The sequence below is a fragment of the Amycolatopsis australiensis genome (assembly GCF_900119165.1).
In the GTDB taxonomy this organism is placed as follows: Bacteria; Actinomycetota; Actinomycetes; order Mycobacteriales; family Pseudonocardiaceae; genus Amycolatopsis; species Amycolatopsis australiensis.
Map to the genome: position 1 here is coordinate 1351337 of NZ_FPJG01000006.1, position 56340 is coordinate 1407676.

Annotated in this window: 56 protein-coding genes and 1 pseudogene (2 of these 57 only partly in view); 21 read left to right on the top strand and 36 right to left on the bottom strand. The window is 71.2% G+C overall.

The window, feature by feature from the left end; genetic code table 11:
* The 3 genes from BT341_RS07680 to BT341_RS07690 all read left to right on the top strand — a co-directional run.
* Positions 1–883 carry the 3' portion of a CbiQ family ECF transporter T component gene (locus BT341_RS07680; protein ID WP_072475615.1) on the top strand. Its footprint begins 179 nt before the window's first position, so the window shows 883 of its 1062 coding nt (coding positions 180–1062); the start codon falls outside the window, past its left edge; its stop codon occupies positions 881–883.
* Positions 880–2478 (top strand): ABC transporter ATP-binding protein, encoded by a 1599-nt coding sequence (locus BT341_RS07685; protein ID WP_072475616.1) that lies wholly within the window; start codon positions 880–882, stop codon positions 2476–2478. Before BT341_RS07680 ends, BT341_RS07685 begins: the two co-directional genes overlap by 4 nt.
* A 73-nt stretch (positions 2479–2551) precedes the next feature.
* Positions 2552–3373, top strand: coding sequence for an ECF transporter S component family protein (locus tag BT341_RS07690; RefSeq protein ID WP_072475617.1), 822 nt, complete (start codon positions 2552–2554; stop codon positions 3371–3373).
* Here the strand turns inward: BT341_RS07690 and BT341_RS07695 are convergent.
* Both BT341_RS07695 and BT341_RS07700 read right to left on the bottom strand, forming a co-directional pair.
* Positions 3364–4218, bottom strand: coding sequence for a 3-hydroxybutyryl-CoA dehydrogenase (locus BT341_RS07695; protein ID WP_281255973.1), 855 nt, complete (start codon positions 4216–4218; stop codon positions 3364–3366). The genes BT341_RS07690 and BT341_RS07695 overlap by 10 nt on opposite strands.
* A 123-nt stretch (positions 4219–4341) precedes the next feature.
* Positions 4342–4533 carry a DUF3073 domain-containing protein gene (locus tag BT341_RS07700; RefSeq protein ID WP_072475619.1) on the bottom strand — a complete coding sequence of 64 codons (192 nt, stop codon included), beginning with the start codon at positions 4531–4533 and terminating at the stop codon, positions 4342–4344.
* A gap of 207 nt (positions 4534–4740) precedes the next feature.
* Here BT341_RS07700 and BT341_RS07705 point away from each other — a divergent pair, with 207 nt between their 5' ends.
* Positions 4741–5637 (top strand): DUF8083 family protein, encoded by an 897-nt coding sequence (locus BT341_RS07705; protein ID WP_072475620.1) that lies wholly within the window; start codon positions 4741–4743, stop codon positions 5635–5637.
* Between the two features lie 15 nt (positions 5638–5652).
* Here BT341_RS07705 and BT341_RS07710 read toward each other — a convergent pair whose 3' ends face one another.
* Genes BT341_RS07710 through ygfZ form a run of 3 tightly spaced genes read right to left on the bottom strand, consistent with a single transcriptional unit; the run spans position 5653 to position 8331 of the window.
* Complete coding sequence (locus BT341_RS07710; RefSeq protein WP_072475621.1) at positions 5653–6588, bottom strand: asparaginase; 936 nt, start codon at positions 6586–6588, stop codon at positions 5653–5655.
* A complete protein-coding gene (locus tag BT341_RS07715; RefSeq protein WP_072475622.1) occupies positions 6585–7151 on the bottom strand; it encodes an RsiG family protein in 567 nt (188 codons plus the stop codon). The genes BT341_RS07710 and BT341_RS07715 overlap by 4 nt, the downstream gene beginning before the upstream one ends.
* A gap of 49 nt (positions 7152–7200) precedes the next feature.
* The gene (ygfZ, locus tag BT341_RS07720; protein ID WP_072475623.1) at positions 7201–8331 is read right to left on the bottom strand and encodes a CAF17-like 4Fe-4S cluster assembly/insertion protein YgfZ; all 1131 of its coding nucleotides are present in this window, start codon (positions 8329–8331) and stop codon (positions 7201–7203) included.
* Between the two features lie 31 nt (positions 8332–8362).
* Between ygfZ and BT341_RS07725 the strand changes: the two are divergent.
* Positions 8363–9210: pseudogene (locus BT341_RS07725) on the top strand (aminodeoxychorismate lyase).
* On the opposite strand, the gene BT341_RS07730 reads toward BT341_RS07725, so the two are convergent.
* The 9 genes from BT341_RS07730 to BT341_RS07770 all read right to left on the bottom strand — a co-directional run bounded on the left by BT341_RS07730 (position 9189) and on the right by BT341_RS07770 (position 15242).
* On the bottom strand, positions 9189–9614 hold the full coding sequence (locus tag BT341_RS07730; protein ID WP_177328762.1) for a hypothetical protein: 426 nt from the start codon (positions 9612–9614) through the stop codon (positions 9189–9191). The pseudogene BT341_RS07725 and the gene BT341_RS07730 overlap by 22 nt on opposite strands.
* A 98-nt stretch (positions 9615–9712) precedes the next feature.
* Positions 9713–10561 (bottom strand): 5-oxoprolinase subunit C family protein, encoded by an 849-nt coding sequence (locus BT341_RS07735; RefSeq protein ID WP_072475624.1) that lies wholly within the window; start codon positions 10559–10561, stop codon positions 9713–9715.
* Positions 10558–11154: a 5-oxoprolinase subunit B family protein gene (locus tag BT341_RS07740; RefSeq protein ID WP_072475625.1), complete on the bottom strand. Its 597-nt coding sequence runs from the start codon at positions 11152–11154 to the stop codon at positions 10558–10560. Before BT341_RS07740 ends, BT341_RS07735 begins: the two co-directional genes overlap by 4 nt.
* A 5-nt stretch (positions 11155–11159) precedes the next feature.
* On the bottom strand, positions 11160–11774 hold the full coding sequence (locus tag BT341_RS07745) for a heme-binding beta-barrel domain-containing protein (RefSeq protein WP_072475626.1): 615 nt from the start codon (positions 11772–11774) through the stop codon (positions 11160–11162).
* 265 nt (positions 11775–12039) lie between these two features.
* A complete protein-coding gene (locus tag BT341_RS07750) occupies positions 12040–12351 on the bottom strand; it encodes a DUF1416 domain-containing protein (RefSeq protein WP_072475627.1) in 312 nt (103 codons plus the stop codon).
* A complete protein-coding gene (locus BT341_RS07755) occupies positions 12351–13187 on the bottom strand; it encodes a sulfurtransferase (RefSeq protein WP_072475628.1) in 837 nt (278 codons plus the stop codon). The genes BT341_RS07750 and BT341_RS07755 overlap by 1 nt, the downstream gene beginning before the upstream one ends.
* Before the next feature lie 30 nt (positions 13188–13217).
* Entirely contained in the window at positions 13218–13649 is a 432-nt protein-coding gene (locus BT341_RS07760) for a DUF4395 domain-containing protein (RefSeq protein ID WP_072475629.1), read from the bottom strand.
* 260 nt (positions 13650–13909) lie between these two features.
* A complete protein-coding gene (locus BT341_RS07765) occupies positions 13910–14335 on the bottom strand; it encodes a TlpA family protein disulfide reductase (RefSeq protein WP_072475630.1) in 426 nt (141 codons plus the stop codon).
* A 10-nt stretch (positions 14336–14345) separates the two neighbouring features.
* Complete coding sequence (locus tag BT341_RS07770) at positions 14346–15242, bottom strand: LmeA family phospholipid-binding protein (protein WP_143168502.1); 897 nt, start codon at positions 15240–15242, stop codon at positions 14346–14348.
* 154 nt (positions 15243–15396) lie between these two features.
* On the opposite strand from BT341_RS07770, the gene BT341_RS07775 reads away from it, so the two are divergent.
* From BT341_RS07775 to pstB, 6 genes are all read left to right on the top strand, one after another.
* A complete protein-coding gene (locus tag BT341_RS07775) occupies positions 15397–16137 on the top strand; it encodes a response regulator transcription factor (protein WP_072481837.1) in 741 nt (246 codons plus the stop codon).
* A gap of 67 nt (positions 16138–16204) precedes the next feature.
* The gene (gene mshD, locus BT341_RS07780) at positions 16205–17110 is read left to right on the top strand and encodes a mycothiol synthase (protein ID WP_072475631.1); all 906 of its coding nucleotides are present in this window, start codon (positions 16205–16207) and stop codon (positions 17108–17110) included.
* A 225-nt stretch (positions 17111–17335) separates the two neighbouring features.
* Positions 17336–18466: a phosphate ABC transporter substrate-binding protein PstS gene (pstS, locus tag BT341_RS07785; protein WP_072475632.1), complete on the top strand. Its 1131-nt coding sequence runs from the start codon at positions 17336–17338 to the stop codon at positions 18464–18466.
* A gap of 198 nt (positions 18467–18664) precedes the next feature.
* Positions 18665–19585, top strand: a complete 921-nt coding sequence (gene pstC / locus BT341_RS07790) for a phosphate ABC transporter permease subunit PstC (RefSeq protein WP_072475633.1) — start codon at positions 18665–18667, stop codon at positions 19583–19585.
* A gap of 2 nt (positions 19586–19587) precedes the next feature.
* Positions 19588–20508: a phosphate ABC transporter permease PstA gene (pstA, locus tag BT341_RS07795; RefSeq protein ID WP_072475634.1), complete on the top strand. Its 921-nt coding sequence runs from the start codon at positions 19588–19590 to the stop codon at positions 20506–20508.
* 10 nt (positions 20509–20518) lie between these two features.
* Complete coding sequence (gene pstB / locus BT341_RS07800; RefSeq protein WP_072475635.1) at positions 20519–21295, top strand: phosphate ABC transporter ATP-binding protein PstB; 777 nt, start codon at positions 20519–20521, stop codon at positions 21293–21295.
* Positions 21296–21367: 72 nt separating this feature from the next.
* On the opposite strand, the gene BT341_RS07805 is transcribed toward pstB, so the two are convergent.
* From BT341_RS07805 to dusB, 14 genes are all read right to left on the bottom strand, one after another.
* Entirely contained in the window at positions 21368–21931 is a 564-nt protein-coding gene (locus tag BT341_RS07805; protein WP_072475636.1) for a dihydrofolate reductase family protein, read from the bottom strand.
* 116 nt (positions 21932–22047) lie between these two features.
* A complete protein-coding gene (phoU, locus tag BT341_RS07810; protein WP_072475637.1) occupies positions 22048–22713 on the bottom strand; it encodes a phosphate signaling complex protein PhoU in 666 nt (221 codons plus the stop codon).
* An 83-nt stretch (positions 22714–22796) separates the two neighbouring features.
* Positions 22797–24191, bottom strand: coding sequence for an LCP family protein (locus tag BT341_RS07815; protein ID WP_072475638.1), 1395 nt, complete (start codon positions 24189–24191; stop codon positions 22797–22799).
* 1310 nt (positions 24192–25501) lie between these two features.
* Positions 25502–26182 carry a GGDEF domain-containing protein gene (locus tag BT341_RS07825; RefSeq protein WP_072475639.1) on the bottom strand — a complete coding sequence of 227 codons (681 nt, stop codon included), beginning with the start codon at positions 26180–26182 and terminating at the stop codon, positions 25502–25504.
* A gap of 120 nt (positions 26183–26302) precedes the next feature.
* Positions 26303–26866 (bottom strand): isopentenyl-diphosphate Delta-isomerase, encoded by a 564-nt coding sequence (gene idi, locus BT341_RS07830; RefSeq protein ID WP_072475640.1) that lies wholly within the window; start codon positions 26864–26866, stop codon positions 26303–26305.
* An 86-nt stretch (positions 26867–26952) separates the two neighbouring features.
* The gene (locus tag BT341_RS07835; protein ID WP_072475641.1) at positions 26953–27786 is read right to left on the bottom strand and encodes an alpha/beta fold hydrolase; all 834 of its coding nucleotides are present in this window, start codon (positions 27784–27786) and stop codon (positions 26953–26955) included.
* Positions 27787–27828: 42 nt separating this feature from the next.
* Positions 27829–30888 (bottom strand): NACHT domain-containing protein, encoded by a 3060-nt coding sequence (locus tag BT341_RS07840; protein ID WP_072475642.1) that lies wholly within the window; start codon positions 30886–30888, stop codon positions 27829–27831.
* Positions 30889–30898: 10 nt separating this feature from the next.
* Complete coding sequence (locus tag BT341_RS07845) at positions 30899–31426, bottom strand: cysteine hydrolase family protein (RefSeq protein ID WP_072475643.1); 528 nt, start codon at positions 31424–31426, stop codon at positions 30899–30901.
* Positions 31423–32859: a purine-cytosine permease family protein gene (locus BT341_RS07850; RefSeq protein ID WP_072475644.1), complete on the bottom strand. Its 1437-nt coding sequence runs from the start codon at positions 32857–32859 to the stop codon at positions 31423–31425. The genes BT341_RS07845 and BT341_RS07850 overlap by 4 nt, the downstream gene beginning before the upstream one ends.
* Complete coding sequence (locus BT341_RS07855) at positions 32856–33734, bottom strand: PfkB family carbohydrate kinase (protein ID WP_072475645.1); 879 nt, start codon at positions 33732–33734, stop codon at positions 32856–32858. The genes BT341_RS07850 and BT341_RS07855 overlap by 4 nt, the downstream gene beginning before the upstream one ends.
* Positions 33731–34726 carry an ADP-ribosylglycohydrolase family protein gene (locus BT341_RS07860; protein WP_072475646.1) on the bottom strand — a complete coding sequence of 332 codons (996 nt, stop codon included), beginning with the start codon at positions 34724–34726 and terminating at the stop codon, positions 33731–33733. Before BT341_RS07860 ends, BT341_RS07855 begins: the two co-directional genes overlap by 4 nt.
* Positions 34723–35415 (bottom strand): GntR family transcriptional regulator, encoded by a 693-nt coding sequence (locus tag BT341_RS07865; RefSeq protein WP_072475647.1) that lies wholly within the window; start codon positions 35413–35415, stop codon positions 34723–34725. The genes BT341_RS07860 and BT341_RS07865 overlap by 4 nt, the downstream gene beginning before the upstream one ends.
* A 32-nt stretch (positions 35416–35447) precedes the next feature.
* Entirely contained in the window at positions 35448–36089 is a 642-nt protein-coding gene (locus BT341_RS07870; RefSeq protein ID WP_072475648.1) for a VC0807 family protein, read from the bottom strand.
* 85 nt (positions 36090–36174) lie between these two features.
* Positions 36175–37314, bottom strand: a complete 1140-nt coding sequence (dusB, locus tag BT341_RS07875) for a tRNA dihydrouridine synthase DusB (protein WP_072475649.1) — start codon at positions 37312–37314, stop codon at positions 36175–36177.
* Between the two features lie 109 nt (positions 37315–37423).
* On the opposite strand from dusB, the gene BT341_RS07880 reads away from it, so the two are divergent.
* Positions 37424–39412 (top strand): DUF2339 domain-containing protein, encoded by a 1989-nt coding sequence (locus BT341_RS07880; protein WP_245804907.1) that lies wholly within the window; start codon positions 37424–37426, stop codon positions 39410–39412.
* Positions 39413–39484: 72 nt separating this feature from the next.
* Positions 39485–39877, top strand: coding sequence for a TIGR03667 family PPOX class F420-dependent oxidoreductase (locus BT341_RS07885; protein WP_072475651.1), 393 nt, complete (start codon positions 39485–39487; stop codon positions 39875–39877).
* 2 nt (positions 39878–39879) lie between these two features.
* Here the strand turns inward: BT341_RS07885 and BT341_RS07890 are convergent, their stop codons facing one another.
* Positions 39880–40494, bottom strand: coding sequence for a GNAT family N-acetyltransferase (locus tag BT341_RS07890; protein ID WP_072475652.1), 615 nt, complete (start codon positions 40492–40494; stop codon positions 39880–39882).
* A gap of 83 nt (positions 40495–40577) precedes the next feature.
* Here BT341_RS07890 and BT341_RS07895 point away from each other — a divergent pair, with 83 nt between their 5' ends.
* A complete protein-coding gene (locus tag BT341_RS07895; protein ID WP_072475653.1) occupies positions 40578–41066 on the top strand; it encodes a DUF6328 family protein in 489 nt (162 codons plus the stop codon).
* Here the strand turns inward: BT341_RS07895 and BT341_RS07900 are convergent.
* Positions 41042–41428, bottom strand: a complete 387-nt coding sequence (locus tag BT341_RS07900) for a VOC family protein (RefSeq protein ID WP_072475654.1) — start codon at positions 41426–41428, stop codon at positions 41042–41044. The genes BT341_RS07895 and BT341_RS07900 overlap by 25 nt on opposite strands.
* 79 nt (positions 41429–41507) lie before the next feature.
* Here BT341_RS07900 and BT341_RS07905 point away from each other — a divergent pair, with 79 nt between their 5' ends.
* Together BT341_RS07905 and helR are read left to right on the top strand one after the other, a co-directional pair.
* Complete coding sequence (locus BT341_RS07905; RefSeq protein ID WP_072475655.1) at positions 41508–43325, top strand: LamG-like jellyroll fold domain-containing protein; 1818 nt, start codon at positions 41508–41510, stop codon at positions 43323–43325.
* A 100-nt stretch (positions 43326–43425) separates the two neighbouring features.
* Positions 43426–45630 carry an RNA polymerase recycling motor ATPase HelR gene (gene helR / locus BT341_RS07910; protein WP_143168503.1) on the top strand — a complete coding sequence of 735 codons (2205 nt, stop codon included), beginning with the start codon at positions 43426–43428 and terminating at the stop codon, positions 45628–45630.
* Positions 45631–45681: 51 nt separating this feature from the next.
* Here the strand turns inward: helR and BT341_RS07915 are convergent, their stop codons facing one another.
* Positions 45682–46158 carry an Lrp/AsnC family transcriptional regulator gene (locus BT341_RS07915; protein ID WP_072475657.1) on the bottom strand — a complete coding sequence of 159 codons (477 nt, stop codon included), beginning with the start codon at positions 46156–46158 and terminating at the stop codon, positions 45682–45684.
* 169 nt (positions 46159–46327) lie between these two features.
* A complete protein-coding gene (gene lysA, locus BT341_RS07920) occupies positions 46328–47671 on the bottom strand; it encodes a diaminopimelate decarboxylase (RefSeq protein ID WP_072475658.1) in 1344 nt (447 codons plus the stop codon).
* Between the two features lie 196 nt (positions 47672–47867).
* Here lysA and BT341_RS07925 point away from each other — a divergent pair, with 196 nt between their 5' ends.
* Positions 47868–48845, top strand: coding sequence for an RNA polymerase subunit sigma-70 (locus BT341_RS07925; RefSeq protein ID WP_281255974.1), 978 nt, complete (start codon positions 47868–47870; stop codon positions 48843–48845).
* A 260-nt stretch (positions 48846–49105) separates the two neighbouring features.
* On the opposite strand, the gene BT341_RS07930 is transcribed toward BT341_RS07925, so the two are convergent.
* The 4 genes from BT341_RS07930 to BT341_RS07945 all read right to left on the bottom strand — a co-directional run bounded on the left by BT341_RS07930 (position 49106) and on the right by BT341_RS07945 (position 52376).
* Positions 49106–49288 carry an RGCVC family protein gene (locus BT341_RS07930; RefSeq protein WP_072475659.1) on the bottom strand — a complete coding sequence of 61 codons (183 nt, stop codon included), beginning with the start codon at positions 49286–49288 and terminating at the stop codon, positions 49106–49108.
* Entirely contained in the window at positions 49285–50316 is a 1032-nt protein-coding gene (locus BT341_RS07935) for a fatty acid desaturase family protein (protein WP_072475660.1), read from the bottom strand. The genes BT341_RS07930 and BT341_RS07935 overlap by 4 nt, the downstream gene beginning before the upstream one ends.
* 462 nt (positions 50317–50778) lie before the next feature.
* The gene (locus BT341_RS07940) at positions 50779–51684 is read right to left on the bottom strand and encodes a dihydrodipicolinate synthase family protein (protein ID WP_072475661.1); all 906 of its coding nucleotides are present in this window, start codon (positions 51682–51684) and stop codon (positions 50779–50781) included.
* On the bottom strand, positions 51681–52376 hold the full coding sequence (locus tag BT341_RS07945) for a GntR family transcriptional regulator (protein ID WP_084742793.1): 696 nt from the start codon (positions 52374–52376) through the stop codon (positions 51681–51683). The genes BT341_RS07940 and BT341_RS07945 overlap by 4 nt, the downstream gene beginning before the upstream one ends.
* A gap of 62 nt (positions 52377–52438) precedes the next feature.
* Between BT341_RS07945 and BT341_RS07950 the strand changes: the two genes are divergently transcribed.
* The 4 genes from BT341_RS07950 to BT341_RS07965 all read left to right on the top strand — a co-directional run.
* Complete coding sequence (locus BT341_RS07950) at positions 52439–53665, top strand: extracellular solute-binding protein (RefSeq protein ID WP_218177721.1); 1227 nt, start codon at positions 52439–52441, stop codon at positions 53663–53665.
* Positions 53662–54711 carry an ABC transporter ATP-binding protein gene (locus tag BT341_RS07955; protein ID WP_072475664.1) on the top strand — a complete coding sequence of 350 codons (1050 nt, stop codon included), beginning with the start codon at positions 53662–53664 and terminating at the stop codon, positions 54709–54711. The genes BT341_RS07950 and BT341_RS07955 overlap by 4 nt, the downstream gene beginning before the upstream one ends.
* 76 nt (positions 54712–54787) lie before the next feature.
* On the top strand, positions 54788–55681 hold the full coding sequence (locus tag BT341_RS07960) for an ABC transporter permease (RefSeq protein ID WP_072475665.1): 894 nt from the start codon (positions 54788–54790) through the stop codon (positions 55679–55681).
* On the top strand, positions 55678–56340 hold the 5' portion of the coding sequence (locus tag BT341_RS07965) for an ABC transporter permease (RefSeq protein WP_072475666.1). It continues 165 nt past the right edge of the window; the window shows 663 of its 828 coding nt (coding positions 1–663); it begins with the start codon at positions 55678–55680; its stop codon lies off the right edge, out of view. The genes BT341_RS07960 and BT341_RS07965 overlap by 4 nt, the downstream gene beginning before the upstream one ends.

A 56340-nucleotide genomic window follows, 5' to 3' on the forward strand; every position in this document is an offset into this window, starting at 1 on the left:
CGTCGGCGCGTTGATCGTCGCGTCGCGCGTGCTGTTCCGGATCCTGGTCGGCGGCGAGGACGGCGGGCACGTGCTGTTCACGCTGCCGCGGATTCCGGTGCTCGCGGGATTGTCCCTGCTCGGGCCGACGTCGGCGGAAGAGCTGCTCGGCGGGTTCTACGACGGCTTGCGGCTGGCGGCGATGGTCGTCTGCGTCGGCGCGGCCAACGCCCTGGCCAACCCGAAACGCCTGCTCAAGGCCGTTCCGGGAGCGTTGTCGGAGGTGAGCACGGCGGTCACGGTGGCGCTGACGGTGGCGCCGCAGCTCGTCGAGAGCGTCCAGCGCGTACGACGCGCCCGGCGGCTGCGGGCTGGGCGGGCTCGCGGGCCGCGGGCGGTCAAGGGCATCGTGGTGCCGGTGCTGGCGGACGCGATGGACCGGTCGCTGCGGCTGGCGGCCGCGATGGACTCCCGGGGCTACGGCCGCCGGGCGTACCTGAGTCCCCGGGTGCGGCTGCTGATCGGCGGCTGTGTCCTCGCCGGGCTGGCCGGCGTGTGCGTCGGCGTGTACGGCGTGCTCGACGGGACGTCGTCGTGGCTCGGCGTGCCGCTGCTGGCGGCCGGGCTCGCGGTGGCCGTGGTGGGGTTCGTCGTGGGCGGACGGCGCGTCCGGCGGACGGCGTACCGGCCGGACCCGTGGCGGTGGCCGGAAACGCTGGTGGTCCTGGCCGGGGCCGGGGCGTGCGGCCTGCTGTTCTTTTCGGCCCGGGTCGACCCGGGGAACCTGTATCCGTCGTTGAGTCCGTTGCGCTGGCCGGAGGTTTCGCCGGTCCACGTGCTGTCCCTGCTCGTCGCGGTGCTGCCGGCCTGGCTGGCGCCGCCGCCCACGGAGGTCGTCCGGTGATCGAGTTCTCGCGGGTCACGGTGACCTACCCGGATGCCTCGCGACCGGTGCTCTCGGACGTCTCGCTGCGGGTCGAAGAAGGCGAGTTGTGCCTGGTCGCTGGCCCGACCGGGGCCGGGAAGTCGACGTTGCTCGGCGCGATCAACGGGCTCGTCCCGCACTTCACCGGCGGGCGGCTGGCCGGGCGCGTGCTGGTGGCCGGGCTGGACACGGCCGCGCACCCGCCGCGGGAGCTGGCTTCGGTCGTCGGCGTCGTGGGGCAGGATCCGCTGGCCGGGTTCGTGACGGACACCGTCGAGGAAGAGCTGGCGTACGCGATGGAGCAGCTCGCGGTGCCGCCGGAGGTGATGCGCAAGCGGATCGAGGAAACGCTCGATCTGCTGGGGATCGCCGAGCTGCGGAACCGTCCACTTCGGACTTTGTCGGGCGGGCAGCAGCAGCGCGTCGCGATCGGCTCGGTGCTGACGGTGCACCCGTCGGTGGTGGTGCTCGACGAGCCGACGTCGGCGCTGGACCCGACGGCGGCGGAGGACGTGCTCGCGGCGATCACGCGGCTGGTGCACGACCTCGGGACGACGGTGGTCGTCGCGGAGCACCGGATGGAGCGGGTGGCGCAGTACGCGGACCGGCTGCTGTACCTGCCGGGCGACGGTTCGGTGCGGTCGGGGCCGCCCGCGGAGATCCTGGCGACGTCGTCGATCGCCCCGCCGATCGCCGAGCTGGGACGGCTGGCGGGGTGGTCGCCGCTGCCGTTGTCGGTCCGGGACGCCCGGCGGGTGGCGGGGCCGTTGCGGTCGCGGCTCTCGGAATTGTCGGTGGTGGGTTCTAGTCTCTCGGTGACCGGTCGAGCACTGGACGTGAGAGGGGTGGTGGTGAGCTACGGCGATGTCCGGGCGGTGCGCGGGGTCGACCTGCGGGTCGGGCCGGGGGAAGTGGTCGCGCTGATGGGACGCAACGGCTCCGGCAAGTCGTCGCTTCTCTGGGCGGTGCAGGGCAGCGGACCGAGGTCGGCGGGGAAGGTCGACGTCGGCGGAGCGGACCCGGCGACGCTCAAGCCACGAGCGGCCCGCCGGCGCGTGGGACTGGTCCCGCAGACCCCGGCCGACCTGCTGTACCTCGATTCGGTGGACGCCGAGTGCGCACAGGCCGACGCCGAATCGGAGGTCCCACCGGGAACGGCACGGGCGTTGCTGGACCGGCTGGCCCCGGGGCTGGCCGGCGAAGCGCACCCAGGCGACCTGTCGGAGGGGCAGCGGCTGGGGCTGGTGCTGGCGGTCCAGCTGGCGGCGGCCCCACCGGTGGTCCTGCTGGACGAGCCGACGCGCGGTCTGGACTACCACGCGAAACGGCGTTTCGCGGCGATCCTGCGCGAGCTGGCCGCACAGGGCCACGCGATAGTGCTGGCGACCCACGACGTCGAGTTCGTGGCGACGGTGGCTGACCGAGTGGTGGTGATGGCGGAGGGAGAGGTGGTAGCGGACGGCCCGACGAAGGAGGTGATCGTCGCCTCGCCGGCGTTCGCCCCGCAGGTGGCGAAGATCCTGGCGCCGCAGCAGTGGCTGACGGTGGACGAGGTCGCGGAAGCCCTGGCATGAGGAGGCTGGAAGCAGCGCGGCCAAGGCCGGTCGGCAGCTCGGTCGGCGAGGGCGAAGCTCTGGAGACGGCAGCATGAGCGACTTCCTCCACCCCGCGCCCCGCGCGGTTCGCCTGACCCTCCGGTCCGGGCTCGTCCTCGCCGCCGCCGGCCTGCTCGGCCTCGCCATGTTCTGCTGGCCGCTCTTCGCTCACCCGCGGCCCGGGGAAACCGCGCACACCGCGGATGCCCCGTTCGTCTTCATGGCGACCTTGCCGGTCCTGATCCTCGTCGTGCTCGCCGAGCTTTCCCGGGGCGGTATCGATGCCAAAGCGCTCGCCCTGCTCGGAGTGCTCTCCGCGGTCAACGCCGGCCTGCGGCCGCTCGGGGCCGGGACCGGGGGGATCGAGCTCGTCTTCTTCCTGCTCGTCCTCGCCGGGCGGGTGTTCGGGCCCGGCTTCGGGTTCGTGCTCGGCTCGACGTCGCTGTTCACTTCCGCGTTGCTCACCGCCGGTGTCGGGCCGTGGCTGCCGTTCCAGATGCTTGCCTCTTCGCTCATCGGGCTCGGTGCCGGGCTGCTACCCCGCCGGCCGCGCGGCAAGGCCGAGATCGCCATGCTCGTCGCGTACGGCGTCTTCGCCGCCTACTTCTTCGGGCTCCTCATGAGCCTGTGGTCGTGGCCGTTCCTCGCCGGTGACTCCACCCAGCTCGGCTTCGTGCCCGGCGCGCCGCTGCTCGACAACCTGCACCGGTTCGCCGTTTACACCGTTCTGACGTCGACCCTCGGCTGGGACACCGGGCGCGCCGTCACCAACGCCGTCGCGATCGTCCTCGTCGGACCCGCCGTGCTGACCGTTCTGCGCCGGGCCGCGCGGCGGGCGGCCTTCGACGCGCCCGTGACCTTCGGTCAGCTGTAGGAGTAGAAGCCGCGGCCGGTCTTCTTGCCCAGCAGGCCCGCGTCCACCATGCGCAGCAGCAGCGGCGGCGACGAGTACAGCGGCTCCTTGAACTCCGCGTACATCGAGTCCGCGATGGCCTTGATGGTGTCCAGCCCGATCAGGTCGGACAGGCGCAGCGGACCCATCGGGTGCGCCGTGCCCAGCTCCATGCCGCGGTCGATGTCCTCGGCCGAGGCGAAGCCCGACTCGATCATCCGGATCGCCGAGAGCAGGTACGGCACCAGCAGCGAGTTCACGATGAACCCGGCGCGGTCCTGCGAGCGGATCACGGTCTTGCCCAGCGCCGTCGTCGCGTGCTCCTCCGCGCGGCGGGCCGTCTCCTCGCTGGTCAGCAGCGACGGGACCAGCTCCACCAGCGGCAGCACCGGCACGGGGTTGAAGAAGTGGATGCCGACCACCTGCTGCGGACGGCTCGTCGCCATGCCCAGCTTCATGATCGGGATCGACGACGTGTTGGACGCGAACAGCGCGTCCTCCGCCTCGACGATCTTGTCCAGCTGGCGGAAGACGTCGACCTTCGCCTGCTCCTGCTCGAGGATCGCCTCGATGACCAGTTCGCGGTCGGCGAACTCGGCGATGTCGGTGGTGAACCGGAGCCTGCCGAGCGCCGCGTCGGCGTCTTCGGTGGACAGCTTGCCGTTCTTGACGCCGCGTTGCAGCGACTTCTCGATGCGGGCCTTGCCCGCGTCGAGCGCCGGCTGGTTCACCTCGGTGACCACGACGTCCAGACCCGCACGCGCGTGCACCTCGGCGATACCGGACCCCATCAGGCCCGCTCCGACGACACCAACCCGACTTACCACCGGCTCACTCCTTCATCGCTTCGCAGCCCAGCGTGCCTTGTGGACAAGACTCTGGGCAGCACGCGACGCGCGAGGGCGGTTGCCAGGTGGTGCCCGGCTTCGCCCTCGCGCGTTTACGCGTGCTCAACGACGGTACTCGTCGTACCCGTCGTCGTACGGGTCTTCATACCGGCTGTCGGAGTCCTCGTGGTGGTTGTCACTGGAGGAGTTACTCGACAGCTCGCGCTGCAAAGCATCGAAGTCGGTCTCGTGCGAGCTGTACTTGAGCTCACGCGCCACCTTCGTCTGCTTGGCCTTAGCCCGGCCGCGCCCCATGGCTCGACCCCCTCGCACAGGGGCGGGGCGGCCGGGGGAATCGGCGGCCCCGCATCGTCTCGACAATTCTTTCCTGCTCACACCGTACCGTGTCCGGGGGGTTGGATGCGACGTGGCACGGTGTGCTGGTGGTGACAGTGTCCGCCGGACACCGGTTACCGGCCGGTCGGTGACGATCGGCGCAGGTGAGCGTGCCACGATCTACTCGTGCTCCGTCCCTTCGTGGCCTACCTGCGGGTGTACGAACCCCTGCTCGCCCTGGGCGACCCGCCGGACGAGCGGCTGCGCGCGGCCGTCGCGGCCGCCAAGCTCCGGCGGACGGACGCGGGCGTGCGGGAGCAGTCCATGTGGCTCAAGTCACAGGTCGCCGCCCCGCGGCGGCTGCTGCCCGCCGAGCTCGCCGACGGCCGTCCCGCGCCGAGCGTCCTGACCGACGTCCTGGTGCTCGACCCGGCGGAGGTGCCGGGCGGCAAGGCCGAGCACGGCCCGCTGGTCTGCCCGCTGGAACTGCGCGCCCGGTCGGCGGCCGCGCTGGTGACGTTCCTCGGCGACGCGCACCCCGCACTGAAGAACGTGGTCCTCGACGAGGGTGGCTTCACCCAGGAGACGATCCGTGGCCGGACGAAGGCCGCCATGGCGGACCTCAGCACGTCGGCGGCGCACACGCTGTCGACCACCTGGACGGTGCCGCTGCCGTGGTTCGTGCTGATCGACCCGGACGAGCGGAAGCTGGTGCTGGGAACCGGCCGCGACGACCCGAAGCGCGAGCTGTCCTGGCGCACGACACTGGCCGACGCACAGCACCGGGCACGCGAGGCGGGCGAGCTGCTGGAGCAGACGTTCGGCGATTCCGGGCCGGGCCGGGTGCTGTTCGAGACGCGGCGCTGGCTGGACAACTTCCACGCGGACTCGGTGGTCGAGCTGGACTACGGCGGGCTGGTGCAGCTGTTCGCCGACCCCGTCCTGGAGTCCGACAACACGGCCGACGAGGTGCACGACATCCTGGACGCGCTGCGCTCCGGCAACGTCGAGGAGCTGGCGGAGCTGTTCTCGGACCTCCGCGAGTTCTGGGGCGACCTGGCGGCCCGCGAACGCTCGAACTGACCCGGCGGCAGCCGGTCAGCCGCGCAGTTCCGGTACCCGGACCTCGCCCACCGGACGGCCGCCGCCCAGCACCGCCGGGTGCGCCGGCTCCGCGAGCCCCGACACGTCCACCCCGAGATACCGCAGCGCCTCGACCGCCAGCGGCGCGCAGGCCCGCTTGTTGCCGTCGTCGATCTTCATCGCCACCGCGAACCCGTCCGGCAAGGCGAACGCCTGGACCCCTTCCGCGCCGCCCTTGGCGATCAGGCCGGTCACGGCCGACATCAGCTCCGTGTCTTCGCGGCCGGTTCCGGCCACCAGCCACGGGTGCGCCCGCATGGCCGCCGCCACCGAAGACGACGGCCCGGACGACGCCGTGGCCAGCCGGCCGAACGCGCGAGCCAAGCCGGTCAGCGAGAACGCGAACAGCGGCGCCCCGCAGCCGTCGACGCCCGTGTGGGTGATCGGCTCGCCCGTCAGGTCCGCCACCGCCGACGCCAGTGCCTGCTGCAGCGGATGGTCCGGCTCCTCGTAGCCCGCCGTCGGCCAGCCCGCGCGCAGGCACGTCGTCAGCATGGCCGTGTGCTTGCCCGAGCAGTTCATCATCACCCGCCGCGGCTCGGCGGCGTCGCGCATGCTCGGCACGTGCAGCGGGAAGTCCGGCGGGCACGCCAGGTCGTCTTCGCGCAGGCCGGCCGCGTCGAGCAGCTCCAGTACCCGCTTGACGTGCCCCGGCTCGCCGGAGTGCGACGCGCACGCCAGCGCCAGGTCCTCGCCCGTGAAGTCCAGGCCGGACCGCAGCATCCCGACGGCCTGCAGCGGCTTGTTCGACGAACGCGGGAAGACCGGCGAAGTCACGTCGCCGAGGGCCAGCCGGGCGTCGCCTTCCGGGCCGGTCACCACCAGCGCGCCGCGGTGGACGCTTTCGACGAAACCCGAACGGACGACCTCGGCGAGAACGGGGTTGGTCACTGCTCGCCGGTCCCGCCTTCGTTCTCCAGCAGCTCGTCCACAGTGGCCGATCCCTGCTGGTAGCGCTTCGCGATCTCCGCGTTCAGCGCGTCCATGACGCCTTGGACCTCGCGCCGGAAGGACGACACCGACAGCTCTTCGCTCGCGTACGTGTCCAAAGCGGCCGCGAGCTTCTCGTCCGAAAGCGACCCGACGTCGGTCAGGTCGGTGTCGCCGATCAGGGCTTCGGCGTGCCGCCGGTGCTCGCCGGCGCGTGACGGCTCGAGCTGCTGGTGCCGTCCCGAGCCCGCGGCCGGGCCGAGCGCGTTGTCCGCGAGGATGGTGGCCAGCTGGTCGACGATGCTCGACTCGCCGCCGGAGCTGCGCCGCGCCTGCTCGGCGCGCACGATGTCGATCCGGGCGTGCAGGAGCCGGCGCAGGTAGGACAGGTCCGTCTCCTCCTGCGCGGCTTCGTCACGCCGCTCGCGCAGCACCTTCAGCGGCAGTTCACCCAGGCCGCTGAGGTACCCCGGGCCGAGCACGCGGTCGATCCGCCGCCTGCCACCGGGCCGCACTTCGATCACAGCGCAGTTTATCCCGGTTGAGCGTGATCTCGCCGTCAGGGCCCGGGCTTCAGCCACGAAGTTGCGCCGCCGCCGCCCGGCCCGGCGCGGGCTGCTCCGACGGCACCGAATCGGGGTCGATCGCCGCCTGGACGAGGTTGTCCTCCGAGCCGGTCAGCAGCTCCGCGCCCACCGGCGTCGAACGCTTGACCAGCGCCAGCGCGATCGGGCCCAGCTCGTGGTGCTGGATCACCGTGCCGACCCGGCCGACCGCCCGGCCGTCCAGCAGCACCGGGTCGCCGGTCTCCGGCGTCACCTCCGGCGAGCCGTCGAGGTGCAGCAGGAGCAGGTTCCGCGGCGGACGGCCGACGTTGTGCACCTTCGACACCGTCTCCTGGCCGCGGTAGCAGCCCTTGGCGACGTGCGCCGCCGAGCCGACCCAGCCGACCTCGTGCGGGATCGTGCGCTCGTCGGTGTCGACCCCCAGCCGCGGCCGCAGCGACTCGACGCGCAGGGCGTCGAACGTCCAGCTGCCCGCCGCGCGGGCGCCGGCGTCGGTGAGCCGCTTCCACCAGCCGGCCAGCGCGTCGCGGGGCACCGCCAGGTCGACGCTGGACCGGCCCGGCCACGGCATCCGCCGCGCGAACCCGCCACCGGGCAGCGCCGCGACCGCGTACGGCTCCGGGCCGACCTCGGCGCCGGCCGCGCTCAGCACGCGCTCGGCGTCCGGGCCGAGCACGGTCAGCAGCGCCAGCTCGCCGGTCGCGTCGCGGATGTCCACCTTGGACCAGAACTTCATCGCCTCGAGGTACTCGCGCAGCGTCTGCGGACCGCCCTTGGGCAGCGCGCTGGTGACGCTCGTGCCGGGGTCGGTGTCGAGGTAGACCGTGCCGTCGAGGTGGGCCAGCACCATGTGCGTCTCGACGCGGCCCTGGCTGTCCAGCACCAGCGCCTCGGTGCCGGAACCCTCGGCCAGCCCGGTCACGTGCTGCGAGATCACCAGGTGCAGCCACGAAAGCCGCTCTTCGCCCGTGACGGCGAGGAACTCGCGGTGCGACCGGTCGATCACGACCACGCCGCGCGAGGCCGTCCGCTGCTCCGCGAACGGGTCTCCCCAGTGCCAGGGGACGCCGGCTTCGGGGTGGTTGTCGGGCGGGGCGATGGATCCGGGCACGTCCAGCAGCGGCGAGCGGTACGGCATGCCTCCCAGCCTAGGTGAGTACCGTGTCGGCATGCGCGTGCTCGTCTTCCTCGACGGAACCCCGGCCGACCCCGACACCCCCAGATCAAGGTCGACGACCTCGGGCTGCAGCGGGGCGACGGCGTCTTCGAGACCATCCTGGTCGTCGACGGAAAGCCCCGTGAGCTGCGTCCGCACCTGGAGCGGCTGGCCCGCTCGGCGGCCATGCTGGACCTGCCGGAGCCCGACCTCACCGCGTGGGAACGCGTCGTCACGCTGGTGCTGCGGCAGTGGTCCGGCGGGCCCGAAATGGTGCTGAAACTCGTGTACACCAGGGGTTCCGACGGCGACCCCGGCGCCGTGCCGACGGGGTTCGCGCTCGGTTCGGAGTTGCCCGCGTCGATCCTCAAGGCACGCGCGGAGGGCGTCGCCGCGATCACCCTCGACCGCGGCTTCCCGCCGGACATCGCGCACCGCGCGCCGTGGCTGCTGCTCGGCGCGAAACCGCTGTCCTACGCCGTCAACATGGCCGCCCTGCGGGAAGCCGGGCGCCGCGGCGCCGAAGATGTGATTTTCACCGCTGCCGACGGTTCGATCTTCGAAGGGCCGACGTCGACGGTCGTGCTCGCGAAGGGGCGGACGCTCTACACGCCACCGCCGAGCATCGGCATCCTGCCGGGCACGACCCAGGCGGCGCTGTTCCGCGGTGCCGAGAAGGCGGGCTGGGCGGTCAAGGTGGAGCCACTGACCGTGCGCGACCTGGTCGAAGGGGACGGCGTGTTCATGGCCTCGAGCGTGCGCAAGCTGACCCGGGTGCACACGCTGGACGGCGAGCGGCTGCCCGGCTCGTCGGCGGTCCACGCCGAGCTCGTCGCGGCCTACGAGGCCGAATACGCCTGAGCCAGGCTGATCCGGACGACCGCGGGCGCCACATCTTCGGCGCGGTAGGCGGCGATCTTGTGGTGGCCGTCGATGATCAGCTCGCGGTCGCCGTCGGCCAGCACCACCGCGACCGGGCGGTGCCCGGTGCGGATCGCGGTCCGGTAGTAGCCGACGCGGGCTTCGTCGGACGGCGGCCAGGCGTCGGTCGGCGTGAGCAGCCGGTCGTCGGGCAGCCGTTCCGGGCCGCTGACGTGGTAGTCGCCGTCGACGAGCAGGTCGAGGACCGGGCCGAGCGTGGTGGCCAGCGGGCGGCGCAGCTGGCCGGTGGCCAGCGCGATCCGCAGCGACTGGGGCAGCTCCGCCCGCACCCGCGTGTTCACGTCGAGGAAACCCGTGCCACCGCTGATCGTCACCTGTTCCACGACTATCAGGACGGGCGGCGGCGCGACATGGTTCCGGCTCCTACCCGGACGGGCGCACGGCGTGACCCGGGTCTCACCCGCGTGGCGGTACCGGACTTTCAGGACACCCGGAAGCGCACCCGGGTGCCCGGACGCGCCTGGGCGAGCGCGCCGAGCGCGGCGCCGCGCACGACGGCCGCCACGGGGTAGCCGCCGGTCGTCGGGTGATCGGCGAGGAAGACCACCGGCAGGCCGCTCGGCGGCACCTGGATCGCGCCGGTGACGACGCCCTCGCTCGGCAGCTCGGCGTCGACGGCCCGGCGCAGCGGCGTCCCGTCCAGGCGCAGGCCGACGCGGTTCGACTCGGCCGTGACCGTCCACCACGCCGAGAGGCCGCGGGCGGGGTCGTCGAGCCAGTCGTCGCGCGGGCCGAGCGTCACCGGCACGACCAGGGCGTCCGGCGCCTGCCAGGGCACGACGACGTCCGCGCCCGCCGGGATCCCGGCCGGCGAGCCGAGCGGGAGCACGTCTCCCGCGGCCAGCGGCGCCGGGCCGATGCCGGACAGGACGTCCCGCGAACGGCTGCCCAGCACCTCCTCGACGGCGATGCCGCCGGACACCGCCAGGTAGCAGCGCAGGCCTGTCGGCGGAGTGCCGATCGACAGCGTCTGCCCGGCCCGCACGGCGATCGGCACGTGCGAGCCGGCGGAACGGCCGTCGACGGTGACCGGGACCGCGGGGCCGGTCACCGCGACCGTCGCCGACGCCGTGAGCCGCACCGACAGGCCGCCGAGCAGCGTCTCGATGCCCGCGGCGGCCTCGTCGTTGCCGGCCAGGCGGTTCGCGAGCCGCAGCGAAGAGACGTCCAGCGCACCCGACGGCGCGACGCCGAGGTGCGCGTAGCCGGGCCGGCCCAGGTCCTCGACCAGTGCGTACCGCCCGGCGTCGAGGACCTCCAGCGTCCTCATCGGACGCTCCGGAAGCGGACGCGGTCACCCGGCGCGAACAACGCGGGCGGGTCGGCGTGCGGGTCGAACAACGTCGCCGACGTGTGGCCCAAGAGCCGCCAGCCGCCGGGCGACTCGCGCGGGTAGACGCCGGTGAACTCGCCCGCCAGGCCGACCGACCCGGCCGGGACGCGGGTGCGTGGCGACTCCAGGCGCGGCTGCCGAAGCGGCTCCGGAAGCCCGGTCAGGTAGCCGAAGCCGGGCGCGAACCCGGTGAAGGCGACCGTGTAGACCGCGCCGGTGTGCAGTTCGACGACGGCGTCCGTGGACAGCCCGGCGTCTTCGGCGACGCGGCCGAGGTCTTCACCGTCGTAGCGGACGTCGAGCGTGACTTCGCGGGGCTCGCCGGCGGGCGGGTGCGCCGGATCGGCGTCGGCCAGCAGGGCCTGCACGGCCGCGACACCACCGACGACCAGCAGGCTGCGCGCCCCGGGCACGAGGTCGACGACCCCGTCCGGGCGGGCGGCCAGCACCGTGGCGTGAGCGGCCCGCATCTCGTCGAGGGAGCCGCAGTCGAGCAGGGCGGCGTCCTCGCCACAGGGCCGCCAGCGCACGGCCGTCAGCCGGCGACGCGGCGCAGCAGGGCCGAAGTGTGCGGCTGCATCTCCTGGCCCGCCATCGCGCGCTCCTCGACGTAGCCGAGGGAGCCTTCGATCAGGCCGTACAGCCGCTGGGCCGCGGTGACGTCCTTGGCCGTGGCCGTGCGGATCACCGCGTCGGTGCCCAGCTCCCAGGACGTCTGGTTGCGCGGCTTGCCGTAGTACAGCTCGACGATGCCGGTGTTGTGGGTGAGCAGCAGCTCGATCGTGTCGTCCTCCTGCGGCCGCCAGAACCCGGACTCGCGGGCGGCGGGGCGGATGACGTTGCCGTCTTCGTCCAGCAGCCACGAGCGGGACTCGTGGATGAGGAACGGGCGGCCGTCGTGGGAGATCGTCAGCTGCTGCGCGAACTTGTACGGGCCCTCGATGGTCGGGTAGTCGACCTCGCCCTCACCGCGCCACACGCCGACGAGCGGCAGCAACGCGAGACACGCGTCGTTGAGGTTCGGCCCCTCGCGCAGGTTCGCGGTGTCGTTGGGGATGGGCAGGTCGTCCCACAGCGGGAGGTTGCGCCCGCGGGTGCTTTCCGCGCGCTTTTCCGCTGCCGCGATGGCTTCGTCGCCGCTGGCGGTCATGGCTCAGCGCTGGTCCGCGTACAGCCGGTAGACGACGTACACGGCGAACCAGACGACGGCGATGCCCGCGAGCACCAGCAAGGTCGTAAAGAGAGCTTCCACGGCTGGCAGCTTAGTCCGCCCGGCCGCGTCCGGCCCGGCCCAGGGTCGCCGCGGTGAGCACGGTCACCGCCGGCAGGACGACGCCGGGCTCGCTCGCCGCGTCAGGTCCAGCGCACGGCGAAGGCCTCCCCACCGGAGTGAGGAGGCCTTCGCGGAAGGAACGTCAGGCGACCGAGATGGCCAGCTGGTGCAGGCCCGGGCCCTCGGCGGTCACGGACGCCTCGCCGTTGCCGGTGCGGTGCAGCGCGCGGACCGTCCAGTCGCCCGGGGCCGCGTAGAAGCGGAAGTCGCCCTCGGGTGAGGAGACCACCTCGCCGGTGAAGTCGCCGCCGCCGTCCAGCAGGCGGACGAACGCGCCGGCGACCGGGCCGTTCGCGCCCGTCACCTTGCCGGCCAGCACGACCTGGCCCTTCGTGTCGAAGTCCGCCGGCGTGGCCTCCTGGACCGGTGCGCCGCAGCTGTCGTCTACCGCCATCACTTGGCTCCCAACTCGACCGGCACGCCGACCAGCGAGCCGTATTCCGTCCACGAACCGTCGTAGTTCTTCACGTCCTGGTAGCCCAGCAGCTCGTGCAGCGCGAACCAGGCGATGGACGACCGCTCACCGATGCGGCAGTAGGCGATGGTGCCCTTGCTTTCGTCGATGCCCTCGTCCTTGTAGAGCTCCCGGATCTCGTCCTCGGTCTTGAAGGTGCCGTCCTCGTTGGCGACCTTCGCCCACGGCACGTTCAGGGCGCCCGGGATGTGGCCGGGGACCTGGGACTGCTCCTGCGGCAGGTGCGCCGGGGCGAGCAGCTTGCCGGAGAACTCGTCGGGCGAGCGCACGTCGACGAAGTTCTTCGACCCGATCGACTGGACGACCTCGTCGCGGAACGCGCGCAGCGACAGGTCCTGGTCCTTGGCCTGGTAGTTCGTCGGCTCGCGCTTGACCTCGTCGGAGTTCAGCTCGCGGCCGTCGAGCTCCCACTTCTTGCGGCCGCCGTCGAGCAGCTTGACCTTCTCGTGGCCGTACAGCTTGAAGTACCAGTACGCGTACGCGGCGAACCAGTTGTTGTTGCCGCCGTAGAGGATCACGAGGTCGTCGTTGGAGATGCCCTTCTCCGAGAGGAGCTTCTCGAAGCCCTCCTTGGAGACGAAGTCGCGGCGCACCCCGTCCTGCAGGTCCTTCCGCCAGTCGAACTTCACCGCGCCCCGGATGTGGCCGGCGTCGTAGGCGGTGGTGTCCTCGTCGACCTCGGCGAACACGACGCCGGGGGTGTCCAGGTTCTCCTCGGCCCACTGGGTGGTGACCAGGACGTCTTCACGGCTCATGAACAGAACTCTCTTTCTGGGGTTGACTCTCTAGGACGCGCGGGCGGGGCTGAAGCGCTTGATCAGCAAGTACATTTCGCAGCCGAGGCAGAAGTTGAAGGCCGCGTTGAGGAAGGCCGCGAACAGCGCGAACGCCGTCGCGACGATGCCGAGCGGGGTGATCCCCGCGGCGAACCCGATCGTGCCGGCCAGTGCGAACACGAACCCGACGGCCTGGGCGAACCGCAGCGGTGCCGCGTCCTCCCGCTCTTCGGTCGGGCCGAGGCGCGGCGCCACGAGCGTGCGGTACACGATCGAGTAAGGCGCCGGCTTCAACCCGATGAACGCGCCGATGGCGAACACGACGGTCTGGATCGCCAGCAACGGCCACCACTGGGTGACCAGGACGACCGCGAGGACGATCGTGGTCAGGATGGCGGCGAACCGCGGGCCTCGCGGGTCGACGGCCGGTCCGGCGGACATGGTTCCTCCAGCTGGAGTTCCAGGGGGTGCGTGCGAACGGCACGCGTCAGCGGCTTGGTGAGGCTGCCCGGGACCGGATCAGCGCCGGTCGGAGCGGGCGCGACACAGGCTGCTGCGGACGCGGCAGAGGTCGACTGCGCGTCGCTGCGTCAGGAAGGTGGTCAGCCCGGTCACGGGTGCGAGGGTACCCAGTGCTCCCTCAGAGTGGGAACCACGTTCATACCTTGGGACGATTCCCGATTCTTGGGACGATCCCCTGGTCAAGACGTCCGAGTCGTGAGATGGGGCCGCAGCGCGTCCAGCAATTCCGGGCCCTTCGGGACGCCGCCGACGCGCAGCAGCTCCCGGCCGTCCGGGGTCAGCGCGATCGTGGTCGGCGTCCGCAGCACCGCCAGCGACTGCGCGACCTCCGGCTGGTTCGTCACGTCCAGCTCGACGTGGTGCAGGCCGTCGGTCCGCTCGGCGAGCGGCGCGAGGACGGCCTTCGCGTGCCGGCACGGCGCGCAGAAGGTGGTGGAGATCTGGACCAGCGTCACCGCGGCCGCCGGGTCGAGCACGTCGGCGACGGGGCCGGGCAGCTCACGCGCGGGCTTCGCGGCCCGCACCCGGCCGTTGCGGGCCTTGAGCAGCGCGCCGACGGCTACGGCGGCCACCAGCGTCGCCACGAGCACCCACAGCCCCGTCACCGGCCGCTCCTTACCTGCTCAGGTCCGCGAAGGACACGTTCGCCGCCTCGCCCTTGATCGTCACCGATCCGCTCTGCACCCGCACGCCGGTCGGGGTGACCGACAGCGGCAGGTCCTTCGTGCTGATCGACGCCTTGAAGTTCGGCATCAGCGCCTTCTGCACCGCTTGGGGAACGACGGTGGTCTCCTGGTCATTCCCGAACTGCAGCCGCTTGGGGACGAAGTCGATCGTCCCGCCCTTGGCGTCGGCCTCGATCATCGCGAAACAGAAGATTTCCAGATCCTTGCCGGCGAACTGAAGGTGTCCCGAAATGCGGACACCGGTGCTCGACTCGTCCTGGGGTGCCTGGCCCTCGGTGGTCGTCGTGGTCGGCGTCGGCTCGCTCTGTCCGCTGTCGCCGTTCTGGACGTACTCGGTGGTCGACGGCTCGATCCGCAGGTCCTTGATCTTGTCCAGCGGCGAGAGGCGGGCGAGGTCGGCGGCCTTGATGGTGACCGAGCCGGTCAGCTTGCCGATCGTGATCGCCTTCGTGTTGCCGTTCGTGAGGTCCGACAGCGGCGCCGTGACGTCCTCCAGCTCCGCGTTCACCGCGACGTCCTGGAGCTTGCCGGCGACCGGCACGCCGGCGGCCGACACGCTGATGTGACGGTAGTCACCGCCGAGGGCCTGGGTGAGGAACGGGAAGCCGTGGATCGTCACCGACGGGTCGTCGCTCAGCTCCAGCTGCGTACGGGCCTTCTGCGAAATCATGTGCTCGGCGAACGCGGCCGCCCCGAAATCCGCGCCGACCAGCAGCAGTACCAGCACGACCAGGGCGATCACCCAGCGGCGGGCCCGGCGGCCGCGGCGCCGCGCGTCCGGCCTCGGTGCGGGTCGGTCGTCCCGGGTCACGGGCCTGCTCACCATCGCGTCCGTACTCCTGTTCGTCGGGGACACCGGGGGTTTCTCCAGGTGTGATCGATCCAGCAAGGGTTAGGTGCCCGGCCGTTCAGCCGCTATTCTCACTTAGCACCGGCAGACGCCACCCGTGAGGCGACGACTTGTGAAGGCGGTGCGGCTGATGAGCCTGGACCTTCTGGTACTGACTGCGGAAGCCGACGCCACTTCGGTGCTCCCCGCGCTGGACCTGCTGCCGCACACCGTACGCGTCCGCGCTCCCGAAGTGACGGCCCTGCTGGACGCGGGCCACCGTGACGTGATCCTCCTGGACGCCCGCAGCGACCTGGCCTCGGCGAAGAGCCTCTGCCGGCTGCTCAAGGGCACCGGCGAGGAGGAGGCCGCGACACCGATCATCGCCGTCGTCGGCGAAGGCGGGCTGGTCGCGGTCAGCGCCGAGTGGCGCACCGACGACATCCTGCTGCCCACCGCCGGGCCTGCCGAGGTGGACGCCCGGCTGCGGCTGGTCACCACCCGCGACGGCGGCTCCGCGCAGGTCGACGCCGAGCTGCGGGTCGGCGAGCTGGTCATCGACGAGGCGACCTACACCGCGCGGCTGCGCAAGCGCACCCTGGAGCTCACCTACAAGGAGTTCGAGCTGCTCAAGTACCTCGCGCAGCACGCCGGCCGGGTGTTCACCCGCGCCCAGCTGCTGCAGGAGGTGTGGGGTTACGACTTCTTCGGCGGCACCCGCACGGTCGACGTGCACGTCCGGCGGCTGCGCGCCAAGCTCGGCCCCGAGCACGAGCAGATGATCGGCACCGTGCGCAACGTCGGCTACAAGTTCGAACGGCCGGCCAAGGTCGGCGTCCCCCGCCAGGCCCCGGCCGAGGCGCCGGCGGAAACCCCCGAACTCACGCACTGAGGTCCCCACCTTCACCAGGACGCGTCTCCGGTCTTCGCGTTGCTTCTCGCGCGGGTACGGTCGCAGGGTGAGCGGAGACGGCGAGTGGCGGCAGGAACTGGACGAGCGGCAGCTCGACGACGTGCGCGGGCTGCTGCTGGCCGTGCGTGACGCCGACGGGCGGCCCGAGGTCGAGCCCGAAGGCGCGTTGCCCGGTGAGTTCGACGGCGGTGAGCACCTCGTCGCGTGCATCGACGGCGACGTGGTCGGCTACGCGCACCTGGACACCACGGGCGACTCCTTCGGCCACCAGGTCGTCGAGCTGTTCGTGCACCCCGCCCACCGCAACCGCGGCTACGGCGCGAAGCTGCTCCAGGCGGTCGACGAGCGTGCCGCGGTCGGTTTCCGCGTCTGGGCGCACGGCGACCACCCCGCGGCGCGGCGGCTGGCGCAGAAGGCGGGCCTGGAACGCAAGCGCGAGCTGCTGATCCTGCACGTCGACGTCGAAGGCGCGGACTGGCCGGAGCCGGTCCTGCGCGACGGCGTCTCGTTGCGGACGTTCGTGCCGGGCCAGGACGAGGACGCCGTCGCGCGGGTCAACGCGCGGGCCTTCGACTGGCACCCCGAGCAGGGCGCGCTGACCGCCGACGACGTCCGCGCCGACGAGCGCCGGCCGTGGTTCGACGCCGACGGGTTCTTCCTCGCCGAACAGAAGGGCGAGGTCGTCGGCTTCCACTGGACGAAGGTGCACGAGCCGGTGCCCGGCCGGTTCGGTGGCGAGCGCGTCGGCGAGGTGTACGTCGTCGGCGTCGACCCGGCCGCGCAGGGCGGCGGGCTCGGCCGGGCGCTGACCCTGGCCGGGCTGCGGTACCTCGCGAGCCGGGGGCTGCGCCAGATCATCTTGTACGTCGAAGGCGACAACGCACCGGCGCTCGCGGTCTACACCAAGCTCGGGTTCAGGCGTCACGAAACCGACGTTCAGTACGGTCGGTGAACACGATGGACACCGCGCGAACAGTCCGTCACGGTGTGCGAACGCGCAGGTCACAGGCGGGACACGGCACCCTTCCGGAGTAGTAGCACTGCTCACATCCGGCGCCTTGTTCACTTTGCGTTCATCTGGAGAGGGCCACCCGTCCACCGTGGCTGCCTAATGTCCGGATCCGGCGCGGCAGCATGCCGCGGCGACCCGGTCAAGCTCCTGATGGAGGAAACAGCAGTGAAGATCATGCGGCCCCTGAGCGCGGTGGGCATCGTCGCGAGCGCCGCCCTCGTGCTCGCCGCCTGTGGTTCCGACCCCGCGGCGACCAACAGCAGCAGCTCGAACTCGGCTTCGGCGCCCGCTGCCACCGGCACCGCCGACGTGGAGTGCGGTGGCAAGACCCCGCTGTCCGCGGAAGGTTCGTCGGCCCAGAAGAGCGCCATCGAAATCTTCACGCAGCAGTACACCAAGAAGTGCGCCGGCCAGCAGGTCAACTACAACCCGAGCGGCTCCGGCGCGGGCGTCAAGCAGTTCAACGCCAACCAGATCGACTTCGGCGGCTCGGACTCGCCGATCAAGGACGCCGACCTCGAGGCGGCCAACAAGCGCTGCGCGAGCGACGCGTGGAACATCCCGCTGGTCGTCGGCCCGATCGCGGTCGCCTACAAGCTGTCCGGCGTGGACAAGCTGGTGCTGACCCCGTCGGTGACCGCCAAGATCTTCAGCGGCGCCATCACCAAGTGGAACGACCCGGCCATCAAGGCGGTCAAGGGCAACGAGAGCCTGAACCTGCCGGACAAGCCGATCCAGGTCATCTCCCGCTCCGACGAGTCGGGCACCACCGACAACTTCCAGAAGTACCTGGGCGCGGCGGCGAAGGCCGACTGGACCAAGGGCGCGGGCAAGAAGTTCAACGGCGGCGTCGGCAACGGTGCGCAGGGCTCCAACGGTGTCGCGACCGCGGTGAAGGCCTCCGACGGCGGCATCACCTACGTCGAGGGCGCCTTCGCCAAGGACGGCCTGACCCCGGCGCTGATCGACAGCGGCTCCGGCGGCGTCGAGCTGAACGCGGCGAACGTGGCGAAGTCCCTCGACGCGGCGAAGTTCCTCAAGGAAGGCTCGAACGACCTCGCGCTCGACCTCAACGGCATCTACGCCAGCAACACCCCGGGCGCCTACCCGCTGCTGCTGACGACCTACGAGATCGTCTGCTCGAAGTACGCGGACCCGAACGTCGCGAAGGCCGTGAAGGCGTTCCTGACGGTCGCGGCGACCGACGGCCAGCAGCCGCTGTCCTCCAAGGGTTACGTCCCGATCCCGCAGTCGCTGCAGAGCAAGGTGCTGACCGCCGTCAAGGCGATCTCCTGAACCGGCGTTGCGACTGAATACCGAGTGATAGAGGCTGGTCAGAAGTAGCTGATGAGCGAGTCATCCTCGACGCGAACGCCCACCGGCGACCCCGGTGGGCGTTCGTCGTCCGCCACGAAGCCCCCGGAGGTCCCGATTTCGGAGCAACCAGCCCCGCCGGCGGCGAGCGAGCCGCCCGCGAGCGACAAACCGAAGAAGGTGCGGCCCGGTGACCGCATCTTCCAGAACCTGACCACCGGGGCCGGGATCTTCGTCGTCGCCCTGATCGGCCTGATCGGGCTCTTCCTGCTCATCCAGGCCATCCCGGCGCTGAAAGCCGACAAGGTCAACTTCCTGACCAACCACGGCTGGTCGACCAGCGACCCGGCGAACATGTCGTTCGGCATCCTCGACCTGCTCGAGGTGACCGTGGCGACGTCGCTCGTCGCGCTGGTCATCGCGATGCCGGTCTCGCTGGGCATCGCGCTGTTCCTGACCCAGTACGCGCCGCCGCGGCTGGCGCGGCCGTTCGCCTACATCATCGACCTGCTCGCCGCGGTGCCGTCGATCATCTTCGGCCTCTGGGGCATCCTCGTGTTCGCCCCGGCGATCGAGCCGTTCGCGAAGTGGATCAACGACACGTTCTCGTGGTTCCCGATCCTCGCGCCCGGCAACGTCGCGCCCAGCGTGCGCGGCACCATCTTCACCGCGGGCATCGTGCTGGCGGTGATGATCCTGCCGATCATCACCTCGCTGTCCCGCGAAGTGTTCGAGCGGACGCCGACCCCGCACATCGAAGGCGCGCTGGCGCTCGGCGCCACGCGCTGGGAAGTCATCCGCACCACGGTCCTGCCGTTCGGCAAGGCCGGTTACGTCGGCGCGTCCATGCTCGGCCTCGGCCGCGCGCTGGGCGAGACGATCGCGCTGGCCGTCATCCTGCTCATCCCGCAGGGCAAGAACTTCGACTGGAGCCTCTTCGACGGTGGTGCCACGTTCGCCTCGAAGATCGCCGCGAACTACAGCGAGTTCAACAACGAGGTCTCGGCCGGCGCGTACATCGCGGCCGGCCTCGTGCTGTTCGTGCTGACCTTCGTCGTGAACTTCTTCGCCCGCTCCATCATCGGCAAGAAGGGGGACTGAGCATGTCCACCACCACGCTCGAAGCCCCCGCCGCGACCCCGGCCTTCCAGCAGGTCAGCCTGGCCCGCAAGGTCAAGAACGGGATCGCGACCACGCTGGTCTGGTTGTCGTTCCTGGTCGCCGTCGTCCCGCTGGTGTGGGTGCTCTACACGGTGATCGCCTACGGCATCAAGCGCATCCCGTACAGCAACTGGTGGAGCCAGGACTTCGGCTCGGTGCTGTCCGACGAGGTCGGCGGCGGCGTGCTGCACGCCATCGTCGGCACCCTGCTGCAGGGCCTGGTCTGCGCGATCATCGCGGTGCCGATCGGCATGCTCGTCGCGATCTACCTCGTCGAGTACGGCCGCAACGGCAAGCTCGCCAAGGCCACCACGTTCATGGTGGACATCCTTTCGGGTGTTCCGTCGATCGTGGCGGCGCTGTTCATCTACGCGCTGTGGATCACCACGCTCGGCCTGCCGCGCAGCGGTTTCGCCGTGTCGCTGGCCCTGGTGCTCCTGATGATCCCGGTGGTCGTCCGGTCGTCGGAGGAGATGCTGCGGATCGTCCCGGACGACCTGCGCGAGGCGTCGTACGCGCTGGGCGTGCCGAAGTGGAAGACGATCATGAAGATCGTGCTCCCGACGGCGCTGTCCGGCATCGTCGGCGGCATCATGATGGCACTGGCCCGCGTCATGGGCGAGACGGCGCCGCTGCTGGTGCTGGTCGGCTACTCGGCCTACACGAACTGGGACATCTTCCACGGCGAGCAGGCGGCCCTGCCGCTGCTGATGAACAACGAGCGCGTCAGCAACCCGATGGACCCGGGCTCGGTCGGCTTCGACCGGATCTGGGGCGCGGCGCTGACCCTGGTGCTCATCATCGCCCTGATCAACCTCCTCGCCACCGTGTTCGCGCGCCTTGTCGCCCCGAAGAAGAAGTGAGCTGTAAGTCATGGCCAAGCGAATCGACGTCAAGGACGTGGACATCTACTACGGCAAGTTCCACGCCGTGGACGGTGTCACCCTCTCGGTGCCGCCGCGCAACGTCACCGCGTTCATCGGCCCGTCGGGGTGCGGCAAGTCGACGGTGCTGCGGACGCTGAACCGCATGCACGAGGTCATCCCCGGTGCCCGCGTGGACGGCCAGGTGCTGCTCGACGGCGAGGACATCTACGCCTCGGCGGTCGACCCGGTCCAGGTGCGCCGCACGATCGGCATGGTGTTCCAGCGTCCCAACCCGTTCCCGACGATGTCCATCCGCGACAACGTCGTGGCCGGGCTGAAGCTGGGCGGGACGAAGAACCGCAAGACGCTCGACGAGATCGCCGAGCGCGCCCTGCGCGGCGCGAACCTGTGGAACGAGGTCAAGGACCGCCTCAACAAGCCCGGTGGCGGCCTGTCGGGCGGTCAGCAGCAGCGGCTGTGCATCGCCCGCGCGATCGCGGTCCAGCCGGACGTGCTGCTGATGGACGAGCCGTGCTCGGCGCTGGACCCGATCTCGACGCTGGCGATCGAGGACCTGATCGGCGAGCTGAAGAAGGACTACACGATCGTCATCGTCACGCACAACATGCAGCAGGCGGCGCGGGTGTCCGACCAGACGGCGTTCTTCAACCTCGCCGGGGTCGGCCAGCCGGGGCGGCTGGTGGAGCTCAACGACACGGAGAAGATCTTCTCCAACCCGGACGAGAAGGCCACCGAGGACTACATTTCCGGCCGCTTCGGCTGAGCAGCCGTGGCCCGGAGGGCCTTTCCCGCCGACGCTCGGGGCCGGCGGGGAAGGCCCTTCGTCCATTGTGGATCACCGTGCGGGCCGGTAGCGCAGCGTCAGGATTCCCGACGCCCACGCCTTGCTGTCCACCAGCTCCAGCCGCGTGCGCTGCTCGGTGAACAGCGGCTGCCCCGCCCCGATCGCCGTCGGGTAGAGCTTGATCCAGTACTCGTCCACCAGTCCGGCCCGGACGAACTGCTGCACGATCGACACCCCGCCGAAGAGCACCATGTCCTTGCCCGGCAACGCCTTCAGCGCCGCGACCTCCGCTGCGAGGTCCTCGCCGGCCAGCCGGTGCGGCGCGGCCACCTCCGCGAGTGACCGCGAGAACACCACCTGCGGCGTCGAGATCATCCACGTCGCGAAGTCGACCAGCTCCGCCGGGCTCGCCGGGTCGCTCGCCTGGGCGCGGAAGTTCTCCTCGATGCCGTGGTGGAAGGCCCGGCCGGTGAGGATCGTGTCGACCCGCGAGCGCATCTCGCCGGACAACGCGATGTTCATCTCGGGGTCGAACAGCATCCAGTCCAGCTCGCCCGCCGGGCCGGCCAGGTGGCCGTCGAGGGTCAGGTTGACGTAGAGGATGACGTTGCGCATGTCCGGCTCCTTCGTGAGTGTGCTGTCACCCGTTGAGAGACACCGGCGCCGCGAAACTCATCGGTGCGCGCAAAAAAAGCCCCTGACCAGGGAGGTCAGGGGCCTTTCCGGCCGGCTCAGATGTCTTCGCCGGAACCGTAGCCCGGCATCTTGCCGGTCACGACGAAGATCATCCGCTTCGCCACGGACACCGCGTGGTCGGCGTAGCGCTCGTAGAAGCGGCCGAGCAGGGTGACGTCGACCGCCGCGGCCACGCCGTGCGGCCACTCGCGGTCCATGATGACCGTGAAGAGGTGGCGGTGGATGTCGTCCACCTGGTCGTCGTCGGACTCCAGCGTCTTCGCCGCCTGGATGTCCTTCGACTTGATGACCTGCTCGGTCTGGCGGGCCAGCTTGACCGCGACCTCGCCCATCTCGGCGAAGTACGGCCGCACGGCCTCCGGCAGCACCGGCTCGGGGTGACGGCGTCGCGCGGCCTTGGCCACGTGCAGGGCCAGGTCGCCCATCCGCTCCAGGCTCTCCGCGGCGTGGATCGCCGCCAGCACGGTACGCAGATCGGTCGCCACGGGCGCCTGCAGGGCCAGCAGGGCGTACGCCTGCTCCTCGCACTGGGCGCGGGCGTCGTCGACCTTGGCGTCGTCGCTGATCACCTGTTCGGCGAGACTGAGGTCGACCTCCAGCAGTGCCCGCGTGGCGCGCTCCATGGCGTCGGCGACCTGGACCGACATCGCGGCCAGGTGGTCGGCGAGCTGTTCGAGTTCGACATGGTAAGCCTCACGCATGGCCCAACCCTACGGCCAACCGTGACCAAACACCGCATCGCCGGGTGAACCGCACGTGAACCCGGACTAACGATCCTCGCGGATCAGCCCGTGGTGCCGCTCTTCTTGCTCGTCGTGGACTTGGACGTGCTGGTCTTCGGCTTCGACGTGCTCGTCGGCGGGGCCTGCTCGCTCGCCGGGACGGGCGCGTTCGGGTCGGGCAGCGGGGTGTTGTTGCGCAGCGCGTCGAAGAGGGCCTTCGTCTTGCTTCGGACCAGCACCTCGTTGCCGCGGCTGTTGGCCATGCCCGTCGTCGGCACGGTCAGGAATGCGATCTTCGACGGGTCCAGGCCCTTCATCGACTGCGCCAGCGTCATCATCTGCTTGACGCCGAGGTTGTCGCCGAAAGTGGCCTTCGCGAAGGCCGTGATGAAGTCGCTGAGCTTGCCGGGATCGAGCACGACGTCCGACGACATGACCTTCTTGAGCAGCGCGCCGATGAACTCCTGCTGCCGCTTGATCCGGCCGTAGTCCGACGTCGGGTCGTTCTTGACGTGCCGGGCGCGGACGAAGTTCAGTGCCTGGTCACCGGAGATGGTGACGTCGCCGGTCTGCAGCAGCACCTTGCCGAGGACGCTGTCGTCGATCGGGATCTCGTTGTGGATGGTGACGCCGTGCACCGCGTCCACCATCTCCTTGAAGCCGTTGAAGTCGATGCCGACGAAGTGGTTGATCCGCAGGCCGGTGAGCTGCTGGATCACCTTGGTGACGCACGCCGGGCCGCCGACCGCGTACGCGGTGTTGAGCTTGGCGATCTTCTGCTCGGGGACCTTCTCGTCGGTCGTCTTGTTCTGCGCGGGGTCCCAGCGCTGGCACTCGGGACGGTCGATCTCGAGGTCGCGCGGGAACGAGGTCACGACGACCCGCTTCCGGTCGGCCGGGATGTGCGCCACCATCACGGTGTCGCTGCGGGCGCCGGGAGTGCTGTCGGCGGTGCCGACGCCCTCCTCGGCGGACGCGCCGTCCCGCGTGTCGGAGCCGACCATGAGGAAGTTCTCGTCGTTGGCCTGCGCGTCGGCGTCCTGGATGTCGGCGGAGTTCTCGTCGAGCGCGGAGACCTGGGTGAACTTGGCGTCGAAGTAGGTCTGCGCGCCCCAGGCGCCCCCGATACCGAGGAAGACGAGGCCGGCGACGACGGCCGCGGCGATCCGGCCGAACCGGGCCGAGCGTTCGACCTTCCGGGCTTTCTTCTCCTGGAGCCGGGTCTGCGCGGCCGATTCGGCCTCTTCCTCGGCCGAGGGGGTCGGAGCGACGACGCGCTGAAGGGCGGTCCGCGTGCTCTCGATCAGCGACGCCGGGGAGAGCCGCTCACGGCGTTCGCGCCGCTTCGCCTCCTCGGCCGCCATCTCGTCGTGCGCGGCGGAGAACCGGGCGAGGGTGTGGTCGATCTTGCGCCGGTACTGCGTGGCCTCGTCGATCGCTTCCATCTCGTCGGTCATGGTGAGCGGATCGAGAGCGGCCCGCGGCGGAACGCCACCGACGGGCGGACGCTTCTGCGTGGGCGCATCCGGGCTGACCCGGTTCTGGGCTGCGGCGTCAGCCGCGGGCCGGTTCGGCGAGTCGGCTGCTGCTCGGTTGGCGGTCGCGGTTTCGAGCGCTTCGGGTGCGGGGCGCCTGGCTGCGGTGGTGGCGGCTGAGGGCCGCTTCGCGGCCTGGGCGTCGGGCGCGGGTCGCGTCGGGGTCGGCGCGTCGGGGCCGGGCCGGTTGGTGGCCGGGGCGTCGAGCGCCGTCCGAGGGGTGTCAGGCGCGAGCCGTTTTGGCCCTGTCGCGTCGGGTGCAGGCCGGTTGGTGGCCGGGGCTTCGGGTGCAGGCCGCCTACCTGCGGCAGTGGCGGGTGTGGGCCGCTTGGCCGCTGCGGTGTCGGGCGCGGGTCGCTTCGGGGCCGGCGCGTCGGGGCCGGGCCGTTTGGTGGCTGGGGCGTCGGGTGCGGGGCGCCTGGTCGCCTGGGTCTCCGGCGCCTGCCGTGTCGTGAGCGCGGGGCGGCCGGGGGCCGGAGCGTCCGGTGCGGGCCGCGCGATGCTCGTCGGGCGCTTTGGCGTCGGCGAGTCCGGCGCCGGCCGCTTGCGGGCCGGGGGCTCCGGGGTCGCCGCGTCGGGGGACGCCAGTGGGCGGCGGGGGCGGCGGGGCGGGGGCGGTGCCGCCGAGGTTTGCTGCGGGCCCGGGTTGGCCGCCGGGGGGCGGCGCTGGAGCGGGGCCTCCGGCAGCGGGGCCGCCGCCGTCGTGCGGCGCCCTTGGCGGGGCCGGGGTGGGCGCGGTTGACGTGTGCCGTCCGTGGGTACTTGGTTCTCTGCGCGAGGCTGCGAACGCCCCGGTGCCTGCGCGGCGGGAGGCTCGGCGGCCCGGTGTCCCGGCTGGTCGGCACGGCCCTGCGGCTCGCGCGACGGGAGCGGGCGGACGCCGGTGGACTTGGCGACGACGTCCGAGACGCTGATCCCGCCCTGGTCCTCCATCGACCGGCGCCTGCCGGTGCGGGGCCGCGCGGGACCGTCCGAACGGCGACCGGTTCCCGGGCTGTCGTGCTCGTCCGGCACTCGGTCTCCTTTCGCGCGATCGAAGGCGGGGCTGACTTGGCCGTCTTCCCCCGCGAGAGGTGATCGTTCCCCCGGAGGTTTTCGTTATCGTACGGATACCCCCCGTTCGTGACGACACCCTCCCGGAATTTCTTCACCTTGAGTCGACGAACGGCCGCTCGCGGTCGACAAACGGGTGAAGCATGCCCGCGGCATTCCGGAGTAATGCGCCGTTTACGTTACTCAGAGTGGGTTATTAACCGGGTGCTTTGCGCGTCGTGATAGGCGACTTTGTTCCGTCCCGCCCGTTTCGCCGCGTACAGCAGGTGGTCCGCGTTGCGCAGCTGGTTCTCGGGCAGCGTCGGCGCGTCCGGCCCCTCATGGGCCACGCCGGCGCTGATGGTCACGCGCAACCCGGGTTGCAGCTCTGACCAGGGATGACGGGCGACGCGCAGCCGCGCGGCCTCCACGATGCGGAGCGCGTGCCCGGCGTCGACCCCCGGCAGCCACAGCACGAACTCCTCGCCGCCGTAGCGGGCGCAGAAGCCGTCCGGCGGCAGCTCTTCCTGGAGGAGGTCGGCCACCCGGCGGAGGACGCGGTCGCCGACGAGGTGACCGTACGTGTCGTTCACGTGCTTGAAGCGGTCGAGATCGACGAGCGCGATGCCCAGCGCCGGCCGCGGCTGCCGATCGGTGAACGGTCCGTACAGGCGTTCGTCCAGGTAGCGGCGGTTGTAGCTGGACGTCAGCGCGTCGCGCAGGCTGCCGTCGCGGGCGATGTCCAGCGCCGAGCGGAGGTGCTGGTAGGCGCGACGCCAGTCGCCCTGGGTCGCGAACAGGCGGGCGATGGCCTCGTGGATGCGGAGCAGGTCGGGCTGCTGCGGGCTCGGGCGCAGCACGCCTTCGTCCTCGGCGACCATGCCCACCTCCACCACGCATTGGTTGTCGTCGTAGAGGAGGCCGTGCTTGAGGCACGGGTACGGACGAAGGTGAATTTCGCTCAAACGAGAGTCGAGCAGTGACTCTCCGGAGTTGACTGGTCAGAGTCCAGAGAATGGCTCAATGCTCTTGAGCTGGGAAAACTGGTCTTTGGCCCAGTAACTCACATTAGCCGTCTCATCGTTCAGTAGCTCTTGGTAATCGGCCCACGGGACCCAGCGCCAGTCGCCGACCTCGGCCGGGTTGGGGTCCGGCTCGACGTCGGTCCGCGCGGCGAAGACCGGGCAGAACTCGTTCTCGACGATCCCGTGGAACGGCGGCGTCCGGTAGCGGTACTTCGGCAGCACGCACCGCAGGTCCGTCAGCGACGGCAGGCCGAGCTCGTAGGCCGCCCGCCGGTGGACAGCGTCCTCGAGGGATTCACCCGGCGCCGGGTGACCGCAGACGCTGTTGGTCCAGACCCCTGGCCAGACCTTCTTGTGCAGGGCGCGCTGCGTGATCAGCAGCGCGTTGTCCGCGCGGCGCAGGACGTAGCACGAGAAGGCCAGGTGCAACCGGGTGTGCTCGTGGTGGCTGGCCAGCTTCGGGCCGGTTTCGCCGGTGGGCACGCCGTCCTCGGTGACGAAGACGATCTGCTCGGTCTCGGTTTCGGTCGCGATGTCCACGAGTCCAGTGAACACGACCGGCCGTGGTGGGCCGTACCGCGAGGCGGGTGGGTTACCGGCGCTCCGCCCGGCCGGGTGACGGCCCGCTACCGCGCGTCGAGGTGCTCGACGATGAGCGACGTGACGGCCTCCGGGGTCTCTTCCGGCGCCCAGTGCGTGACGTCTTCGAGCATTTCGAAGCGATACGGGCCGGTGACCCAGTTCGCGGTGTCGAGCGCGGCGGTCGAGCCGAACGAAACGTCCTCGGTGCTCCAGATGTACAACGTCGGCACCGGGATCTTGCCGATCTTCCCGCCCGGCCGGCCCGCGCGGTACCAGTTGAGCGCGGCGGTGAGCGCGCCCGGCTCGGACAGCCGCCGGACGTAGTCGTCGACCTTGGACGGCGGCACGCGCCGCTCGAACATGTCCCGCAGCGCCCGGGCGTCGTTCTCCAGCATCCGGCGCTCGGTGACGCGGGTCTGCCGCCACTCCGTCATGTAGCGGGTGCGCAGGTGCTGGTCTTCGTCGTTCTTCATGGCGTCGGCGAGCGCGGCCGGGTGCGGGGTGGAGACGACGGTGAGGCTGCGCAGCCGGTCCGGGTGCGCGTCGGCGGTCCACCACGCGACGGCGCCACCCCAGTCGTGCCCGACGAGGTCGAACTTCGGCCAGCCCAGCCGTTCGGTGATCGCGACGACGTCGCCGACGAGGTGATCGATCGAGTAGTCGCCGGCCTGCTCGGGCCGCACGCCGGGCGAGTAGCCGCGCTGGTCCGGCGCGACGGCCCGGTAGCCGAGCACGCCGAGGGTGGCGACCTGGTGGTCCCACTCGACGGCGGCCTCGGGGAAGCCGTGCAGCAGCAGCACGGGCGGCCCGTCCTCGGGCCCGGCGGCGATGGCGTCGAAGGAACCGGCCTCGGTGGCGATGCTGATGTGGTCGATCACGCGCCCGAATCTACTTCGCCCGGCTGAACGCCCGATGTCCGGTCAAAGGCGCTTGACGACGCAACCCGGTCCGAGCAGGTCCGCGCCCGGCACCGTCGTGTCCAGTCCGACGTAGACGGTGAGGTCCGACCGGCCGGCGAGCGGAGTCAGATCGGCCCAATCCGGGTTGCCGAGCGAGAGGAGCCGCAACTCGGTGAGGCCGGACAGCAGGCCGAGGTCGAGTGGCGCGGTGCCGGAGAGCCGGAGCGTCTCCAGGCGCGTCAGGTCCGCGATCGGCGCGAGGTCCGCGCCAAGGCAGCCGTGCAGCTGCAGTTTCGTCAGCGTGCCCGACCACCGGGTGAGGTGGGAAATGTCGCGAAGCGCCGACCACCCCTCGAAGTGCAGTTCCTCCGGCGAGTCCAAAAAGGACAAGGCGGAAAGGTCCGGCAGGTGGAAGACGTGGTTCAGTTCGAGGGACCGCAGGCGCCGCAACGGGGCCAGCTCCGCCAGCCGGTCCGGCTGGTTGACCCAGCTCAGCTGCAGCCGCCGGAGGCCGGGCAGATCGGCCAGCCGAGCCCAGCCGTGCGTCTCGACTTCGGCGGTCAGGCGGGTCAGGCCGGGGACCTCGGCGAGCGGGGCCACGTCGACCGACTGGGGCAGCGGGTCACCGAGCAGCGCGACGTGCGTCAGCGGGGTGCCGGCCAGCGACGGCAGGTCGAACCCGGCGAGGTCCTGTACCCGCAGCTCACGCAGGCGAGGCAGGCGACGGACGAAGTCGAGCCGTCCGTAGCCGTCGTCGAACAGGCAGAGCAGCACTTCGAGGTGACGCAGGTGTTCCAGGCCCGCCAGCATCGCGGGGTCGTACACGCTCAGGCAGCCGGACGGGAGCGGCGTGTCGGCGAGCACGTGCTCGGCGAACTCGGCCGGGTCGAACCGCGGGTACGCGGCGATCAGTTCGTCGACCACGGCCGGATCCTGCGCGCCGCCGTAGCCGGCCAGCAGCTCCAGCGCGGCGGGTCCGCCGATCAGGGCGGCGGCGCGCACGGTCGCCGCGGCGGCCGCGGGGTCCGCGGGCACCGGCCCGGCCAGCAGGTCCAGCACGAACTCGCCCGCGGCGGCCAGGGATTCGGCGGTGGCGAACGTCTTCGGCGGGATCAGCGCCGACGTGCGCGCCTCGATCTTCGCGCGCAGCCCGGCCGGCAGCTCCGGTGACGTCTCCAGGCAGGCGAGGGCGACCAGGGCGTGCGTGAGCTTCTCCGGTCCGGGAGCCAGGAGTCCCTCCAGCAGCTTGACCCGCTGCGCGGGATGGGCGTGCCCGGCGGCCAGCACGACGACTTCGCGCCACTCGTCGCGGTGCGCGTTCGCCACCAGCACGCCGATGTCGTCTTCCTCGACCGCGGCCTTCGCCGCGAGGTACTCGCCGAACGTCCGGTGCACGAAGTCGATCCGGCCCGGAACCGGTTCACGCAGCACGCCGCCGCGATCGAGGACGTGCCGGAAGACCTGCTGCGGACTCGCTGTCACTTGGCCCATCGCCGCCAGCTTCGCCGCGAACCGCGCTTCGGCGTCTTCGGCCGCGACGTCCGTGTGGCCGTTGCGGACCAGCCAGTACGCGAGGTGACGCAGCAGCACCAGCTTCTCGGTCAGCGACAGCCGGACCTCGGGCTCGATCCGCCGTTCGACGTCGCGGCTGTCCAGCAGCATGCGCAACGCGACTTCGTACAGCTCCATGCGGTTGTCCGGCAGGTGGCCGTTGCCCTCGTGGTGCAGTGCGCAGAGCAGCGCGCACAGCAACGGGTTCTCGGCCAGCCGCCGCACCGCGCTGCGCGTGGCGATGGCGGCGATCAGGGCATCACGCCGCTCGTCGAGCGCCTCGCCGGGCATCGCCGCGTGCCAGCGGGTGACGAACGTCCGGACGTCCCGCTGGGTCATCGGCTGCAGCCGGACCTCCGTGAAGCCCTCGGCGGCCAGCCAGCCGGGCTCGACCGCCGCCGGGCGGGTGGTGACGACGAACCGGGCCCGCGGAAACGCGTCGATCAGCTCGCCCAGCCAATCACGGACCTCCGGGCGGCGTTCCGCCGGCAGCTCGTCGATCCCGTCGACGAGCACGACGGCCCGGCCCTGCCGCAGCCGGTCGTGCACCCAGCCGTTCGGCATCTCGTCGGCGATGTGCCTGCCGACCTCGTCGAGGAACCGCTCGGGCGCCGGCAGCCGCGACCGGCTGAACCGGCGCAACCGCACCAGGAACGGCTCGAGACGGGACCAACCGTCGACCGCCTCGAGCTGCCGGCTCGCGCATTGCACGGCCAGCCATTGCAGCATCGTCGTCTTGCCGGAGCCCGCTTCGCCGCGCAGGAGGATTCGCCGGGTACCGGGCAGCACGTGCTCGATCCGTTCGGCGGGCGGCCCGTCGTGGTCGGCGCTGACGCTCAGGCTCAGGTACGCCACCGATAGTGGGTACAGCCGGGTCGCGTCGGTCAGGCCCGCGCCGAACAGCGCCATCCGATCCAACGCCGTCACGACCTGACGCCGGAAATCCGCGGCGAAGTCGTCGGGGTGACGGCGTTCCGGCAGCGCCGCCAGCACGTTCCGGACGGTTTCGAGGATCTCCGTCTCGCGGCGGAGGATCTCGACGAGCGCGCCGGGCTGGAACCGCGGCAGCGTGCTCGTCACCTGCACCACGTACGCGCAACACTCACGAAGCACGCGGCGGTACAACTCGGTCGCGTCCGCCGAGAGGAGTGCATCGGCGGGAGCCGTTTGACGCAGGTATCGGTACAGGTACGCCGCGTCGAGGTCGGTCGCGAAGAGGTCGTCGTCCGTCAGCGCCGCACGCTCGAACGTCTCGTGTACCGCTTCCACCGCGGCGACCCGTTCGTTCTCCGGCAGCCCGCGGAACTCGGCGTCGAGGAACGGAAGCAGCCGGTCGGCCACCCGCGACTCGAGGTTGGTGAACAGCAGCCGCAGCTTGCGGCGGTCGTTGAGCCCGGTGACCTGCTTCTCCAGCAGGTCGAGCGCCTTGGCCGAAGCGTCGGCGGCGATCGGGCGGTCACCGAGCCAGATCTTCGCGGCGGCCTTCACCACCGCAGTCGTCAACGCGATCGCCGAGGCTTCGAGGCTCACCGAACCGAGCTTATCCGAGCACCTCCTCGGTCGTGGCTAGCTGCACCAGTGGGCCGTACAGCCGCATGACGTCCAGCGCCTTCGCGTGACTTTCGTCGTCGGAGCCCGCGCACGCGTCGGACACCACCGTCACGGCGACACCCGCGTCGGCGGCGGCCAGCGCCGTCGACAGGACGCAGCAGTCCGTCGACACGCCCGCCAGTACGAGGCCGGCGCCGCCGACCCGGGTGGCCATCCGGGGCGTCCACTTGCCGAACGTCGTGGCGTCCACCGTGGACGTCGGTTGGAACGCGCCGACCACCTGATACAGCGGTGCATCCGGCGGCTGCAACGCGAAGGGCCACCGCTCGTAGTACTGCTTCCACGCCCCTTCGGGACGCGCGGGGGCGACGAACCGGGTGAACACGACGTCGTCGCCGAACGCCGTCACCAGGCGGCGGATCGGCGCCACCACCTCGGCGAAGCGCGGCGTGAACCACTCGCTCACCGGATCGGCGAACACGTTCTGCAGGTCGATGACCGCCAGGACCGGCTTCACGCCGCCTCCTGCGCCCGCACGCGCTGCCGCGTGAGCAGGGTGGCGAGAAAGCCCAGCGCCAGGGCCACCAGGACGCCGAGGTTCGCGAACGCCCACGAGCCGTCCCGGCCGCCGAGCCCGAACGGCTCGAGGAGATATCCCTGCCACCGCAACCAGTCCGCGGACGTGTTCGTCACCAGGCCCCAGCCGATCGCCGTCGCCACCAGGACCAGCGCGATCGGCCCGATGCGGACGTCGCCGTACCGGCCGGCCGGGTCGAACAGCTCGCGCTCGGCGTAGTCACGGCGCCGCAGCAGGACGTCCGCCAGCATCACCCCGCACCAGGCCGCGACCGGCACGCCCAGCGTCACCAGGAAGCCCTGGAACTGGCCGAGGAACTCGCCGCCGAAGAACACGATGTAGACGGTGCCGAGGACCATGAGCACGCCGTCGACGAACGCGGCGACCGGCCGGGGAACGCGCAGGCCGGCCGACAGCAGCGCCAGCCCCGACGAATAGATGTCCAGCACGGCACCGCCGACCAGGCCGAGCACCGCGACGATCGCGAACGGCACCAGGAACCACAGTGGCAGCAGCGTCGTCAGCGCCCCGATCGGGTCGGCCGCGATCGCCTTGTTCAGGTCCGGTGACGAGCCGGCCAGCAGCAGCCCGAACACCAGCAGCACCAGGGGCGCCACGGACGCGCCGAACGTCGTCCAGCCGACCACGCCCCGGCTCGACGACGATCGCGGCAGGTAACGCGAGTAGTCCGCCGCCGCGTTGACCCAGCCGAGGCCGAACCCGGTCATCAGGAACACCAGCGCGCCGACCCACTGCTGCGCCGAGCCGGACGGCACCGCGCTCACCGCGGCCCAGTGCACGTCGCCGGCCACGAGCACGACGTAGACGACCGTGAGGACGCCGGTGATCCAGGTGGTCCACGTCTGCAGCTTCATGATCGCGTCGAAGCCGAGCACGCCGGCGGCGACGGTCAGCGCGGCGACCACGACCAGCGCCACCACCTTCGTCGGTGTCCCGCCGCCCCAGCCGAGGCGTTCGAAGACCGTCGACGTCGCCAGGGTGGCCAGCGCGGTGAGCACGGTTTCCCAGCCGACGGTGAGCAGCCACGAAATCGCCGACGGCAGCCGGTTGCCGCGGACGCCGAAGGCCGCGCGCGAAAGCAGCATCGTCGGCGCGGACCCGCGTTTGCCGGCGATGGCGATGAACCCGCACAGCAGGAAGGAGAACAGCACGCCGATCACACCGGCGACCAGCGCCTGCCAGAACGAGATGCCGAAGCCGAGGGTGAACGAGCCGTAGCTGAGCCCCAGCACCGACACGTTCGCGCCGAACCACGGCCAGAACAGCTGGCGCGGCCGTCCGCGGCGCTCGGCGTCGTCGATGACGTCGAGGCCGTTGGTCTCCACCTTGAGCTTGCGTTCGGTAGCGGTCATGGCCGGTCCTTGGTGAGTAGGCGGTCGATCTCCTTCCGGCGCGGCGCGGTGGCCGGGCCGCGGCGGGTCACGGAGAGCGCGGCCGCCGCGTTGGCGCGCACGGCGGCGTCGAGGAGCGTGGTGCCGCGCAACAGCTCCGCGGCCAGCACGCCGCAGTGCGTGTCACCGGCGCCGTTGGTGTCCACCGCGTCGGCCGGGAAGCCCGGTACGTCGGTGATCCGGCCGTGTTCGTGGAGCCGGCATCCCTTCGCGCCATCGCGGACGACGGCGACCGGCGGGAGCTGCCCGAGCACCTCGGCTTCGCGGGCGCTGCAGCTCAGGATGTCTACTGTGGACAGAATGGCATGGAGGTCTCCTCGGTGGATGTCGGCCACGAGCGGGCCGGGATCGAACAGGACCCTCGAGCCGGGCAGCCGGGGAAGCCACCCGAGGAGAGCCGCGCGATTGGTCTCGTGCAACAGACTGTAACCCGTCACGTACACCACGTCGTCGTACTTTGGGACGACTTTGCCGAGCGAATCGGCCGTCAGCCGTCCTTCGGCGCCCGTCCCGGTCGCGAAGGTCCGCTCACCGACCCCATCGACCAGCGTGACGACGACGCCGGTGTCCAGTCCCGGCGCCGGTTCGTGGGCTAGCTCGATGCCTTCCGCGGCCAGCGCCGCCCGCGCGAGGTCCCCGAAGGGGCCGGTGCCGTGGCTGCCCACGTAGAGGACGCGGGCGCCGGACCGCGCGGCCGCGGCCATCACGTTGAACCCGCCGCCGGGCAACAGGTCCGTCGACGACGCGAGGACGTCGCCGCCCCGCGGCGGCAGGGCCGGTACCGCCATGACCAGGTCGAGGACGACCTGCCCGGTGTGCACCAGCCGCCCGGTCACCGGCGGCGCAGCTCGAGGAGCTGGTCGACCAGCGGGCCGAGTTCGAGGTCGTTCACGGTGCGGACGGTGTCGACGACGTCAGCGGGAAACGCGCCGACGCCGTGTGCGGCACCGAGCATCGCCCCGCAGATCGCGGCGACGGTGTCGGTGTCGCCGCCCAGCCCGGCGGCCAGCCGCAGCGCCGCGGGCGGGTCGTCGCCCAGGGCTTCGGCCAGCGCGAACGCGGCCACGACGGACTCCTGCGCCGCGACGGACGTGCCGATCACGCGCGCGACCGCGTCCGCGACGGCATCCGGCGCCATGCCCCGCACCCAGCCGCGCGCCCAGGCGATCCGGGCGGCGATCTCCCCGCCGGGCACCCAGTGCCCGCGGTCGCCGCCCACGACCGCGGCCCGCTCACCGGCGTCGAGCGCTTCGGGCAGGCTCGCGCCGTCGACGCCGGCGGACACGGCGGCCGCGACGGCGACGGCCGAGGCGATGCCGAGGCTGGTGTTGTGCGTGACGCGCGCGGTCGCGACGACGGCGTCGACCAGGCGGTGCAGATCATCCGAAGGTGTCGCGATACCGACCGGCGTGACGCGCATGGCGGCGCCGTTGGTGGTCCCGCTGCGGCCGGCCTCGTCGGCGGGGACGCCGTCCTGCAGCCGGGAAAGCGCGCGTTTCGTCGACGGCCCGAGCAGGTCCGCGGAGCCGCGGCGGACCATGTCGGCCTCCCAGATCAGCAGCGCGTCGGCGAAGACGTGCGGGTCGACGGTGCCGCGGCCGTCGATGAGCAGGCGCGCCAGGAGAACGGCCTGCTCGGTGTCGTCGGTGACCGAGCCGGCCGGCATCGACGGCGCGACCGGCTGCTCGGCGACGGCGGTGAGCAGGCCGGTGACCGGCCCGTAGGCGGCGGCGATCGCGGCGCGGGACATCGACTGCGTCGGCATCCCGAGCGCGTCGCCGACGGCCAGCCCGGTGAACGCGCCGAGCGCCCGGTCCCGCGCGTTCACCGGTGCCCGAAGGTGAGGTGGAACTGGAACCGGTCGGGGTCCAGCAGGCTGACGACGCGTTCGACGAGCCTGCCCTCGATGTCGACCGAGGTGCGCGCGGCGCGGAGGAACAGCTCGCCGATGCTGCGGCCGAGCAGTTCGGCCGCGCAGGCGTCGAGCCGTTCGGTGCTGATCCACTGGTCACCGCCGACCGAGACGCGGCCGGCGGCTTCGAGCGTCTTGGTGAGCGAGCCGTCCCGCAGGCCGGTTTCCGGCAGGTCGGCGAGCGGTCCGGTGGCGGGCACGGTGGCGGTTTCGAGCGAGATCCCGCGGCCGCGCTCGCGCCGCAGCCGCCGCACGGCGACGTAGGCCGGCTCGCCGAACTCCTCTTCGAGGGCGCGGTCTTCGACCGTCTCGATGCCGATGAGCTCGGTGGTGACGGGAGCGCCGGCGTCGGCGAGGGCCTGGGCCCAGCCGATCCGCTGGTCGAGCTGGACGCCGTCGAAGGTGACGAACGAGCCGACGCCGGCCTGGGTGGAGATGAGCTCGAGCTGCTGCAGCTCGGAGAGGGCGCTGCGGACGGTGCCGCGGCTGACCTGGTACTGCAGGGCGAGCTGGTGCTCCCCCGGGAGGCGTTCGCCGTGGGCGAGGCGGCCGGAGCGGATCAGCTCGGAGAGGTCGCCGACGAGCCGCTGCCGCTTGCTGTACATGTACACACCTGTACGCCCATGGTTCGCGCAGGTCAAGCGGCGACGAGGGTCCGTTCGGCGTCGGCGGCGATCAGCTTGCCCGCCCGCTCGGCCACCTTCCCGCCGGCGACCATCATGATCGCGAAGGCACCCACGAAGATGACGGTGCTCAGCCACACCATGGTTTCGACGGGCAGCGTGAAGGCGCCGACGACGCGGGCGGCGGACTCGAGCACGAACCCGGCGCCCCAGATGACGCTGGTGCGGCGCATGATCCGCCGGAACTCCGCGGTGCCGCTCAGCCGGTCCCACGCGGCTTCGTTTTCCGCTTTGCCGCGGGTGAGGAACGGCTGGATCGTCTTGGTCATGATCGGCGCCGCGGTGCACGCGGAGGCGAGGATGACGAGCCCGGTGATGCCGCTGCCGACGGAGTCCTTGGCGATCATCATCCGGGCGTCGCCGGTCACGAAGGTCAGCAGCATGCCGACGACGTTGGTGACGAGCACGACCAGCGCGAGGCCGTTGAGCGTGCGGTCCTTGGCGAACTGGTGGAGCGTCCGGCCGAGCGGGACGGCACCGCTGAGGGCGAGCGAGAGGAAGACGCTCACGCCGAGCGCGTGGAGCCCGTAGTAGACGCCGATGGGAACGGCGATGTCGATGGCGAGCGACTTGAGCGGGGAACCGGAGTTCGTCATGAGGAAAGCTTGTCGCGGCGAGGGGTGCGGAACGGATGCCGTCCGCCACGACTTCGGCGTGACAGATGTCAGGGCCGCGTCGGCGCTAGCCGCCCGAGTGCATGTCCTCCGCCTCGGGGACGCAGTCGTCGTCCGGGTCGTCCAGCCAGCCGTGCGGGAGCGTCACCTTGCCAGGGGAGCCCTGACGTCCGCGAGGCCCGGTCGCCGCCGCCGGGAACGGGGCGTCGTGGTCCAGCTGGGCGATCAGGTCGTCGAGCTGGTCCATCGAGCTGACCATCGCGAACCCGCGCCGCAGCTCCGAGCCGACCGGGAAGCCCATCAGGTACCAGGCCATGTGCTTGCGGATGTCGCGCATCGCCTTGTCGTGGCCGTCGTGCTCGACGAGCAGTTCCGTGTGACGGCGCAGCACGCGGGCCACCTCGCCCAGGTTCGGCGGGGTCGGCAGCGGGCGTCCGGCGAACGCCGCCTCCAGCTCGCCGAACAGCCACGGCCTGCCGAGGCAGCCGCGGCCGACGACCACGCCGTCGCAGCCCGTCTCCGCCACCATGCGCAGCGCGTCGTCGGCGGTGAAGATGTCGCCGTTGCCGAGCACCGGGATGCTGGTCACGGCTTCCTTCAGCGCGGCGATCTTCGTCCAGTCGGCCTGCCCGGAGTAACGCTGCGCCGCGGTGCGGGCGTGCAGGCTGACGGCGGCGGCACCCTCGGCCTCGGCGATGCGGCCGGCGTCGAGGAAGGTGTGGTGGTCGTCGTCGATGCCGATCCGGAACTTCACCGTGAACGGCACGTCCCCCGCGGCCTTCACGGACTCGCGCACGATGGCCTCGAACAGCTTCCGCTTGAACGGCAGCGCCGCCCCGCCGCCCTTGCGCGTCACCTTCGCGACGGGACAGCCGAAGTTGGAGTCGACGTGGTCGGCCAGCCCTTCGCCGACGATGATCCGCACCGCTTCGGCCATCGTCTTCGGGTCGACGCCGTAGAGCTGCATGGACCGGGGTTTTTCGTCGGCGCCGAAGGTCATCATGTGCATGGTCCCGGGATGCCGTTCGACGACGGCCCGCGCGGTGATCATCTCGCACACGTAGATGCCGGCGCCGTACTCCTGGCACAGCTGCCGGAAGGCGACGTTGGTGATCCCGGCCATCGGTGCGAGCACGACCGGCGGATCGACCTCGTAGGGGCCGATCTTCAGGGCGGGCTTGCTCAAGGTCGCGGTCACGTCCTCCATTGTCGCCTGTGGTGTCGATCACGTCGATCGGGGTGTGCTCGCGGTACTCACCGCGGTTGAGTAGTGCTACGGATCCGCGAGTGGCCCCTTGTGGGTGACTATGTCCGGTATGACCACCGAAGCAGATGTGCTCCTCCGGCTCGCCGGTGAGATCGACGACCTGGGGCGTCGTCTCGCCCTGGTGGGCAGCGAACTGCGGACTGTCCGGCCCGCGCAGCCGCAGCCGGCCCAGCAGCATCAGGCCGCGCAGCAGCCGCAGCCAGCTCCGCAGCCGCAGACCGCGCAGCAGCCGCCAGCGGCGCAGCAGCACCCGCAGGCAGCCGCGCAGGCACAGCAGGACCCGCAGCAGCCGCAGCCAGCCGCGCGGGCACAGCAGGCCGCGCGGGCACAGCAGGACCAGCAACAGCCGCAACAGCAGGCCCAGCAGCAGCCGCAACAGCAGGCCCAGCAGCAGCCGCAGCAGCAGGCCCAGCAGCACCCGCAACCACCGCAAGCCGCGCAGCCGTGGCCTTCGCAGCCGTGGCCGCAGCCCTACCCCTGGCCGCCGCGGCAGCAGTACGTCCCGCCGGCGCCCCGCCCCACGCTCGGCGAAAAGCTCGGCAAGGAAGGCGCCGGCAGCCGGGTCCTGGCCTGGGTCGGCGGGGGCGTGACGCTGCTCGGCGTCGTCCTGCTGCTCGTGCTGGCCGTCCAGCGGGGGTGGCTCGGGCCGCTGCCGCGGGTGCTCGTCGGCGCCGCCTTCGGGCTCGCGCTGACCGGCGCCGGGATGTGGCTGCACCGCAAGCCCGCCGGCCGCACCGGTGCCTTCGCACTCGCCGCCACCGGCATCGCGACCCTCTACCTCGACGCCGTCGCCGCGACGACGCTGTACGCGTTCCTGCCGGTGCTCGCCGGGCTCGCGGTGGGCCTCGCCGTCGCCGTCGGCGGGTTGCTCGTGGCCGTGCGGTGGGAGTCGTCGCTGCTGGCCGCCGCCGTCGTCGTCGGCTGTGCCGTCTGCGCGCCGATGATCACCCGCGGGTTCACCCCCGAACTGGTCGCCTTCCTGCTGATGGTCCAGCTCGCGACGACGCCGGTGCGGCTGCGCCGCGACTGGTCGTCCCTGACGCTCGCGGCCGGCATCCCGCCGCTGTTCGCCGCCGTGATCAGCACCGCGGTGGGGCACGGCGGCTGGGCGAACACCGGTGCCGCGCTCGGGACCGGCTTCGTCGGCGTCACGCTCTCGCTGATCGTGTTGCGACGCCACGAGAACGACCCTGCCGCGCTGTCCCTGCTGGCGACGGCCATCGTCCCGACACTGGTCGCGGCGTTGTTCCTGCCCAAGGGCCAGGCGGTGCCGGTCGCGGCGGGCGCCGGGGTCGTGCTGCTGGCCGTGTGGGCGGCCCGCCGCTGGTGGCCGGGGCTCGCCGGGCTGCTGGCCGGGGTCGCCGGCCTGCTGGCGATCCTGCAGGCCACGGTCACCCAGTTCGACGGCCCGGCCCGCGCCGCGGTCCTGCTCGGCGAGGCACTGCTGCTCGTCGTGGCCGCGGTGGGCGGGCGCAACCGGTTCGCGCTGAGTGCCGCGCTCGGGTTCGCCGCGATCGGCGGAGTGGCCGCCGTGTTCTCCGACGTCACGCCCGCCCTGCTGGCGGTGTACCGGGCCCGGCCGTCCGGCGAGGTCGCCGGCGCGCTCGCCGTCTCCGTGCTGCTGCTCGCGGTGTCGGTCGCGCTGCCGTGGGCGGCGGCTCGCCTGGGGATCTTCCGCGGAGCGGCCGACGACCTGCCGGTGTGGCTGCTCGCCGGCGCTTCGGCGCTGTACGGCGCCGCCGGGGTCGTCCTGTGCGGGTCACTGCTGGCCGTCCCCGGCCGAACCGGGTTCCTCGTCGGCCACGCGCTGATCACGGTGTCGTGGACGGTCGCGGCGCTGGTCCTGCTGCTGCGGGGCATCGAGGTCGTCGGGCTGCGGGTGACCGGGCTGGTGCTGGTCGGGGCCGCGGTGCTCAAGCTGGTGCTGTTCGACCTGGCGGCGCTGGACGGGCTGGCCCGCGTCGGCGCGTTCCTCGGTGCCGGCTTGGTGCTGCTGGCGGCCGGGACGCGCTACGCACGGCGGGTCGCCTCGCGCTGACGCGGGAAGATTTGTCGGTGCCCTGTGGTTACCTGGGTCACAGAAGACCGATGATGATCAGGGGGCACCGACATGGCAGTACCGAAACTCGCCGACCGCGCCGCGGAGCCGATCGGCTGGCTGACCACCGTCACGCCGAAGGGGCGGCCCGCACCGCGGCCCGTGTGGTTCGTCCTCGACGGCGAAGACATCGTGGTGTTCAGCCGGCCCGGCACCGCGAAGCTGCGGCACATCGAAGCGAACCCCGAGGTGAGCTTCCACCTCAACAGCAATGAGCACGGCGGCGCGATCCTCGTGGTCAACGGATCGGCGCACGTCGAGGAGGGGACGGCCGCCGAGGCGCCCGGCTACCTCGACAAGTACGGCCCGCGCTACGCGGGGATCGGCTTCGACTCGCCGGAGGCCTTCGATGCCGCGTACTCCGTCCGCATCCGCGTGGTGCCCGAGAAGTCCTGGGGGTTCTGAGGTCAGTCCACAGGGGACAGTTCGATCCGCATGACCACGCGTCGCGGGGTGGGGTGGGCGACTTCGGCGAACCCGGCGTCGGCGAACACCTGCCGGGCGCCGACGTGCAGCTCGCCCCAGGTGATCTCCTTGCCCGGCTCGGTGATCATCGGGTACGCCTCGAGCGCGCGGGCGCCGCGCTCGCGGGCGAAGCCGATCGTGGCGCGCGCGAGCGGGTAGGTGAGGCCGCGGCCGCGGTAGCCCTTGCGCACGGCGAAGCACGTCACCGCCCAGACGCCGTCGTCGTCCTTGTCCTCGGCGCGGCCGGTCCACGGGACGCGCGAGCCGCGCAGCTTGGGGTAGGCGGTCCGCGGCTCCACGGCGACCCAGCCGACCGGCTCGCCGTCGACGTACGCCACGAGCCCGCTCGTGGTGGCCGCGCCGGGGTTGCCGCAGGCGGTCTGGGCCCGCAGGCTCGCGGTCCGCTCCTCCTGCGTGGAGTCGCGCCAGATCCAGCCGGCGACCTTGAACCGCTGGCACTGGCAGCGGCCGGGGTAGTCGGCGGTCCCGAAGACGGCGGCGATGTCCTCCCACGACGCCTCGTTGGCGGGGACGACGCTGACGTGCTCGTCGGTCATGCCCGCACCCTAGGCCCTGTTCCGGGTCCGCGACCGTCGTTTTCCACCCGGTGCGGCCGTGGGAGTCCACGTATCGTTTTCCTGTGCACGAACACACCGGCGAGACCCGCAACGAGAAGCTGCAGCGCAACGTCGGCGAGCTGCTGCAGGAGCTGCGCGTCGCCCAGGCGGGCGTGCAGATCCTCTTCGGGTTCCTGCTCTCGGTCGTGTTCACCGACCGCTTCCACGACGCGAGCGGGTTCGAAAAGTCGCTCCACCTGTCGGCGGTGACCCTCGCGGTGGCGGCGACGGCGTTGCTGACCGCGCCCGCGGCGTGGCACCGGCTGCTGTTCCGCACCGGCAGCCGCGAGCGGATCCTGACCGTCGGCAACCGGCTCGTGCTGGTCGGCCTGGTCTGCCTGGCCCTGGCCATCACCTCGACAGTCGCGCTGATCGCCAAGGTCGTCTACGGCCAGATCGCGATGATCGTCATGGCTGTGCTGTGCCTGCTGATCTTCGGCGGCCTCTGGTTCGCCATGCCGCTGCGGCTGAACCCGGCGAACGGCGCTCAGCCGACCGGGCCGCCCAAGTAGAGCGTGTCTTCCTGGACGAAGCAGAGCGGGTTGCCGGACGGGTCGTCGGCGTAGAAGGAGCGTTCGCCCCAGAACTGGGTCTCGATCGCGTCGTCGATCCAGCGCGGCCCGGCGGCACGCACCCGCCGGTAGGTCTCGTCGACGTCGTCGACCGCCAGGTAGACGATCCGCGGGTCCTTCCGCGGGCGCGGCTCGGGGTCCGGCGGCTGGACGCAGGCGAGCACGACGCCACCGCAGGTGAAGTAGTGCCGGTTGAGCGCGATCCGCTCGCCGGCGTCGCCGAGCACCCGGCCGTAGAACGCGACCGCCGCCTCGATGTCGTCGACGGGCTGGATCAGCCGGAACACCCGCGGGCCGCTCATGCGCGAACAGTACCGCTGTTCATCCGGTGTTCGGCAGCAGTTGCCGGGGCGGTCGGGCGGCGCCCGTAGCTTCCCGCGCGTGACTGACACTTCTCGCCGGACCTTCCTCCTCGGCGCCCCGGCCGTCGCCGCGGCGGCGACCCTGCCGGGCGTCCTCGGCGCGCCGGCCGCCGAAGCGACCGGCCGCCACCGCCCCGATCCCGAAGATCCGCGGTTCACGCTCGTGGTCATGCCGGACACGCAGTACCTGTTCGACGAGGACCGCGGCGACGCGGCCCCGCTGGACGCGTCGCTGCGCTACGTCCTCGACGAGGCGGATGACAACGTTGTCTTCCTCGCTCACCTCGGAGATCTCACGCAGAACGGCCGCGCGGACGAGTTCGCCCGCATCAGCCGGTCGTTCCAGGCCCTCGACCGCCGCCGGTTCCCGTACAGCACCCTGGCGGGCAACCACGACATCGACGGCTCGAAAGACGACCAGCGCGGCCCGTCGCCCTACCTCGACGCCTTCGGCCCGCAGCGGCAGCGGAACTCGCCGACGTTCCGGGGCGCGTCGAAGGACGGCTACAACACCTACCACGTGTTCCGCGGCGGCGGCCGGGAGTGGCTGCTGCTCGCCCTCGACTGGCGGCCGTCGGCGGGTGGCCTGAACTGGGCCAAGCAGGTCCTCGCCCAGCACCCGGCGCTGCCGGCGATCCTCACCATCCACGAGCTGGTCTGGGCCGACGACGACCACCAGGCCCAGTTCTCGACGTTCGGCGAGCACGTCTGGCAGGAGCTCGTCCAGGGCAACGACCAGATCTTCCTCACGCTCAACGGCCACTACTGGCCGACCGGGCGCACCGTACGGAAGAACGCCGCCGGGCACGACGTGCACGTCCACATCGCCAACTACCAGGACCGCTACTACGGCGGCAGCGCGATGATCCGGCTCTACCAGTTCGACCTGGCACGCGGCGTGATCGACGTCCGGACGTTCTCGCCGTGGCTCGCCGCGCAGGACCACCTGTCCGAGATGCAGCGGGTCGAGGTCGAGCGCAGCGGCACGGCCGACTACTTCAGCCTCGAGATCGACTTCGCCGAGCGGTTCAAGGGCTTCTCGCCCGTACCGGTGCCGCCTGCTCGTCCGGCGCGGCAACTGCTGGTGCCTGGAACGGTTGCCTACTGGCGTTTCGAGGGCGGGCAGGACGGCAAGCCGGTGCCGGACGACGTCGTCGTGCGTGACCAGACCGGCCGCGGCAACGACCTCACGCGCGTCACCGCGCCGGGCAGCGGCCCGGACGCGCTGAAGTTCTCCGCGGAGTTCTCGCCGCGGCAGCCGTCGCGGGCGAGCCTGCGGTTCGACGGTGGCCGGGACCCGAGCCGTGGCGCGTACCTGCGTACGGTCGATTCGGCGCCGATGAACCGGCTGAAGTTCGAGCGCGGGTACACCGTCGAGGCGTTCTTCTGGCTGCCGTCGAACTTCAAGGACGGCCACCACGGCTGGTGCGGGTTGTTCGCCCGGCAGGGCAGCGGCGCGGCCGCCGGGAAGACCGGCGACGACCCGAAGGAATCAGCCGCCACGCTGTCCCTTTCGGACGGTGGTGAGCTGCAGTGGGCGGTGTTCCCGCTGAACCAGGACCGGATCTCGACGAACTGGGGCCACGAGCTGCCGGTCGAAAAGTGGTGGCACGTCGCCGTGGTGAACGACGGGCGGCGGACGGTCGTCTACGTCGACGGCTGCCCGGTGGTGCGGAACCCGGCCACGCCGGCGGTCGGGCTGGCCGATCCGGGTGGTCCGTGGCTGGTCGGGGCGTCGTCGTACGACGGGAAGGTCGACCGGAGCTTCGCGGGGTTGCTGGGTGACGTGCGGGTGGTGGACCGGCCGCTGGATCCGCGCGAATTCATGCTGGGCTGAGGGCCTTGACAGCGGGTGGACAATAAAAATTCGGCGCGCTCTCCGAAATAGTGAAGAGAACCGCCGAATGTTCCATAAGTCTAACCGCTGTGAGGGGAACTTGTCAAATCAGGGGTACGACGAGGAATTGCGGGACGAACGGGCCTACGTCGCCGCGCTGTACGAGCGGCTCGACCGCGAGCGCGCGGTGGCGCAGGCCCGCTACCACGGTGCACTCGGGCAAACCGGGCTGACACCGGGAGAGCGGGAGACCGACGTAAGCTGCCGGTCGCGGGAGGCGGCCCGGCTGGACGTCGCCGACAACGGGCTTTGTTTCGGCCGCCTGGACGCCGTTTCGGGGGAAACCAGCTACATCGGGCGGATCGGCCTGTTCGACGCGGAAAACGACTACGAACCGTTCCTGCTGGATTGGCGGGCGCCGGCGGCGCGGCCGTTCTACGTCGCCACCGCGGCGCGGCCGGAAAACGTCCGCCGGCGCCGTCAGTTCCACACGATGGGGCGCCGGGTCGTCGATTTCACCGACGAAGTCCTCGGCCGGCCGTCGGCGGGCGACCGGGGAGACGCGGCGCTGCTGGCGGCCGTGAACGCGCCGCGTGGCGAAGGCATGCGGGACATCGTCGCGACGATCCAGGCCGAGCAGGACGAGATCATCCGCCTCGGCCACGCGGGCGTCCTGGTGGTCGAGGGCGGACCCGGCACCGGCAAGACCGCCGTCGCGTTGCACCGCGTGGCGTACCTGCTCTACACCCAGCGCGAGCGGATGTCGCGCAGCGGCGTACTGGTGGTCGGGCCCAGCCCGGTGTTCCTCGACCACATCGGCCGCGTGCTGCCGTCGCTGGGCGAGTCGGACGTCGTCTTCATGACGCCCGGCGACCTCGTTCCGGGCTTGCGCGTCACCGCCGAGGACGCGCCGGAGGTGGCCAGGGTCAAGGGATCGCTGAAGATCCTCGACGTGCTGAAGGCCGCGGTCGCCGACCGGCAGCAGGTTCCCGGCGAACCGGTGCCCGTCGAGCTGGCCGACGTCACCGTCGCGCTCGACGCCGACGTCGCGAGCGAAGCGCGACGCGCGGCGCGCGAATCCGGGCTGCCGCACAACGAGGCCCGCCCGGTGTTCCGCGAGCACGTCATGGCGATCCTCGCCGGACGAGCCGTGACGAAGATCGGTGCGGGCTGGCTGACCCCGGAGGACCGCGGCGCGTGGGCCGACCTTCGCGCCGACGTCCTCGACGAGCTGGCGGAACACGAAGCGCTCGCCGCGGTGCTCGGCGGGTTGTGGCCGGAGCTGACGCCGGAGACGTTGCTGGCTCCGCTGTACATGTCGCCGCGCCGGCTCGAAACCGCCGGGGCCGACCCGGCGCTGTTCCGCGCGGACGGCGCGGCCTGGACGGTGTCCGACGTACCGTTGCTCGACGAGCTGGCCGGACTGCTGGGCCGGGACGTCTCCGCCGAGCGTGCCGCCGACCGCCGGCAGGCGGAGGAAGAGGCCGAATACGCCGCCGGCGTCATGGACGTCCTGAAACTGGATCGCGAAGAACTCGACGAGGACGTGCTGCTGGTCGCCGAGAACCTGCTCGACGCCGTGGAGCTGGCCGAACGGTTCGTCGAGCGCGACACACGCGACCTCGCCGAACGCGCGGCGGCCGACCGGGACTGGACGTACGGGCACGTCGTCGTCGACGAGGCACAGGAACTGTCCGAAATGGACTGGCGGGTGCTGATGCGGCGGTGCCCGAGCCGGTCGTTCACGATCGTCGGCGACCTCGCCCAGCGGCGCAACGCGGCCGGGGCGACGGCGTGGGGGCCGATGCTGGCGCCGTACGTCGCCGACCGGTGGGTGTACCGGCAGCTGAGCGTGAACTACCGCACGCCGGCGGAGATCATGGCCGTCGCCGGTGCGCTGCTCGGGCGGTTCGCGCCGGACGTCCGGCCGCCGGAGTCGGTGCGCGCGAGCGGGGCCCGGCCGTGGGCGCGGCGAGTTGCGGACGGCGAATTGCACGAGGCCGTCGCCGAGTTCGTCCGCGACGAGGCCGGCCGGGAAGGCACGAGCGTCGTCATCGGGCCGCCCGGCGTGCCCGGCGCGGTGCCGCCGTCGGCGACCAAGGGCCTGGAGTTCGACGCGGTCCTCGTCGTCGAGCCGGAGCGGATCCTGGCCGGCGGCGCGCGCGGAGCGGCCGAGCTCTACGTCGCGCTCACCCGCGCGACGCAGCGCCTCGGCGTGCTGCACCGTGATCCGCTCCCGGCGGAGCTGTCCGGGCTCGCCGAAGCGGGCGTCCCGGCGCGGGCCGGGCACCGGCGGTTCCTGTAGCGCCTCGTGAGTGAGAAACAGGGTTAGAACACTGTTTCTCACTCACGACCGCTACGCCGTGAGCCGGCCCCAGGCGTAGTTCTGCTTGGCCAGCTTCAGGTACACGAACAGCTCGGTCCCGGAGACCCCGTCGATCTTGCGGACCTCGTCGCCCAGCACCTCGAGCATGTGGTCGTCGTCCCGGCAGACGAGCTCGGCCAGCAGGTCGTAGCGCCCCGCGCACAACACGACGTAGTGCACGTTCGGCAGCTCGGACAGCCGGTCGGCGACCTCGCGCGGATCGGCGCCGTCGACGTTGATCCCGACCATCGCCTGTCTGGTCAGGTCGACGTTGGCCGGGTCGGTCACCGCGACGATCTGCATGAGGTCGTCGCGCAGCAGGCGCTGCACGCGCTGGCGGACGGCTCCTTCCGAGAGCCCGACCGCCTTCGCGAGCGCGGTGAACGACGCGCGGCCGTCCTGCTGCAGCAGGCCGATCAACGCTCTGTCCGTGTTGTCCAGTCCGCGCGCTCGTGAATCGTCACCCATGCCGTCCCTCCCTGTGTTTCGGCATGTGATTTGTCAAGTGCGCAGCGTATCGAGACCTGCCGAGAAAGCGAGACCCCAGCGTCAGCTTCACGCGATCCGGCGCGAGGATCGTGATTTGCCGAGGAATCGGTGGCTGTGGAGGAAATTCACGAGTCATTCCGAGGCCGGTTCAGCCGACGTCGCGGCGGCGCAGGTCCTCCTCGGTCTCGCGGCGCACCAGCAGCGTGGCCACGCCGTGGCGGACGCCGACCAGCGGGGGCCGCCCGACCTGGTTGTAGTTCGAGGCCAGCGAGTGGTGGTACGCGCCGGTGCACGGCACGGCCAGCAGGTCACCCGCGTGCAGGTCGGCGGGCAGGCAGAGGCCGTCGGCGAGGACGTCGCCGGCTTCGCAGTGCCGTCCGACGACCGTCATCGGCGTGCGCTTCGCCGTGGAGCGGCGCCCGACGAGCCGGGTCGTGTAGCGGGCGCCGTAGAGCGACGGCCGCGCGTTGTCGCTCATGCCGCCGTCGACCGCGACGAACGTGCGGGTGCCGCGCTTGACCGCGCACACGCGGTACACCGTGATCCCGGCCGGGCCGACGATCGCCCGGCCCGGCTCGATCGTCAGGCGCGGCAGCGGAAAGCCGTGCGCGGCGCACTCGTAGGCCAGCGCGACGCGCAGCCGTCGCGAGTAGCCGCCGAGGTCGAACGCGGGCTCGCCGCCGACGTACGGCACCGCGTGCCCGCCGCCGAGGTCCAGCTCTCGCAGCGTGACGCCGTGGGTGCCGCGGATGCGGACGAGCACGTCGGCCATCCGCCGCGCGGCCGCTTCGTACCGGTCGACGCGCGAGACCTGCGAGCCGATGTGGCAGTGCAAGCCGACGAGCCGCAACCCGGGTTGCGCTCGCACGGCTTCTACTGCGGCGTCGACGTTGTCGGGTACGCCGTCGAGGAGCGAGAAGCCGAACTTCTGGCCTTCGGTGCCGGTGCTGATGGCCGTGTGCGCGCCCGCCGCGACACCCGGCGTCACGCGGATCATGACCTGCTGCGCGCCGTGGGCGAGCGCGCCCAGCTGCTCGATCTCGTCGAGCGAGTCGACCACGATCCGCCGGACGCCGTAGGACAACGCGGCCTTCAGGTCTTCAGGCGTCTTCGCGTTGCCGTGCAGCAGCATGCGCTCGGCAGGAAAGCCGACAGAACGTGCGACGGCGATTTCACCGGCGGAGCACGTGTCGAGCGACAACCTCTCTTCGGCGACCCAACGCAGGACAGCGCGCGTACACAACGCCTTGCTCGCGTACGCGACTTCGACGTCCGGCAGCGCAAGGCGGTACTCACGCGCGGTGTCGCGTACTTGCTGCTCGTCGATGAAGTACGACGGCGTGCCGAAGCGGGCAGCCAGGTGACTGAGGCGCGCGCCGGCGAAGAGCAGTTCGCCGTCTTCGCCGAGTCGGGTGCTTCGCGGCCAGACTCCGGGTTCGAGGTGATCGGCGGCTTCGCAGCCCAAGCTGGGAAGAAGCTCGCTGAGTGTCACGGGTGCCTCCGGGCATCACGGCGGATCGGACCTCGCCAGAACACCGCCGCGCCGGCCGGGGTGGATCACCCGTGAACGCCGATCTGACGGTGTTTCCCCGCTCGCTGACGCCTCCTTAACGCGCGAGTAACTTCGGCCACACCTCGGCTGACCTGCGCAAAGCTGAATTTCCGGCGCGGCCGCCGTCACACCGGGCATGGTTACCGACACGATGGACGAGACCGAGTTCGCCGAACTGACCGAGCGCCACCGGCGGGAGCTGCGGGTGCACTGCTACCGGTTCCTGGGGTCGCTCGACGAAGCCGAGGACCTGGTGCAGGAGACGTTCCTGCGTGCGTGGCGCGGGCGTGACCAGTACGCCGGGCGCGCGAGCGTGCGCGCCTGGCTGTACCGGATCGCCACGAACGCGTGTCTCGACTTCCTCGACCGGACGCCGCGTGTCGTCCCTTCGGTGGACCTCCCGGTGGCGGTCGACTCGCACCTGGCGCCCCGCCCCGCGGCCGCGGTGCCGTGGCTGCAACCGGCGCCGGACGACCTGCTCGAGGACGCGATCTCGCGGGAGACGGTCGAGCTGACGTTCCTCGCGGCCGTCCAGTACCTCTCGCCGCGGCAACGCGCTGTATTGATCCTTCGCGACGTCGTCGGCTGGTCGGCGAAGGAGACCGCAATCGCATTGGAGACAACTCCGGCTTCGGTGAACAGCTCGCTGCAGCGGGCGCGGGCAGAGTTGAAGGAGCAGCTGCCTTCGCGGCGTACGGAGTGGCGCGTCGCTTCGAGCGGCGAAGAGCGCGCGGTCGTCTCGCGGTACATCTCGGCGATCACGGCGGCGGACGAGACGACGCTGGCGAAGGTGCTCCGCGACGACGTCCGTTGCAGCCACCAGCCAGGCGCCGGCGGCCACGACGGGCCCCACCCGACCTGGTACGGCGGCCGCGCGACGGTCCTCGAAGGCTGGGCACCGGTGCTGCGCGGGCCGATGGAGCTGAGCATGATCCCGACCCGCGCGAACGGCGTCCCGGCCGTGGCGACGTACCTCCGTCACGACGGCCGGTTCCACGCGTTCGCCCTCAACGTCCTGCGGGTGGCCGACGGCCAGGTGGCCGAGGTGACGACGTTCGCCCCGGCGGTGTTCCCGGCGTTCGGTCTGCCGCCGGTGCCGCCGGAGGCCGAGTAACCGGCGGCGGACGGGGTTGCCCTCACGACACTGCGGCACCAGCTCGAAGCGACGACGGCCGCCGCGCTCGCCGAGCGCGATGCCGCCCTGGGTGAGGCCGACGAGCACCGCCGGCGCGGCGAGGCAGGGCTGCGCCGCCCGGCGGACGCGTGACCGGCCTGTCGGTGGGGTGTGCGCCGCGGTGAAGCGTGCCCGGCCTGCCGCAAGCAGCCGGATGCAGGCGCCGTCTGCCGCTGGTACCTCGCCCGAACGGCCCGCGATCAGGCCGTCTTGTGGTCCGCCGCCGTGCCGCACACGCAGCCGCGGTCCTCCGTCCGGCCGGCCGCCGTCGCCGCGCAGTAGCGGCGGGCGATCGCGTCGTGGGTGCCCAGCGGGTGCGGGCAGCTCGGGCATCGCGTGCCCGAGCGGGGCACCTCCGGGGCCTCAAGCCTCGGGGCCGTCATGCCGTCACCTCCGGCCTGCGCAGGGGTGTGCTCACCGCGTGGAGGTGCTGCAGCACGTAGCCGTACGAGCGGGCCCAGCCGCACTCGGCGTACGCGATGCCGCGCCCGGCGCAGAACTCCCGGACGATCACCTGCGCGTGCTTGAGGTTCGGCCGGGCCATGCTCGGGAACAAGTGGTGCTCGATCTGGTAGTTCAGCCCGCCGAGGGCGAAGTCGGCGACGCGGCCGCCGCGGATGTTGCGCGACGTCAGTACCTGCTTGCGCAGGAAGTCCAGCTCGTGCCCGGTCGCGAGCATCTCCATGCCCTTGTGGTTGGGCGCGAACGAGCAGCCCATGTACAGGCCCCACAGGAACTGGTGCACCAGGATGAAGATGATGCCCGTCAGCGGCGACAGCACGATGAACACCGCCGCGAGGTACGCGAGCAGGTGCGCGATCAGCAGCGCGGACTCCAGCCGGTGCTTGCGGACGTCGCGGCGCCACACCGCTTTCACGCTCGAGACGTGCAGGTTCAGGCCTTCCAGCAGGAGCAGCGGGAAGAACAGGAACGCCTGGTACTTCGCCACCCAGCGCAGGAATCCGCGCTTGCGCGAGCTCTGCGCCCTGCTGAACGCGAGCGCGGCGATGTCGACGTCCGGGTCCTCGTCCTCGTTGTTCGGATTGGCGTGGTGACGCGCGTGCGTGCCGATCCACCAGCCGTAGCTCAGGCCCGTCAGTCCACCGTGGACGAGCCCGGTGGCGTCGTTCGCCCGGCGGGTGCGGAAGATCTGCTTGTGCCCGGCGTCGTGCCCGATGAACGACAGCTGCGCGAACACCATGGCGAAGAACGCGGCGAGGAACAGCTGCCACCACGAGTCGCCCAGGTAGGCGAAGGCGGCCCAGCCGCCGCCGAACGCCGCGAGGTTGAGCGCGATGCGCATCGCGTAGTAACGCCGGCGCCGCCGGAGGAGCCCGGCGTCCTTGATCAACCGGGACAGCTCGGCGAAGTCACTGCCGTGCGAGGTTTCCGGAGCCTGAAGCGAAGTCATGTCCGCCGTTCTGGTCAGCTGAAATGCTTGTCCAGCAACGGTTTCCGGTCAACGTGAGCCGGGCCGATCCGGGATAAGGGCACTGGGGCCTGGCCGGGGGTGCGTCCCGCGGCATGCCCTCAGGGTCCCACCCGGCGGCCCCGGTGGCAATTCCCCGCGGACCGCCGAAGAGGTGTACAGTCGGCCACATCGGGATGAAGGTGATCCACCACACACCCGTGACTTCCGGCCGGAGCACGCCGGCCGGGGACAGGAGCCGAACCCGGGTCCGGGACCCGTTCGTTTCGCAGCCGTGCCGGCCGGTTGGCCGGCGAGCAGCCGCCCGCAGTCGCGCAGAGCGACGCCCGGGGCGCCCACCAGGGCTGCTACAACGAGGTTTCCGCGGGGCAGGCTTCTGTCGAGTGGCTCGTCGGCGAGCCGGGGTACGGCGTCACCGCGCCCCGGCCGCCGGCGAACCGCCCGCTACATGAGCCCCCATGTCGAGACCAGTCCGGACAGCTGCTCGCGTTCGGCCGCCGTCAGCAGCCGGCTCGGCGGGCGGACGTCGGGACGGCACAGGCCCAGCTGGGCGAGCGCCTCCTTGACGACGCTGACGTTGTTGGCGTTCCCGTTCGCCGCGCGCAGCTCTTCGAACGGCCGGATGCGCTCCCAGACCGTCATCGCCGCCGGGTAGTCCCCTGTGGACAGTGCGCGGAACATCTCCAGGGAGATCGCCGGGTCCACGTTGACCAGGCCCGACGTGAAGCCGGTGGCGCCGACGGCGAAGTAGCCGGGCGCGGAGAGCTCGGCCAGCCCGGCGATCCAGACGAACCGGTCGAAGCCCGCGTCGCGCGCGACCGAACCGAACCGCACCGGGTCCGGCACCGCGTACTTCACGCCGATGACGTTCGGCGCCGCCTCGCCCAGCGCGCGCAGCTGCTCGCCGGTGATCGCGGGGTTGCGGACGTACAGCACGACGCCGAGTTCGGGCACCGCGTCCGCGATCGCGGCGTGGTAGTCGACCCAGCCGTCCCCGGAGATGTACGGATGCACCAGCTGGTGGATCATGATCATGCCGGCTCCGGCGTCCCGCGCGTGCGTCGCGGCCCGCGTCGCCGACGCGACGTCGTGGCCGATCCCGGCGAGCACCTCGGCCCGGCCCGCCACGGCTTCGACGGTGACCTCCAGGCAGTGCCGGGCTTCCGCCGCGTCCAGCGCGTAGAACTCGCCGGTGTTCCCGTTCGGCGTCACGACCTCGATGCCGCCGGTGACCAGCCGGTCCACGAGCTTCGCGTACGTCTGCCCGTCGACGGCGCCCTCGGCGTCGAACGGCGTGACCGGGATGGCCACCACCCCGGAAAGCCGCCGCCTCTGCTGCTCGAACGTCATCGGGCCCCCTTCGTTTCTGTGGTGTGTTCGCCGCCGAGCCCGAACGCGACCCGGTCGATGAAATCCGTGATGTGCCGGCGCAGCAGGTGTTCGGCCTGCCGCGCGTTCCCGCTTTCGGCGGCGGTCAGGATCGCCCGGTGCTCGGCCGCTTCGCCCTGCCAGGTCGGGCTGATGCCCCAGCCGGTGACGGTGATCAGCGCGGCCTGGTCGCGTAGCCCGTCGAGGATCTCGACGAGCAGCGGGTTCCCGCAGCCGGCGTAGAGCGCGCGGTGGAACAGCCGGTTGGTCAGGCTGGCCTTCGCGCGGTCGGCGGGTCCCGTGCCGGTGCCGACCTCGGCCAGGACCTGCCGCGCTTCGCTGAAGTCCGCTCCGCGCTCGACAGCACGTCGGATGGCTTCGGGCTCGAGAAGCGCGCGCAGGTCGTACACCGCGTACGCGCTCTCGGTGTCCATGATCCGGACCGCGGCGCCCTTGTACGTGCTCATCGTGACCAAACCGGAACCGGCGAGGATCCGCAGTGCCTCCCGCACCGGCGTCTTCGACACCCCGAGCAGGGCGCCCACCTCGGCTTCGACGAGGGTTTCGCCCGGCTGGAACTCGCCGCTCAAGATCGCTTCCTTGATGGCGTCACGGACGAAATCCGTCCGCGAGACGGGCGGCGGCGGCCTCCTGGCCGAAGAAGTGCTCGCCACTGGCATGTCCGATCTGATATACGATGCGACATACAACATTAGCACGGGCCTAGGGAGCAGCCATGCAGCGTCGCACCGGCTTCCGATTCCGACGAGTGTTGCTGGCGGCGAGCCTCGCCACCGGCCTGGCGGCCTGCGGCGCGCCCGGCGGCGACGGCGGTCAGGCGGCGAACCCCCAGTCCGTGCCCGACAAGCCGGGCAAACCCGTCGAGCTCAACATCCTCGACATCGCGGGCAACCTGCAGCTCACCAAGCAGATGATCGAGAACTTCAAGGCCGCGCACCCCGAGGTCCTCTCGAAGGTCACCTATTCGACGGCGCCGGCGCCGAGCATGGCGGGCAAGCTGAAGGCCGAGCAGGACGGCGGGGTCGCCCAGACGCACCTGGTCCTCAGCGGCACGGACGGCCTGTCCGCGGGCATCGCCAATGGCACCCTCGCCAAAATCCTGCCGGACTTCTCCGCCCGGTTCCCGAACCTGATGCAGAACTACCTGGAGCCCGCGGCCAAGATGCAGGAGCTGGCGAACGGCTACGGCGTCGAGGTCGTCTACTACCCGTCCGGCCCGCTGCTGGAGTACAACCCGGCAGCGGTCCCGGCGGCGCCGGCGTCCCCGCAGGAGCTGCTCGACTGGGCCAAGGCGCACCCGGACAAGTTCCAGTACGCGCAGCCGTCGAACTCCGGCCCGGGCCGCACGTTCCTGATGGGGCTGCCGTACCTGCTCGGTGACAAGGATCCGAAGGACCCGGACAAGGGCTGGGACAAGACCTGGGCGTACCTGCAGGAGCTGGGCAAGTACGTGAAGTACTACCCGTCGGGTACCACGGAGACGATGAAGAACCTCGCGTCGGGCTCGGTGGACATGATCATGTCGACGACCGGCTGGGACATCAACCCGCGCAAGCTCGGCACGGTGCCCAACACGGTGAAGACCGCGATCATGCAGCCGATGCACTGGGTCACCGACGCCCAGTACGCCCTGATCCCGAAGGGCCTGAGCCCGGACCAGGAGTCGGCGATCCTGCAGCTGATCGCGTGGATGCTGAAGCCGGACCAGCAGGCGATCGCCTACGACGACGGCTATTTTTACCCCGGCCCGGCGGTCAAGGACGTCACGTTGCAGATGGCGCCGCAGAAGAGCCAGGACACGATCAAGCAGTTCGGGCGCCCGGAGTACGAGCAGTGGATCGCGCAGTACCCCAAGGAGACGTCGCTGCCGGCGGAGCAGCAGGTGAAGGCGTTCGACAAGTGGAACCAGCTGGTCGGCGGCTCGAAGGTCGGCAAGAAGTGACGTTCTCGCAGCTCCGGTTGGAAGGGGTCGCGCGCAGCTTCGGCACCGCGAACGCCCTGAGCGGCCTCGACCTGACCATCGCGCGCGGCGAGTTCGTGGCCCTGCTCGGCCCGTCCGGCTGCGGCAAGTCGACGGCGCTGAACTGCCTGGCCGGCTTGCTGCCCCTGACGGGCGGCAGCATCTGGCTCGACGGCGCCAGGATCGACGGGCAGCCGCCCGAGCAGCGCGGATTCGGGATGGTGTTCCAGAACTACGCGCTGTTCCCGCACATGTCGGTCCGCGCCAACGTCGGCTTCGGCCTCAAGATGCGCAAGGTGGGCCGTGCGGAGGCCCGCCGGCGCGTCGACGATGCGTTGCGCCTGGTCCAGCTGTCCGACCACGCGACGAAGTTCCCGGCGCAACTGTCGGGCGGCCAGCAACAGCGCGTGGCCATCGCCCGCGCGGTGGTGCTGGAGCCGCCGGTCGTGCTGATGGACGAGCCGCTGTCCAATTTGGACGCCAAGCTCCGGCTGGAGATGCGCATGGAGATCCGCCGCCTCCACCAGACGCTGGGCCTGACGACGGTGTACGTCACACACGACCAGGAGGAGGCCCTGTCACTGGCGGACCGCCTGGTGGTGCTCCGCGAGGGCACGGTCCAGCAGATCGGCACACCCGAGGAGGTGTACGCCCAGCCGGTGAACAGTTACGTCGCGTCGTTCATGGGCTACCGCAACCTGCTGGACCTGACGGTCACCGCGACGGCAGGCACATCGGCCACGGTCGAGGGCGAAGGAGTCCGCCTGACGGGCACGAACCGCGGCTCGGTGACGGAGGGCCCGGCGAAGGTGGCGATCCGCCCGGAGGACTTCGTAATCGGCGACGGCGCGGCCAACGCCTTGGAGGTGACGGTGGAGATCGTGGAGTACCACGGCCGCGAGCTGTCGGTGTCGGCCCGGTTGGCGAGCGGGGTGCCGGTGTACTTCCGGACGGACAAGCGCCTGGCGCCCGGAGATCTGGCGAAGATCAGCGTCCCGGCCGAGCGGGTACTGGTGTTCGCCCCATGACGGCCGCGGAGTCCGGCACTCCGGTCGAGCAGACCGCCGCCGTCTCGTCGGTGCGAGCTGGGGTGGTGGTTGCGCCGTGACCGCCGTCGCCAGTGCTCGTCCCGCTTTGCGGCATCGGCTTGCCGAACGGGGTGTCGATCGCACCCTGCTGCTCCTCGTGCCCGGTCTCCTCGTCACCCTCTGCCTCTTCCTGTACCCCTTCCTCTACGGTCTCCAGCTGTCGTTCGCCCCGCGCAAGGGTGGCGTCTTCGCCAACTACGCGCGCTTCTTCGGTGACCCGTACCTGCGCGACACCATCTGGACCACCCTCGGTATCGCGCTGCCCGCGACGTTCATCAACGTCCTCGCCAGCATTCCGATCGCCTACGTGATGCGTGGCCGCGTCCGTGGCAAGCGTCTCCTCACCACCATCCTCGTCGTGCCGATCACGCTCGGCACGGTGCTCACCGCGCAGGGCCTGATCATGTACGGCGGTCCGGCCGGCTGGCTGAACAAGGTGCTCACCGTCCTCGGGATCACCGACCAGCCGCTCCCGCTGATCCACAACTACACCGGTGTGCTGCTGTCCTTGGTGATCACCGGCTTCCCGTTCTCCTTCCTGCTGACGTTGTCCTACCTCTCGGGCATCGACCCCGCCCTGGAGAAGGCGGCCGCGACGCTCGGCGCCACCTGGGTCCAGCGCTTCCGGCGGATCACGCTGCCCCTGCTCGCTCCCGGCCTGGCGATCACCTTCTGCCTCTCGTTCGTGATGGCGTTCTCCGTCTTCCCCTCGGCGCAGCTCGTCGGCGACCCCGCGAACGAGACCCGCGTCATCTCGATCGCGGCCTACCACGCCGCCTTCGAGGAGTACGACTACTCGATGGGCTCGGCCGTCGCGATGCTCATGGCGGTGGTCATGCTGATCGTGATCGGCCTGGTCATGGCGTGGCGCGGCACGCTGTACCGCGGAGCGACCGGAGGCAAGGGATGACCGGTTGGGTCGCGCGTCCTGGACGTTGGGTCGTCTGGGCCGTCGTCGTGTTCTTCTTCGTCAACCTCGCCGGGGTCGTCCTCTCGGTGGTCGTCGACTCGTTCGGCAAGCAGTGGTTCGGCACCTGGCTACCGGACGGCTTCACCACCCACTGGTACGCCGACGCCTGGCGGGAGTTCGGCCTGTCGGACGTCCTCCTCACCACGGCGATCGTCGCGCTCGTGGTGATCGCCGTGTCGGTGGCCGTCGGTGTGCCGGCCGCCTACGCGCTGGCCCGCCGCTCGTTTCCCGGCAAGCGCCTGGTGATGCTGCTGTTCGTGCTGCCGATCCTCATCCCTCCCATCACCTACGGCATCCCGCTGGCCACCGTGCTCTACAAGTTCCACCTGGCCGGCACGACCACCGGCGTCATCCTGGCGAACCTGGTGCCGTCGGTGCCGTTCGTCGTGCTGACCATGACGCCGTTCATCGAGCAGATCGACCCGAAGATCGAAGCCGCGGCGCGCATGTCCGGCGCGCGGACCGTCGCCGTGTTCACCCGGATCCTCGGCCCGCTGCTGCTGCCGGGAATCCTGGCCGCGGCGATCCTCGTGCTGGTCCGTACGGTCGGCATGTTCGAGCTGACCTTCCTCACCGCCGGCCCGGACTCGACGACCCTC

Coding starts and splice junctions, on each gene's coding strand:
- pstA (WP_072475634.1), top strand. CDS start 19,588: ATGTCCACCACCACGCTCGAAGCCCCCGCCGCGACCCCGGCCTTCCAG.
- BT341_RS07870 (WP_072475648.1), bottom strand. CDS start 36,089: ATGACGAACTCCGGTTCCCCGCTCAAGTCGCTCGCCATCGACATCGCC.
- BT341_RS07925 (WP_281255974.1), top strand. CDS start 47,868: ATGGTTACCGACACGATGGACGAGACCGAGTTCGCCGAACTGACCGAG.
- BT341_RS07745 (WP_072475626.1), bottom strand. CDS start 11,774: ATGACCGCCAGCGGCGACGAAGCCATCGCGGCAGCGGAAAAGCGCGCG.
- BT341_RS07900 (WP_072475654.1), bottom strand. CDS start 41,428: ATGAGCGGCCCGCGGGTGTTCCGGCTGATCCAGCCCGTCGACGACATC.
- dusB (WP_072475649.1), bottom strand. CDS start 37,314: ATGGAGGACGTGACCGCGACCTTGAGCAAGCCCGCCCTGAAGATCGGC.
- phoU (WP_072475637.1), bottom strand. CDS start 22,713: ATGCGTGAGGCTTACCATGTCGAACTCGAACAGCTCGCCGACCACCTG.
- BT341_RS07735 (WP_072475624.1), bottom strand. CDS start 10,561: ATGAGGACGCTGGAGGTCCTCGACGCCGGGCGGTACGCACTGGTCGAG.
- BT341_RS07690 (WP_072475617.1), top strand. CDS start 2,552: ATGAGCGACTTCCTCCACCCCGCGCCCCGCGCGGTTCGCCTGACCCTC.
- BT341_RS07915 (WP_072475657.1), bottom strand. CDS start 46,158: ATGGGTGACGATTCACGAGCGCGCGGACTGGACAACACGGACAGAGCG.
- ygfZ (WP_072475623.1), bottom strand. CDS start 8,331: ATGCCGTACCGCTCGCCGCTGCTGGACGTGCCCGGATCCATCGCCCCG.
- BT341_RS07770 (WP_143168502.1), bottom strand. CDS start 15,242: ATGGTGAGCAGGCCCGTGACCCGGGACGACCGACCCGCACCGAGGCCG.
- pstB (WP_072475635.1), top strand. CDS start 20,519: ATGGCCAAGCGAATCGACGTCAAGGACGTGGACATCTACTACGGCAAG.
- BT341_RS07850 (WP_072475644.1), bottom strand. CDS start 32,859: ATGACCGCTACCGAACGCAAGCTCAAGGTGGAGACCAACGGCCTCGAC.
- BT341_RS07755 (WP_072475628.1), bottom strand. CDS start 13,187: ATGAGCCGTGAAGACGTCCTGGTCACCACCCAGTGGGCCGAGGAGAAC.
- BT341_RS07950 (WP_218177721.1), top strand. CDS start 52,439: ATGCAGCGTCGCACCGGCTTCCGATTCCGACGAGTGTTGCTGGCGGCG.
- BT341_RS07750 (WP_072475627.1), bottom strand. CDS start 12,351: ATGGCGGTAGACGACAGCTGCGGCGCACCGGTCCAGGAGGCCACGCCG.
- BT341_RS07700 (WP_072475619.1), bottom strand. CDS start 4,533: ATGGGGCGCGGCCGGGCTAAGGCCAAGCAGACGAAGGTGGCGCGTGAG.
- BT341_RS07865 (WP_072475647.1), bottom strand. CDS start 35,415: ATGTACAGCAAGCGGCAGCGGCTCGTCGGCGACCTCTCCGAGCTGATC.
- BT341_RS07935 (WP_072475660.1), bottom strand. CDS start 50,316: ATGACTTCGCTTCAGGCTCCGGAAACCTCGCACGGCAGTGACTTCGCC.
- BT341_RS07940 (WP_072475661.1), bottom strand. CDS start 51,684: ATGACGTTCGAGCAGCAGAGGCGGCGGCTTTCCGGGGTGGTGGCCATC.
- BT341_RS07880 (WP_245804907.1), top strand. CDS start 37,424: ATGACCACCGAAGCAGATGTGCTCCTCCGGCTCGCCGGTGAGATCGAC.
- BT341_RS07775 (WP_072481837.1), top strand. CDS start 15,397: ATGAGCCTGGACCTTCTGGTACTGACTGCGGAAGCCGACGCCACTTCG.
- BT341_RS07760 (WP_072475629.1), bottom strand. CDS start 13,649: ATGTCCGCCGGACCGGCCGTCGACCCGCGAGGCCCGCGGTTCGCCGCC.
- BT341_RS07815 (WP_072475638.1), bottom strand. CDS start 24,191: ATGACCGACGAGATGGAAGCGATCGACGAGGCCACGCAGTACCGGCGC.
- BT341_RS07890 (WP_072475652.1), bottom strand. CDS start 40,494: ATGACCGACGAGCACGTCAGCGTCGTCCCCGCCAACGAGGCGTCGTGG.
- BT341_RS07805 (WP_072475636.1), bottom strand. CDS start 21,931: ATGCGCAACGTCATCCTCTACGTCAACCTGACCCTCGACGGCCACCTG.
- BT341_RS07885 (WP_072475651.1), top strand. CDS start 39,485: ATGGCAGTACCGAAACTCGCCGACCGCGCCGCGGAGCCGATCGGCTGG.
- BT341_RS07825 (WP_072475639.1), bottom strand. CDS start 26,182: ATGGTCGCCGAGGACGAAGGCGTGCTGCGCCCGAGCCCGCAGCAGCCC.
- BT341_RS07930 (WP_072475659.1), bottom strand. CDS start 49,288: ATGACGGCCCCGAGGCTTGAGGCCCCGGAGGTGCCCCGCTCGGGCACG.